At 43.3% G+C, this 57671-nt stretch carries 53 protein-coding genes (1 of these 53 running past the window's edge); 15 read left to right on the top strand and 38 right to left on the bottom strand.

Going from position 1 to position 57671, the window contains the following annotated elements; all coding sequences use genetic code 11:
- On the bottom strand, positions 1–860 hold the 5' portion of the coding sequence (locus C7Y69_RS20545; protein ID WP_126874014.1) for an OmpP1/FadL family transporter. 496 nt of this gene lie to the left of the window's left edge; 860 of the gene's 1356 nt are visible here — the first part of the coding sequence; the start codon lies at positions 858–860; its stop codon lies off the left edge, out of view.
- 335 nt (positions 861–1195) lie between these two features.
- On the opposite strand from C7Y69_RS20545, the gene C7Y69_RS20540 reads away from it, so the two are divergent.
- Complete coding sequence (locus C7Y69_RS20540) at positions 1196–2194, top strand: NADP-dependent oxidoreductase (RefSeq protein ID WP_013786487.1); 999 nt, start codon at positions 1196–1198, stop codon at positions 2192–2194.
- A 23-nt stretch (positions 2195–2217) separates the two neighbouring features.
- Here C7Y69_RS20540 and C7Y69_RS20535 read toward each other — a convergent pair whose 3' ends face one another.
- The 3 genes from C7Y69_RS20535 to C7Y69_RS20525 are packed head-to-tail and all read right to left on the bottom strand — an operon-like array spanning position 2218 to position 6297.
- Positions 2218–3306 (bottom strand): sensor domain-containing diguanylate cyclase, encoded by a 1089-nt coding sequence (locus tag C7Y69_RS20535; protein ID WP_126874013.1) that lies wholly within the window; start codon positions 3304–3306, stop codon positions 2218–2220.
- 47 nt (positions 3307–3353) lie between these two features.
- A complete protein-coding gene (locus C7Y69_RS20530; protein ID WP_013786489.1) occupies positions 3354–5255 on the bottom strand; it encodes an ATP-binding protein in 1902 nt (633 codons plus the stop codon).
- 19 nt (positions 5256–5274) lie between these two features.
- Positions 5275–6297: an ABC transporter substrate-binding protein gene (locus tag C7Y69_RS20525; RefSeq protein WP_126874012.1), complete on the bottom strand. Its 1023-nt coding sequence runs from the start codon at positions 6295–6297 to the stop codon at positions 5275–5277.
- 393 nt (positions 6298–6690) lie between these two features.
- Here C7Y69_RS20525 and C7Y69_RS20520 point away from each other — a divergent pair, with 393 nt between their 5' ends.
- Positions 6691–7221 carry a cupin domain-containing protein gene (locus tag C7Y69_RS20520; RefSeq protein ID WP_260563920.1) on the top strand — a complete coding sequence of 177 codons (531 nt, stop codon included), beginning with the start codon at positions 6691–6693 and terminating at the stop codon, positions 7219–7221.
- Positions 7222–7332: 111 nt separating this feature from the next.
- Here the strand turns inward: C7Y69_RS20520 and C7Y69_RS20515 are convergent, their stop codons facing one another.
- From C7Y69_RS20515 to C7Y69_RS20500, 4 genes are all read right to left on the bottom strand, one after another.
- Positions 7333–8325 carry an LLM class flavin-dependent oxidoreductase gene (locus C7Y69_RS20515; RefSeq protein ID WP_126874011.1) on the bottom strand — a complete coding sequence of 331 codons (993 nt, stop codon included), beginning with the start codon at positions 8323–8325 and terminating at the stop codon, positions 7333–7335.
- A 95-nt stretch (positions 8326–8420) separates the two neighbouring features.
- Positions 8421–9758, bottom strand: a complete 1338-nt coding sequence (locus C7Y69_RS20510) for a serine hydrolase domain-containing protein (protein ID WP_126874010.1) — start codon at positions 9756–9758, stop codon at positions 8421–8423.
- 143 nt (positions 9759–9901) lie between these two features.
- A complete protein-coding gene (locus C7Y69_RS20505) occupies positions 9902–11137 on the bottom strand; it encodes an ABC transporter permease (protein WP_126874009.1) in 1236 nt (411 codons plus the stop codon).
- Positions 11137–11895, bottom strand: coding sequence for an ABC transporter ATP-binding protein (locus C7Y69_RS20500; protein ID WP_013786494.1), 759 nt, complete (start codon positions 11893–11895; stop codon positions 11137–11139). Before C7Y69_RS20500 ends, C7Y69_RS20505 begins: the two co-directional genes overlap by 1 nt.
- Positions 11896–12099: 204 nt before the next feature.
- Between C7Y69_RS20500 and C7Y69_RS20495 the strand changes: the two genes are divergently transcribed.
- The 3 genes from C7Y69_RS20495 to C7Y69_RS20485 are packed head-to-tail and all read left to right on the top strand — an operon-like array spanning position 12100 to position 13917.
- Entirely contained in the window at positions 12100–12687 is a 588-nt protein-coding gene (locus C7Y69_RS20495; RefSeq protein WP_126874008.1) for a DUF3299 domain-containing protein, read from the top strand.
- Positions 12688–12690: 3 nt separating this feature from the next.
- Positions 12691–13146 (top strand): hypothetical protein, encoded by a 456-nt coding sequence (locus tag C7Y69_RS20490; protein ID WP_013786496.1) that lies wholly within the window; start codon positions 12691–12693, stop codon positions 13144–13146.
- Between the two features lie 15 nt (positions 13147–13161).
- Entirely contained in the window at positions 13162–13917 is a 756-nt protein-coding gene (locus C7Y69_RS20485) for a DUF3299 domain-containing protein (RefSeq protein WP_013786497.1), read from the top strand.
- 120 nt (positions 13918–14037) lie between these two features.
- Here C7Y69_RS20485 and C7Y69_RS20480 read toward each other — a convergent pair whose 3' ends face one another.
- From C7Y69_RS20480 to C7Y69_RS20470, 3 genes are read right to left on the bottom strand one after another with little or no spacing between them, the layout of a single operon-like run.
- Positions 14038–15174, bottom strand: coding sequence for a CobW family GTP-binding protein (locus C7Y69_RS20480; RefSeq protein WP_126874007.1), 1137 nt, complete (start codon positions 15172–15174; stop codon positions 14038–14040).
- Positions 15175–15195: 21 nt separating this feature from the next.
- A complete protein-coding gene (locus tag C7Y69_RS20475; protein ID WP_126874006.1) occupies positions 15196–15615 on the bottom strand; it encodes a MerC domain-containing protein in 420 nt (139 codons plus the stop codon).
- Between the two features lie 40 nt (positions 15616–15655).
- Positions 15656–16258, bottom strand: a complete 603-nt coding sequence (locus tag C7Y69_RS20470; protein ID WP_126874005.1) for a DUF2796 domain-containing protein — start codon at positions 16256–16258, stop codon at positions 15656–15658.
- A gap of 528 nt (positions 16259–16786) precedes the next feature.
- On the opposite strand from C7Y69_RS20470, the gene C7Y69_RS20460 reads away from it, so the two are divergent.
- Both C7Y69_RS20460 and C7Y69_RS20455 read left to right on the top strand, forming a co-directional pair.
- A complete protein-coding gene (locus C7Y69_RS20460) occupies positions 16787–18328 on the top strand; it encodes a S10 family peptidase (RefSeq protein WP_409513444.1) in 1542 nt (513 codons plus the stop codon).
- 183 nt (positions 18329–18511) lie between these two features.
- On the top strand, positions 18512–19192 hold the full coding sequence (locus C7Y69_RS20455) for a spermidine synthase (protein WP_126874004.1): 681 nt from the start codon (positions 18512–18514) through the stop codon (positions 19190–19192).
- Positions 19193–19263: 71 nt separating this feature from the next.
- On the opposite strand, the gene C7Y69_RS20450 is transcribed toward C7Y69_RS20455, so the two are convergent.
- From C7Y69_RS20450 to glmU, 5 genes are all read right to left on the bottom strand, one after another.
- On the bottom strand, positions 19264–20151 hold the full coding sequence (locus tag C7Y69_RS20450; protein ID WP_126874003.1) for a TolB family protein: 888 nt from the start codon (positions 20149–20151) through the stop codon (positions 19264–19266).
- A 222-nt stretch (positions 20152–20373) separates the two neighbouring features.
- Positions 20374–21030, bottom strand: a complete 657-nt coding sequence (locus C7Y69_RS20445) for a hypothetical protein (protein WP_126874002.1) — start codon at positions 21028–21030, stop codon at positions 20374–20376.
- A 28-nt stretch (positions 21031–21058) separates the two neighbouring features.
- Positions 21059–22891, bottom strand: coding sequence for a glutamine--fructose-6-phosphate transaminase (isomerizing) (gene glmS, locus C7Y69_RS20440; protein WP_126874001.1), 1833 nt, complete (start codon positions 22889–22891; stop codon positions 21059–21061).
- Positions 22892–22893: 2 nt separating this feature from the next.
- Positions 22894–23673 carry a DeoR/GlpR family DNA-binding transcription regulator gene (locus C7Y69_RS20435; protein ID WP_126874000.1) on the bottom strand — a complete coding sequence of 260 codons (780 nt, stop codon included), beginning with the start codon at positions 23671–23673 and terminating at the stop codon, positions 22894–22896.
- 245 nt (positions 23674–23918) lie between these two features.
- Complete coding sequence (glmU, locus tag C7Y69_RS20430) at positions 23919–25277, bottom strand: bifunctional UDP-N-acetylglucosamine diphosphorylase/glucosamine-1-phosphate N-acetyltransferase GlmU (protein WP_126873999.1); 1359 nt, start codon at positions 25275–25277, stop codon at positions 23919–23921.
- Between the two features lie 200 nt (positions 25278–25477).
- On the opposite strand from glmU, the gene C7Y69_RS20425 reads away from it, so the two are divergent.
- Positions 25478–26899 (top strand): diguanylate cyclase domain-containing protein, encoded by a 1422-nt coding sequence (locus C7Y69_RS20425; protein WP_126873998.1) that lies wholly within the window; start codon positions 25478–25480, stop codon positions 26897–26899.
- A gap of 155 nt (positions 26900–27054) precedes the next feature.
- Here the strand turns inward: C7Y69_RS20425 and C7Y69_RS20420 are convergent, their stop codons facing one another.
- Genes C7Y69_RS20420 through C7Y69_RS20410 form a run of 3 tightly spaced genes read right to left on the bottom strand, consistent with a single transcriptional unit; the run spans position 27055 to position 29872 of the window.
- Positions 27055–27945: a DMT family transporter gene (locus C7Y69_RS20420; protein WP_013786511.1), complete on the bottom strand. Its 891-nt coding sequence runs from the start codon at positions 27943–27945 to the stop codon at positions 27055–27057.
- Entirely contained in the window at positions 27936–28421 is a 486-nt protein-coding gene (locus C7Y69_RS20415; RefSeq protein ID WP_126873997.1) for a methylated-DNA--[protein]-cysteine S-methyltransferase, read from the bottom strand. The genes C7Y69_RS20420 and C7Y69_RS20415 overlap by 10 nt, the downstream gene beginning before the upstream one ends.
- A gap of 38 nt (positions 28422–28459) precedes the next feature.
- Entirely contained in the window at positions 28460–29872 is a 1413-nt protein-coding gene (locus C7Y69_RS20410; protein WP_126873996.1) for a DNA-3-methyladenine glycosylase 2 family protein, read from the bottom strand.
- Positions 29873–30078: 206 nt separating this feature from the next.
- Here C7Y69_RS20410 and C7Y69_RS20405 point away from each other — a divergent pair, with 206 nt between their 5' ends.
- Entirely contained in the window at positions 30079–31227 is a 1149-nt protein-coding gene (locus tag C7Y69_RS20405) for a serine hydrolase domain-containing protein (protein ID WP_126873995.1), read from the top strand.
- Positions 31228–31310: 83 nt separating this feature from the next.
- Here C7Y69_RS20405 and speA read toward each other — a convergent pair whose 3' ends face one another.
- From speA to C7Y69_RS20380, 5 genes are all read right to left on the bottom strand, one after another.
- A complete protein-coding gene (speA, locus tag C7Y69_RS20400; protein WP_013786515.1) occupies positions 31311–33221 on the bottom strand; it encodes a biosynthetic arginine decarboxylase in 1911 nt (636 codons plus the stop codon).
- Between the two features lie 125 nt (positions 33222–33346).
- Positions 33347–33787 (bottom strand): arginine decarboxylase, encoded by a 441-nt coding sequence (locus C7Y69_RS20395; protein ID WP_126873994.1) that lies wholly within the window; start codon positions 33785–33787, stop codon positions 33347–33349.
- A 241-nt stretch (positions 33788–34028) separates the two neighbouring features.
- Positions 34029–35417 carry an NAD(P)(+) transhydrogenase (Re/Si-specific) subunit beta gene (locus C7Y69_RS20390; RefSeq protein ID WP_013786517.1) on the bottom strand — a complete coding sequence of 463 codons (1389 nt, stop codon included), beginning with the start codon at positions 35415–35417 and terminating at the stop codon, positions 34029–34031.
- An 11-nt stretch (positions 35418–35428) separates the two neighbouring features.
- The gene (locus tag C7Y69_RS20385) at positions 35429–35713 is read right to left on the bottom strand and encodes an NAD(P) transhydrogenase subunit alpha (RefSeq protein ID WP_013786518.1); all 285 of its coding nucleotides are present in this window, start codon (positions 35711–35713) and stop codon (positions 35429–35431) included.
- Between the two features lie 2 nt (positions 35714–35715).
- Entirely contained in the window at positions 35716–36873 is a 1158-nt protein-coding gene (locus tag C7Y69_RS20380) for an NAD(P) transhydrogenase subunit alpha (RefSeq protein WP_013786519.1), read from the bottom strand.
- Positions 36874–37276: 403 nt separating this feature from the next.
- Between C7Y69_RS20380 and C7Y69_RS20375 the strand changes: the two genes are divergently transcribed.
- Both C7Y69_RS20375 and C7Y69_RS20370 read left to right on the top strand, forming a co-directional pair.
- On the top strand, positions 37277–37477 hold the full coding sequence (locus C7Y69_RS20375) for a DUF6435 family protein (RefSeq protein ID WP_013786520.1): 201 nt from the start codon (positions 37277–37279) through the stop codon (positions 37475–37477).
- A gap of 107 nt (positions 37478–37584) precedes the next feature.
- A complete protein-coding gene (locus C7Y69_RS20370) occupies positions 37585–38283 on the top strand; it encodes a hypothetical protein (protein WP_013786521.1) in 699 nt (232 codons plus the stop codon).
- 56 nt (positions 38284–38339) lie between these two features.
- Here the strand turns inward: C7Y69_RS20370 and ppiC are convergent, their stop codons facing one another.
- From ppiC to C7Y69_RS20295, 14 genes are all read right to left on the bottom strand, one after another.
- The gene (ppiC, locus tag C7Y69_RS20365) at positions 38340–38618 is read right to left on the bottom strand and encodes a peptidylprolyl isomerase PpiC (protein WP_013786522.1); all 279 of its coding nucleotides are present in this window, start codon (positions 38616–38618) and stop codon (positions 38340–38342) included.
- A gap of 793 nt (positions 38619–39411) precedes the next feature.
- Entirely contained in the window at positions 39412–40023 is a 612-nt protein-coding gene (gene ureG / locus C7Y69_RS20355; RefSeq protein ID WP_013786524.1) for an urease accessory protein UreG, read from the bottom strand.
- Positions 40024–40074: 51 nt separating this feature from the next.
- Complete coding sequence (locus tag C7Y69_RS20350; RefSeq protein WP_013786525.1) at positions 40075–40773, bottom strand: urease accessory protein UreF; 699 nt, start codon at positions 40771–40773, stop codon at positions 40075–40077.
- Entirely contained in the window at positions 40774–41238 is a 465-nt protein-coding gene (gene ureE, locus C7Y69_RS20345) for an urease accessory protein UreE (protein ID WP_013786526.1), read from the bottom strand.
- A gap of 12 nt (positions 41239–41250) precedes the next feature.
- The gene (gene ureC / locus C7Y69_RS20340) at positions 41251–42954 is read right to left on the bottom strand and encodes an urease subunit alpha (protein WP_013786527.1); all 1704 of its coding nucleotides are present in this window, start codon (positions 42952–42954) and stop codon (positions 41251–41253) included.
- Positions 42954–43262, bottom strand: a complete 309-nt coding sequence (locus C7Y69_RS20335; RefSeq protein ID WP_013786528.1) for an urease subunit beta — start codon at positions 43260–43262, stop codon at positions 42954–42956. The genes ureC and C7Y69_RS20335 overlap by 1 nt, the downstream gene beginning before the upstream one ends.
- Before the next feature lie 31 nt (positions 43263–43293).
- Positions 43294–43596: an urease subunit gamma gene (locus C7Y69_RS20330; protein WP_012519284.1), complete on the bottom strand. Its 303-nt coding sequence runs from the start codon at positions 43594–43596 to the stop codon at positions 43294–43296.
- A 25-nt stretch (positions 43597–43621) separates the two neighbouring features.
- Positions 43622–44575, bottom strand: coding sequence for an urease accessory protein UreD (locus tag C7Y69_RS20325; protein ID WP_126873993.1), 954 nt, complete (start codon positions 44573–44575; stop codon positions 43622–43624).
- 22 nt (positions 44576–44597) lie between these two features.
- The gene (gene urtE / locus C7Y69_RS20320; RefSeq protein ID WP_013786530.1) at positions 44598–45293 is read right to left on the bottom strand and encodes an urea ABC transporter ATP-binding subunit UrtE; all 696 of its coding nucleotides are present in this window, start codon (positions 45291–45293) and stop codon (positions 44598–44600) included.
- 33 nt (positions 45294–45326) lie between these two features.
- On the bottom strand, positions 45327–46154 hold the full coding sequence (urtD, locus tag C7Y69_RS20315) for an urea ABC transporter ATP-binding protein UrtD (protein ID WP_013786531.1): 828 nt from the start codon (positions 46152–46154) through the stop codon (positions 45327–45329).
- Entirely contained in the window at positions 46154–47332 is a 1179-nt protein-coding gene (gene urtC / locus C7Y69_RS20310; RefSeq protein ID WP_185864210.1) for an urea ABC transporter permease subunit UrtC, read from the bottom strand. Before urtC ends, urtD begins: the two co-directional genes overlap by 1 nt.
- Positions 47332–49002 (bottom strand): urea ABC transporter permease subunit UrtB, encoded by a 1671-nt coding sequence (urtB, locus tag C7Y69_RS20305; RefSeq protein ID WP_013786533.1) that lies wholly within the window; start codon positions 49000–49002, stop codon positions 47332–47334. The genes urtC and urtB overlap by 1 nt, the downstream gene beginning before the upstream one ends.
- 178 nt (positions 49003–49180) lie before the next feature.
- The gene (urtA, locus tag C7Y69_RS20300; protein ID WP_013786534.1) at positions 49181–50455 is read right to left on the bottom strand and encodes an urea ABC transporter substrate-binding protein; all 1275 of its coding nucleotides are present in this window, start codon (positions 50453–50455) and stop codon (positions 49181–49183) included.
- Between the two features lie 35 nt (positions 50456–50490).
- The gene (locus tag C7Y69_RS20295) at positions 50491–51486 is read right to left on the bottom strand and encodes an outer membrane beta-barrel protein (protein ID WP_012519291.1); all 996 of its coding nucleotides are present in this window, start codon (positions 51484–51486) and stop codon (positions 50491–50493) included.
- Positions 51487–51733: 247 nt separating this feature from the next.
- Between C7Y69_RS20295 and C7Y69_RS20290 the strand changes: the two genes are divergently transcribed.
- The 4 genes from C7Y69_RS20290 to C7Y69_RS20275 all read left to right on the top strand — a co-directional run bounded on the left by C7Y69_RS20290 (position 51734) and on the right by C7Y69_RS20275 (position 57653).
- Positions 51734–55099, top strand: a complete 3366-nt coding sequence (locus C7Y69_RS20290; protein WP_013786535.1) for an ATP-binding protein — start codon at positions 51734–51736, stop codon at positions 55097–55099.
- Positions 55092–55985, top strand: a complete 894-nt coding sequence (locus C7Y69_RS20285) for a DNA-binding response regulator (protein ID WP_013786536.1) — start codon at positions 55092–55094, stop codon at positions 55983–55985. Before C7Y69_RS20290 ends, C7Y69_RS20285 begins: the two co-directional genes overlap by 8 nt.
- 157 nt (positions 55986–56142) lie before the next feature.
- Positions 56143–57345: a zinc metallochaperone GTPase ZigA gene (gene zigA, locus C7Y69_RS20280; RefSeq protein WP_041453178.1), complete on the top strand. Its 1203-nt coding sequence runs from the start codon at positions 56143–56145 to the stop codon at positions 57343–57345.
- On the top strand, positions 57345–57653 hold the full coding sequence (locus C7Y69_RS20275; protein WP_126873992.1) for a DUF1826 domain-containing protein: 309 nt from the start codon (positions 57345–57347) through the stop codon (positions 57651–57653). Before zigA ends, C7Y69_RS20275 begins: the two co-directional genes overlap by 1 nt.
- The last annotated feature ends 18 nt before the right edge of the window (positions 57654–57671 follow it).

The following is a 57671-nucleotide window of genomic DNA, read 5'->3' as shown; positions in this document are numbered from 1 at the left end:
GCAAGATTTAAGTCTAGGCTACCAGGCTGGTTGAGTTCTATCGGGAATACAGGCGTTTCTGATGATACGGCCCCGTCCAACTCTAGTTTTGTTTCAGCGCGATGAGACAACGCGATGTTAGTTAACTCACTAGGCTGCCAGAAAACACCTACGTTCCAACCGAAGCCCACATCATCGCCTTCCATGCTAAACAGTGACGATCCAGCGTTAAGAGAGGGAAGTGTTATACCTAAAGCCTGTGCGGTTGGTTCTAAACCTTCAATGGTAGCTGCCAATGTATTAGATACACCTGAACCAATTTCAGCTTCTGCATACGTCACGTTTAAACCAAAGCCGACCATAAGCTGCTTGTTCACTTTATATGACAAAGCTGGGTTTACCGTAACGGTTTTAACTTCTGCAGTATCAGCGAAATGTAAAGCGCCGAAGTCATCAGAGTAATCAGAACGGAGGCCATAAGTGGTGAAAACACCTACACCAGCAGAAAAATTGTCGTTGATAGGTGAAACGTAGAAGAAACCTGGAACAAATGCTGTCTCAGCAATATTATCTTCTTTAGCAACGCCACCACCAACTAGGGTATCCCCAAATGAATAAGTCACATTACCGGAAATGTCTACATTCGGGTCTATAAAGCTTACTGATGCACTAAACTCAGCTTCTTTAAATACACCAATCGCAGCTGGATTGGTTGCTAAAATAGAGGCATTCTCTGGCTTCGCCGCTTGGCCCGCCATGGCACGACCCAAACCATTCGCACTATGCTCATTTACTTGGAAACCAGCAGCTAGCACAGAAGAAGATGCCATAGAGGCTAATGCTAAGCATACAGAGGCGCGTAAAGAAAAATGTTGCTTCATAAAAATACTCTTATAGAACAGGAAATATGCAGTGGCGCATTCTACGATTACGGTATGTTTTGTTCAATGCAAGTTAACGCCATTCACGCTGTTTTATCGCATTTTTTACAATTTTAGCGGCACAATTAAAGAAGATGTAAACACTTTGAAAATAATAGATTGCAAAAATTGATATTATTTGTGAACAGGTGAGTTTGCCTATCACTATATTCAATTGGAGGAGACTTGATTAATCACGCTATTTTTGACCTTTCTAGTGATTACGCTTGTATAAGCAGTTTCTAGCCCCACAACAGTGGTACAAGATAATTTCAACAGCCTAAGGAGAGATTCACATGTCTAGCAATAAAGAAATTCTATTGGTCAATCGCCCAAACGATAGAAAAATAGGCTCCCATTTGTTCGAAACTCGTGAGCAAGATATTCCTTCCCCGGGTAAAGGTGAAATACTGATTAAACAAACTTACATGTCGCTCGACCCAGCAATGCTAGGGTGGATGAGTGAAGATCGTGAAAGTTATATTCCGCCTGTTGAGCTTGGTGAAGTCATGCGCTCAAGCGGTGTGGGTGAAGTAATTGAGTCGAACAACCCTGATTTTTCTGTTGGCGACAAAGTCATGGGAATGACCGGCTGGCGAGAATACTTGGTCAGTAATGGTGAAGGCTTCAACAAGCTACAGCCCGGTATTACCGAAGAGATGGCCCTTTGCGTATTCGCTTTGCCTGGTTTAACTGCTACCACAGGCTTATATAACTTTGGTGAGCCTAAAGAAGGTGAAACCTTAGTTGTCACTGGCGCTGCGGGTTCGGTGGGCTCAATTGTAGGTCAGCTAGCTAAAGCTGACGGCCTTCGCGTTATTGGTGTAGTGGGTAGTGACGAAAAAGCAGATTGGATTGTCAACGAGCTCGGCTTCGACGGAGCAGTAAACTATAAAACTGACGATTTAGAAGCAAAATTAACTGAGCTCACCCCCGATAAAATTGACGTATTCTTTGAAAACACCGGCGGCCCTATTCAGCACCATATTTTCAATCGTATGAATACGCATGGCCGTATTGTGGTTTGCGGCATGATTGCCGACTATCAATCTGAAAACCCGGCTCCCGGCCCAAATTGGATACCGTTAATTAAAAAGCGCATTAACGTTCGAGGGTTTGCGATGCCTGATCATTGGGGCGAAGTACCTCAACTTGTTGCAAAGCTATCGCCCTACGTACAACAAGGAAAGATTCAATATCGTTCTCACATGGTTGAGGGTATCGAATCAGCGGTAGAGGGTTTACAGATGCTATTCTCTGGCGACAATAAAGGGAAAATGATCGTTAAACTTTAAGCTTATCGCTTATGTTTTCTGCGTTAACTATCGACGTTAATTTCACTTAGCGTCGATAGTAAATAAGTCCCTTTCCCCGCAGCCTTTGCTTGATACAGCTCATTATCAGCTTGGTTGATTAAGCCTTCTAGAGTTTGCTTTTTCACATTATTAACAACCACAGCACCAATAGAGCATGAGACGGTTTTCGCTGATGCATTTGGTGCATGCGGTAAGGCTTTTTCATCCCAAGTGTCGAGTATTTGCTGGCAACTCTGTTCTACTTGCCTTGCAGAAACCCCACTGACGATAACCATAAACTCTTCGCCGCCATAACGACCCAGAATATCGGTTTGCCGTTGAAACACTGCGCGCATCACATCAGCCTGCGCCACAATGGCATCATCACCTTGCTGGTGACCAAAGGCATCGTTGTATTTCTTAAAGTCATCTAAATCGAGCATAAAAACAGCGAAAGAAAGGTTCTGCCTTTTACTAAGCGACAGTAATCTCTCGCCTTCTTTCATCAACGCACGTCTATTAAGAAGATTGGTTAACGGATCTTCACGACTTAAGGTGTTTAACTTCTTATTTGTTGATTTTAAAAGAATAACTATTCTGTCTAAACGATATTTTGCGTAAGCACATATAAATAACGACCCAACCACAAATGACGTTGAAATCATGACGCGGTCGCCATAAACAGGCGCGATTACCATTAATCCAATAAATCCAACGATACTTATAGCCGATGCTGCCAACGCCAGCTTGTAGGTAACTCCTAAGGCAAATACACAATAAAATGCATATAAAATGGTGCCCTCGTAAGGAAAAGCAAATTCGTATACCCTCCAACTTTGATAAATAAGTACATAATTTGCAAAGGTTAACATCACCATCAGCCCTGCAAAAATCCAGCTTCTGGCAGCATAAAAGAATCGAGAGAACGAAAGGGCGATAACCGCAAAGATAACTGGAATTTGATACAAAAGGCGATTTTGAAGATAAAACTCGTACAAAGGGGAAGGTAACAACACCATATCCGCCAAGATGAAAGAGGCAAGCAACAAAGCACCGATTATAAGAGCAACTCGAAGTCTTAAAATCTCTTTATGCTTTCTTACCACTTCCACCTTTTTCTCCAGACACCGGTAATATCTTTCAGTAAGTATAGACGCTTCTATAGGGCTAGCTTAAGTAGACTACCTTTCAATGCCTCAATGGTAATAGGTTTGGTGACTACGTCGTTCATACCGTCTTGTTTAAAGGCATCATGGCGTTCTTTAAAGGCTTCTGCTGTAAGCCCAATAATAGGAATTTGGCTTACGTCACTCGGTAAACTTCGAATGCGCCTAGTGGCTTCAACACCATCCATCACTGGCATATGAATATCCATAAAGATAACGTCGAAGGTCTCTTCTTCAACTTTAACGGCCGCTTTTAAACCGTTGTCGACATGAGTAACCGTGCACCCAAGCTGTTCTAGTAGTGCCTGAGCCACCACGGCATTTATCGCATTGTCTTCTGCCAGTAGTACGCTAATACCCGGTTTAAGGATTGTATTTTTATCTAGGTTACTTTGCGCTTCTTGTAGTGACGCGCTATCAATAGTGCGGGCGCTAACCATAGCAGACATAGTAAAACACGACCCTTCACCCACTCGGCTCATAACTTTAACATCGCCACCTAGTATCTGTGAGAGCTCTTTAGCAATGGACAAACCTAAACCTGTGCCGCCATAACGACGTGAAATAGAAGAGTCGGATTGAGTAAACTTATCGAAAATATGTTCAAGCCTATCGGGTTCTATACCAATGCCTGTATCTTTCACAGAAATGACTAAACGATTTTCTTCTACCGATGGACCAGCTACCTTTTTAAGACTTGCTGTAACCGTCACCGTGCCTTTGTGTGTGAATTTGATGGCGTTACTGGCTAGGTTAATCACTATCTGGCGCAGTTTAGTCACATCACTCGTGACCATTACCGAGTCCAAATTCTTACTTTTATATTCTAACCGCGTGTGGTTTGCACTCGCATTGATACCTAGCAAGGTAATAAGATCGTTCAGCATGCTATCTAAATTAAATTCGGTCACATCAACTTCTGACATGCCAGACTCAATTTTAGATAAATCGAGTACATCGTTTATCACATTGGCAAGAATGGTGGCTGAAGAACGTAAATCTGAAGCATATTGCTTTTGCTTGTCATCTAACGGCGTGTCTAGCAATAAAGTAGCAAGCCCTTGAATACCGTTTAACGGCGTGCGAATTTCGTGGCTCATAACGGCAAGAAAGTCCGTTTTGGCTTTATTGGCAGCTTGTGCCCGTTCCACGTAATTTTCGATGTCTGCTGACATGGCCTCTACATCTTGGGCTAATTCACTCAGCTCATCTTTGCCGCTTACATCAATGCTAACCCGCTTGTGATTACCGGCAATACTGCTCGTTGCATCTTTAATTTTGCCAATTGGGGATACCACAAAATACTGAGTAATTTTCCCTATGAATAAACTCACTAAAATAACCGTAAACAAGGTAATAGCGATGGTTAGCCAAGCTATTTTTGATAATGATGATTCGAGCTCATCGGTAGATTGGCTAACCGTAAGCTTCCAGTTCCAAGGGTCGAACTTGCTACAGGCAAAGAGTACATCTTGGTCTCTCCACTCAGATTCACCAAATGCAATATCGGTAGCATTAATAGTGGTGATGGTGGCGTTGGCAGTATTGATGGGTGCCCATTCTTCATAGGTGCTAAATAGCTCAGCACCCGTTGTCTTATCACTTACCGCAAAATGCTTACCGGTTGATTGATGAAGCTCTGCTAGCTCGTCAAACACCTCTTTTTGATAGGCATCTCGAAATACAGGTACATTTTCCAAACCCGAATTCACCAGCAATTCGTGCCGCTCTCGCACAAATTCAATAAAGGTTAGTGATAAGGTTTGAGTAAGTAACTGATATTCTCGCTCTCTCACTGAGTCATAAGCCGTCAAATAGGCCCAATAGCCCGTTAGCGCCATCCCTGTAAACAGAATGGGGATATATATAGCTAAAAGTTTCGACTTAATTCGCATAGATATCTGGTACTACTCTTTATTGATAAACGTGATCTTTCGATAACTTTAAATACGACGACGGAATAGGAATATGCATCTTGATGGCAGTGGATACATTCACCCCAATTGTGTATTTCTCCATCCTAGTGACTGGCATGGAATTGGCCTTCTCGCCACTTAAGATCCTCTTGGCCCGTAAGGCACCTGATTTTCCGATACTTTCTTCATCGGCTACCACGCCAAGTAACGCACCTTGTTGAACTGACTCTATACTTTCGGCAAAAATCGGTAATAGTTTAGTTTCTTTGTAAATAACATTGATGAGATCGTCGGCTTGAAGCAAGGGGCCAGTGGAAAGCCAATAAGCATCGAGGCCAGATGTTTCTACTTTTTCTTTAAGCACTTCCACTATACCAGCACGCATAGCACCTAACCCTAAAGTGCCTTCAACATAGGCGGTGCTCACCGTCACAAACTTCACGTTATCATACTGACTCTCGAGTGCTAACAGGCTTTCTACCGAACTTTTTGAAGATGGGTATTCTGAGTGCACCAGCCCAATAGTGATGGGTTCCTCCAGTGCAGAGGCTTTTAGTAAGCCATCAAGCATATCCAACTTCACCTTGGCATCTAATACGTGAGATTCACCGGTTATGTTTGACGTGCTATGTTCGCCAAACGCAGTGACTATGCCCTCTTTTACAGGGTCTGCCACTGTCATAAATAAAGTAGGTATCTCAGCTGCCGCCGGAAAATTATAAACCGCTCTGGTGGCAAGGGTAGCAATCGCCACTAACAAATCAGGCGCTTCCTGCTCCGTAATCGTTTGCACAATAGATCTCGCCTGTTCTTCTAAGCCCTGAGCGTTATGTACTTCTATCTCTATTTCATGTTCAGGCATTATGAGTATGAGCTCGTCGAGAAAAGCATCTTTCGTATTAGCTACAATGGGCAAAGGAGCCGTTTCAATTATGACCACACGTAGTGGTTTAGCTTCAACCTGAGCGTGAAATACAAAACAAAGGAGTATACTCATGATGAGTAGTGACGTTTTTTTCATCTTTATTTAGCCCAACTGTTAAGCTAGTGAGTAGGTGATTAATTTGAAATATCATAGTGTTAATCGACTTCGCTGCATAGCCGAAGTTCGTATAATATAGGCTTAAAATACCCATAAGTTTGATTGTAGATAGTTTATGCTAGGTTGAGCGTTAAAAAGAGCGCTAACGTACTGCGCCTTCTATGATTTGGAGCCCATTTTTGATTTAATGGCTATATAAGATGCCCAACCGTTACGAGCAAACCTACTAAGGATAATAACCATATTATGAGGCGAATAAAATCTCTTATGCCTAGTACTACCCAGAATATATGTAGTAGCAATAAAATGACAACATTAGGTATATGTCTAAGCATGTATCTGGCAAGCTTTTCGCCTTTAGCTAGTACCGAAATGACGAATGAGAAAATGACACACAAGACCATGAATACGTTAACGAAAGAACAAGTCATTGAACAGCTCAATCTCTCTCATCACTTTGAAGGTGGCTATTTTCGCCAAAGCTTTAAAGCAGATCACAGAGATAAAGTAACAACAGCACGTGGTGAACGCACCACCATGACCGCTATTTATTATATGCTTACGAACGACAACAGTGTTGACCATTTTCATACTAAGTATTCCGATGGCATCGAGTTTTATCATATGGGCTCGCCCATTACTTACCACATGATTTACCCAGATGGCCATTACGAAAAAGTGGTAGTAGGGCCTGATATTGCCAATGGCCAGCAGTTGCAGCTTGCTGTTCCTGGGGGCACTTATAAAGCGGCCGAGTTAACCGATGGCGACTACGGTTTGGTGAGCGAAGCGGTATCCCCTGGGTGGGAACCTGAAGATATGATTGAAGTGTTCCAGCATGAATTGTTAGAAAAATTCCCTCAGCATAAAGCGCTTATTGAGCGCCTTGCGAATAAGAAATAATGCCCGTTGCTACACGTAAAAAGCCTGCTCTTAGCAGGCTTTTCTAATTCCATTCAAAGTGTCATATCCACATTTAGAGATAGGCGCATTTCTGCTAGACGTTGGTTTCGACTACATTTTCACTTCGGCCAAAAGCGCAACGCTTTTTAGTCGTGCCTCTAGATTATGAATGGGCATTGAAACAATTAACTCATCCACTTCTGTGGCTTCTACAAACTTAGCTAACTGCGTGGTTACCGTCGCTTTTGAGCCTACTAACGCATAACGCAATACATGAGACAGCATAGCGTAATCGGCTTCGCTGCAAATATTAGATAAATCATCTACAGGTTTAGCGAAAAGCTTATTCAGCCCGCGCCGCATATTCATAAACTGCTGTTGAACCGACGTGAACAAGTACTGAGCTTCTTCATCGGTATCGGCTACAACCGCCATTAACCCCGCCATCACGTGAGGCGTTTCTCGCTGCGCTGATGGTTTAAACATAGAACGATAAACATGCAAGGCATCGAACAGCTGGTCTGGTGCAAAGTGCGACGCAAAAGAATAAGGCAACCCAACCGATGCAGCCAATTGCGCACTGTATAAACTTGAACCCAACAACCATAACGGAATATGTGTGTTGGCACCCGGCACCGCGATAATTTTCTGCCCAGGCTCTGGGGCTCCCAAATAATGTTGAAGCTCTTTTATGTCATCAGGGTAGGTGTCTACATGCGCGTTGCTACTAAGGTTGCGACGCAATGCTTTTGCGGTAGCCATGTCGGTACCTGGGGCTCGGCCAAGCCCTAAATCTATGCGACCTGGGTACAAGGTTTCCAACGTACCGAATTGCTCGGCGATAACCAATGGTGCGTGATTTGGTAGCATTACACCACCTGCACCTACACGAATGTGGTTAGTAGCGCCGGCAATGTTGCCTAACATAACGGCGGTAGCAGAACTCGCCACACCATGCATACCGTGATGTTCTGCCAACCACACACGTTGATATCCACTACGCTCAGCTTGCTTAGCTAACTCTCGCGAGTTACTTAATGCATCGCTTATGCTTTGCCCGTCTGAAATAGGGGCAAGATCGAGTAGTGAAAGGGGCAATGACATGGCTAACCTCGTAAACGTTTTTTTGCAGTGTATCGCAAACTCAATATACGCCGAAAGGCTTTGCCACGGTTCACACGAGATACGCGATATTAGGTTTACTCTCGAGTAAACCTAAACTTCCCGCCGCCTTGTTGTAACTCGAAGCGAGTATAGTCAACTAGACCGCCGGCATTTTCAAACACAATAACAATACCTGCTGGCGTGAAACGAAATTCCGAGGCTGAATACGGAGTAAGACCAAGTACCGGTTGACCTGTAGCTTTCGCCGTTAGCACACTATCATCGACTTTTAACGTGATATTCAGAGGAATGTCTGGGGAGATAAACACACCTTCGTAGTTAACAAGGTATTCTTGCGCAAGCTCCACTGGCATCTGGGTCAAGTCAGGTATTTCATAATCAAGGCCATAATAAATACTCAATACGGCTATATTGATATCGTTCAGCGCATAATTTAACCCATTGGAAACCAGGCTTAAAACAACGTTATCGTCAGCAAAATAAGCCACGACTGAATTAAAACCGTCAATTCGCCCGTTGTGTCCAAAAGCCCTTTTGTCGTGAAAGGGGAATTGCAACAAGCCACGCCCTATACCTTGATTTACCTGTTTCATTTGGTTCAGCGAATCCTCAGAAACTAGCTCACCGGAAAAAAGGGCAGAGAGAAACAAGGCGACCTCGGTGGGCGTAGAGACAATTGCACCTGCGCCATGGGGGATACTCATATCGGAGAGGCTTGCAGGAGCCCAACCCGATGAGATAGGTTTATATGAGTTAGCTTGATTGCGCTTTACATCAATAGCCGCACCATAAATCGTTCTCGTTAGGTTTAATGGCATGCTAATACGCTGTTTTAGTTGATGGGCGTAAGTCGCTTTCGTAATATCTTCTATGATGAAGCCCAGCAGTAAATATCCGCTGTTCGAATAGCGCGTTTGGCTGCCTGGCTTAAAGTCACTTTCTAGCGCTTCGATAATTCCTATCATTTCACCCTTTGACTTGGGTGACGTCATATATTGACTAAATTCAGGTTTGTTAGTGAAATTATGAATCCCACTTCGGTGGCTAAGTAACATAGAGATTGTGATCTTATCGGCATTTTTAATATTGGGATAGAAGCCTGCCAATGTAGTATCTAAAGAAAGTTTCCCCTCCTCGATGAGCTGAAAAATCATTACAGATGTAAACACTTTAGTAATCGACCCTATGCGATACTGAGTGTGTTTATTGGCTTTCTTCTTCGTGGCTAAATCGGCATAACCTATTGAATTTTCGTAAACAGGCTTGCCATCTTCTACCACTGCCAAACTAAACATTGCCTTTTCATTTTCATCAAGCGCAGCTAGATACTTATCTAATTTAGCGGTATCAAAGCTTTGCGCAGACACATTAAAAATGCAGATAAAGAGAAGTAAACTAAAGCACTTTTTCATTTTTTGCTCCTTGCAGGCTCATGCTATGAGCGAATATAAATCATTCCATTTAACTAAGCGCGTAAGCGTGCTTTGTGAAGACTACGCTCGCCGCTGTAAACTAAGTTGCTGACCAGTCACCCATCAGTATACAGTACCACCCGCTACTTCGAAGAAAGTGAACTATGCAGTGCGTTTTTATACGCTTCAAATGCAGGAATTGCCGAGGTAACAATGGCTGCCAAAGTAATCACACTTACCACTTTTAACGTCTCTATTGTAAGCAAATTTGCACTTAAAAATAGACCATACTGAGACGCAAGCCAATCACTCGATAAGGTTAACGCTGCGCTAAGCAGCCCAATCGCCGCCACAATCGCTAACAATACTAAAATTAACGCTTCTACTAACACCAAGGTAAAAATAACCCCAGGCCCTGCACCTAACACCCGCAGTACGGCAATTTCGTTTTTGCGTTGCTGCATGGAAGCTAACAACATAGTCGATAAGCCAAACAATGAAGATATAAGCACTAAAATGCTAATTACTCGCAGTAGGTTTTCTACCGTACCCATCATTTGCCAAAGCTCGGTTAGCGCCACGCCAGGCAGTATGGCCATAAGCCTATCTGTTTTGTAGTTGTTGATATCGCGCTGAAGTTTGAAGGTCGCAAACTTTGAGGTTAGCCCAAGCATGACCGCTGTTACACTGTCTGGCGTGGTATTTACCGAGCTTGCATCGTTGAGCAATTGGTTTTGCTTTGAAGCCGATAAATGAATAGCTTCAATGGCGTTTAAGCTTACGTGCACGGTTTTATCTACTGGCGTGCCAGTGGCTGAAAGTATGCCGGTGATAGTGAAAGGGGTATTGTCATGATTGGTAAAACTGGTGTTACCAATACCATGAGAAATCACCACACTGTCCCCCACTTTATACCCTAGATCTTTGGCCACATCGGCGCCTATCACCGCTTCAAATAAGCTCGCGAAAGCTTTACCGTTTTGAAAACTGAGCGCTTGCTTGTTACCAAATTTGAAATGCTGAAAATAGTTATCGTTGGTGCCCATTACCCGAAAGCCGCGATGAGAATCTCCTAAAGAGATAGGAATTGCCCACGCTACTAATTTACTTTCCTGCAGTGCTTCATAGCTTGCATAGTTGATGTTACTGGTGGGGCTTCCCATCCTGAACACTGAATACAACAAGAGATTGAGCTGACCGCTTGGGGCGCCAACGATAAGATCAACATCTGAAATAGTTCGGTTAAAGCTCTCTTTTGCCTGCTGGCGAATATGCTCAACGCTTAGCAATACACTGATACTAATCAGCAACGAAAGAAACGTTAATATCACTGATTTTTTGCGACTACCTAAACTACTCCACGCTAACGACACTAACATTACTTGGCCTCCGCTGGCTGTTTTAGCGAGGACTGTTTTAGCGAGGACATCTCTACACTGGTTTCAAAAAACTTTTTCAAATACATATCGTGACTTACAAATATCAGTGTTGTGTTCTGCTGCTTACACATATCGATAAGAATGGTCATAAAGGCGTCTCGTGCGGCGGCATCTAAGGCAGATGTGGGTTCATCTACAAGTAATATTTCTGGTTTGTTGATTAATGCACGGGCAATGGCTACCCGCTGCTGCTGCCCTACACTCAGTGAATTAGCGGGCTGATGAAGAATAGTAGCGGGCAAATTAAGCCCTATCAGCAATGCTTCGGCCGCATCGGCCACATTGGTTTTGCCTGCCTTTGCAAAATATGTGGCCAGCTCAATATTTTTAAGCACGCTTAGGTAGGGAATCAAATTGAATTGCTGAAAAACCACGCCAATGTGCTGCGCGCGAAACTTATCGCGCTGCCTGGCAGGCAAGGCGGAAAATGGCTTGCCCAGTAACGATAACTCGCCGCTTTGTGGCGTTAGCACCCCTGCTAACAGATTAAGCAAGGTGGTTTTGCCAGAGCCTGAATGACCATGTAAGAAAACACGATCACCATAATTCACCTTCCACGTAGGTATATGCAGTCCACTGCTGTTTGAATCTGCATAGTGATATTTAACGTCATTAAGCGCAATAGCATTGCCGTGGTTAGGCACTGCCTTTTTGGCGTGTGCTTCATTTTTCAAAGGTTGCTCTGGTGCTGCTGACAACGTGAATCATCTCCTTTTTGCATTACGCGATGCTTGCGTAAGAGTGGATGTAGCTGACACTAACGCTTTTAGGTCGCCATTCAAGCCAAAACTAAGCCTACTTTGCTATAAGGGCACGCTCAGTCAGACGACAAATGTACAACCCAGACATGTTATGTTATAACGTTTTATACTAACCGTTATAATAATTCTTGGCTAAATAAAATGATGAAGTTCTTCTTACGCGCCCGCATTGGTATTTTTGTCGCGATAACAGGCATGCTTTTTTATCCTACAACATATGCTGAAGATATCGAAGCATCTGACTATCAAGAGGTGGAATGGACGCAGTTAATGCCTGAAGAAGATTTGGCGGCGCTGTTAAATCCACCAGATTATTTAGCTGGTATTGAAGACGGCTCTCAAGAAGATTCCGTGGAAGCCTTTGGCAATCAAGATTTTGATAACGAAACTACCAATCGCTTTCAACAAACGCTGACATCAACGCAAGTCGTTAAAACCTTTGAGAATAAACCCATCCGTATTCCTGGCTTTATTGTTCCGCTTGAAAGCAGCGAATCGCAAATGGTCACAGAGTTTTTTATCGTACCTTACTTCGGTGCATGCATTCACATGCCTCCACCACCGCCCAATCAAATTATTTACGTGAGTATTGAGCAAGGTGTTGAACTGGAAAGTTTGTACGATCCATTCTGGTTCGAAGGCACCTTGGCTATCGACACCACTGAAAATGCGATGGGCACCGCGGCGTACCGTTTAGAGCACGTCAATGTGAAACCATACGAGGGATAATTGATGACACGATTTAATAAACTATTATCTGCCCTGCTAGCCTCTTTAACAGTGGTTTCTGCCGCACATGCTTGCGACCTACATGGCGGCGGTAATTTGGGCTTTGGCTTTAATCGGTTACACCCCCTTGCTCAGCAACATTATCAGGCGTCGGAGTTCAAAACCCTGTCGGTTAAACACGCTAAACAGGTAGACGTTATTATTGATGAAGCCGCCACAGCGAAAATATCTTACGTAATACCGCTACGCTATCGTGATGTAAACGTTAGTTTTATAGGTAGCGATGGCGTAGAAATAGTGGGAGATAGCGCTGTGTTACTGGAACAAGACTCTGGCGTTTATAACTTAACGTTTACGGTAAAGCGCCCAGGCCAATCGCACATCTCTATCCAAATAAATGGATTAAGTGATGGGAAGCCTTTTTCACTGAGTCAGAAAATTGAACTACGCTCAGCATAAAAAGTGGATAAAGGAGTGAGTAAAGTCGCTGCTAAAGAAAACGAGCTGGCTGCAGTTAACGCTAAGCGCAAACCATTGAAGATAGTACTACTTCTTTTCGTTTTCTTAGTGGCTGGCAGTGTATTCGCCAGGCTAGTTCAACTATATTGGCCCAGCATAAAACATCAGTTATACACTAGCGAAGCACTTTATCAGACCAGCAACCCTGAGTTACAGGCCTTATTCAGCCAAGAAGTTGAACAAAAAAGTGTAGTGCGCTTAGGTTGGCAAGACTTACTGCCAGAACAAGAAGAAGCCACCTTACGTCGATATCAATCAGGGAACGACACAAGTGACTTATCGCCTACCCAAATCGGCACCGTTCAGTCTATAACGAATCAATTGCTATTATCTATTCAAGCCAGTAGCGATGAAAATTACATTTCAGCCCTTCACTCAACCAATATAGTACACACCATTTTAGGCAAAGCGATTTCTATTTCCGGCTTTATTGTACCGATAGAAGTGAATGAAGATCGCACACTACAAAGCTTTTTCGTGGTGCCTTACTACGGCGCTTGTATTCACTTTCCCCCTCCACCACCCAATCAAATTATTTTTGTACAACTGCCCGATGGATTTGCCCATCACAATTTAGCCGATGCATTTACGTTAACGGGTATTTTAGAACAGGGTATGTTTGAAGACCCCCTTGGAACCTCAGCGTATATCCTTAACGTGCACGACATTGAGGCTTACCATGGTCAGCCTGATGACTTTCGAGCTCACTAGGTTTATCAAGAACAATAGATGCTATTTTTCACAAACGCTGACAGGTTTGCGTTAGCTATTCTCCTAAGCATTTAAAGGGAATTTAGTGAGTATTTCGTAAACATTTATTGCAGAGTGCATTTAGTTTTCATCTAGCTGACATGCAACTAATTGCTGCTCCCACAGCTCGCTAATGTCACCGGCGTTCGATTTGGAAGTATCTGCTTCACAAGCATCCAATTCATTAATAATTACTTCTATGCGGCTTTCTAAACAATCATCCAATTCTTTTTCTGATATTGCATCGTCTACAATGTTGTAGCTAAAAATACCTTCATGGGTGATCATTATTGCTTTAAACCTTTCCACCTTCAGCTTGCCTAACCATTCATGTAACGCGTTTCGGTTAAAGACAATATAAGGTGAAAAACGCCACCCCATACTTTGAAAGCCTTCTCCACTATTTTCAATTTTAACAAAGCCGGTTTCAGGTAGGGGCGCTTCGTTAATATTACTAGCTTGATTGTGCTTATGGTCGTGATGATCTTGATGATCGTGTTGAGCGCTACCAGTGTTTACATGGGTGTGATATTCATCACCATGAGAATGACGAGGTATAGGTTGCTTCATTGCTTTAACCACATCAGAAGCCCCCTCTAGCAACGATGGCGCTAACTTCCCATGCTGTGCAAAAACAATATCCGGCATGGGATAGCGGCGGTTAGCAACGTAATCAATGAGCAGCTGTTTAGATTCATCTTGGTATAAATCTTCTTTGTTACCTACGACAATATCCGCAACATCAATTTGCTGGTTGAAAGTCTCATGAAGTGTATAGCGTATATCTGTGAGCTTTCGGGCATCTACCAAGGTGATATTCTTTTGAATATTGAGCACCTCTTGATAATGATCGGCTGACAACACTTCTAAGACTTCCCTTGGGTGCCCTAGCCCCGTAGGCTCTATGAGTAAACGATGGGGTCGAGCGCGTGCAAGTAACTGATTAAGCGCAATTTGCATAGACAACCCTGAAGCACAGCACATACAGCCGCCGGGTACTTCACGCACAAACACACCGCTTTGTTCGGAATGTACGCCCTCAAAAAAGCCACCATCAATACCAATTTCACCAAACTCATTAACTAAAACAGCCCACCGCTCATGCTCTGGCTTAGCCTCTAGTAAGGATAAAATGGCGCTTGTTTTCCCTACGCCTAAAAAACCACTGATAATATTGGTTGGAATAGCACTTAACTTTTCAAGCTTGCCTGATGTCATACACACCCTTCCTGGACGCCGTTATTTATGTGTAATGATGTGCGGGTAATCGGTTTCATTATCTGTTTGGCGGCGTAGTCTTAGGTTTCGAATATGGCTAAATGCAATAAAGCTAGACCCTATTACCGTTAACACCACTTCACCGTATTCGCCCAACACATCGTGCCCTAACACTGCGGCTAAAATAAGCAATGATAGCCCTACACCACCCACCAAAAGCATGGTGTGATTTCGGTGGTAAAGATAGCCCATCATGAGTGCAATAACACTGATGGGCACTACGAAAAACAGCAACGTTTTATGAAACAACTCGTCATCTAAAGCTAATATGCCCGCTAGCGGCGGGAGAAGAAGTAATAAAACAGGAAATAATAAGCAGTGCACCACGCATAGCATAGACAGTGCTATGGCAGCTTTATCGCTTATTTTTTGAAAATTCATTCAGTATGGTTCCTTATTTTTAACCTACCAGATTTTTAGCTTACCAGCGTAACGTTGGCTGACCGGCAGATAACTCAGAAAGACCTTGTCCACGTTCAGTGATCCACTGAGCTTGGATAGCACTTAGCGATGGCATCGATTCAAATAGGGTAACGGTAATGCCAGACACCGCATCATCACAGTGAAATTGATATTCAACTTCAATATTTTGATGATTTTCTTCTTCGTGCCCTTCATCCTCGTCATGTTCCTGGTGCAAAGCATGCTCGTTCTTGTGCGCCTCGTCGTGATCACCCGAGTGCGCTTCGTGAGCATCTTCATGGTCGCTCTTATTATGGTCATCATGCGCTTCTAATGTGTGCTCAACACCCACTAACTCGCATTTACCTTCGACATCAATCACGTTGGTATTTAATGTGAAACGTTCGGAAAGCAAATTTTGACTATTTAGTTGCTCGGTCGTTTCAGGCTCGTGCTCAAAGCCAAGGGCATCTGCCGCAGGTAATACAAGCTGAAGATGAAGCATGCTCCCCTCTTGAGAAACTAAAAGCTCGCCTTGCCCGTGTACATGCTGCTGTGCATTTACTGCAAATCCTACACTAGAAAAAAAGAGTAAAGAGATGGCTATATGGGGCTTTTTCATGAATCTACCTTTTTATAAATTATGATCTACATAACGTGTGAACACTAACGCTTAGCGCTTTTAAAATAAACAAAGGCCATCCCCAAATGGCCTTTTAAATTACTTTCGCTCTCGTTGAAAATGGCGCTCTTTTCCTTCATTGACTTATTTAACGTCTTCACAAACCGATACGCGAATCCTCCTCGTATTGCGCACGATCTACATCATCGTTTATCTCAGGAGGCGCATTTAATAGAGCCTTACTATTTATCAACTCGCATCACGTATGTTATAACATCACATTAATGAGGTATGCAAATTAGCTTATCGCTCAGTGTACTGCTGAATTTCGTAGCACGAGCATTTAGGATTTCGCGCATTTCCTAGCTACACTCGCTTATGCCATCACTTTCTATTCAGCTGGAAGGCACATAGGTATAAGTCGGAAATATTGGCTATTTTGTCGTGCAAATATCACTATACCTCTGCGGCAAGGTATAGTGAGGTACGTGGCATTTATTAAATGAATAACAACGAAAAGAAAACGCGATGAACTCAATAAATTCAATAATAAAAAACAAAGCTATGTGGTTAGTTTTAGTGGCATTGTTCGCTATTACCGCTAATGCAGCAGAAGGAACACATAAACGCACTATCGATATCGATAGTAGTGTAGTAACCGAGCATGACACTAAAATATTAGGTAAGCGCGTGAAATACAGCGCTACAACAGGCACGCAACCGGTGTGGAATAGCAAGGATGACGCGGTCGCGACCTTGTTTTACACCTACTATCAGCGCACCGATATAAAAGACAATGGGTCTCGCCCGCTTGTCATCTCTTTTAACGGTGGTCCGGGTTCAGCATCAGTATGGATGCACGTGGCGTATACTGGCCCTCGAATTTTAAATATTGATGATGAAGGCTACCCAGTACAGCCTTACGGTGTGCAAACCAACCCGTATTCAATATTAGATGTGGCCGACATCGTATTTGTTAACCCCGTTAATACTGGTTACAGCCGCGTACTTAAGAATGAAGCAGGTGAAATACCGTCAAAGGATGCACAGAAGAGCATGTTTTTTGGCGTCAACGCTGATATCAGCTACCTTGCAGATTGGGTAAATACCTTTGTTACTCGCCATAATCGCTGGCGTTCGCCTAAATACCTCATTGGTGAGAGCTATGGTACTACTCGGGTATCGGGTTTAGCCCTTGAATTACAAAACCGCCAGTGGATGTATTTAAATGGTGTGATATTGGTTTCGCCTACCGATATTGGTATTGAACGCAATGGCCCAGTAAAAGCCGCGAATCGCCTACCGTATTTTGCCGCTACTGCTTGGTATCACAAAAAGTTAGATCCTGAACTTCAAAATAAAGACTTAACCGAACTGCTTCCTGAAGTAGAAGATTTCACCATCAACACGCTTATTCCAGCGCTGGCGAAAGGTGGCTTTATCGGTGCTGAGGAAAAACGAAACGTGCTTGCGAAAATGGCACGTTATTCAGGCTTATCACAAGACGCCATTTCACAAAACAACCTTGATGTCAGCACCGCCTATTTTTGGAAGTCGTTACTGCGTGATGAAGGTAAAACACTCGGCCGTTTAGATAGCCGCTATTTAGGTATAGATGCCAAGCAAACCGGCGACAGGCCAGATTACTGGGCAGAGCTGACTTCTTGGCTACATTCGTTTACTCCCGCCATTAATTACTACTTGCGAGAAGAGTTAAATTACAAAACTGACACCAAATACAATATGTTTGGCGATGTTCACCCGTGGGACAGAAGTGGCAATAAATCTGGCGAAAACCTGCGACTTGCCATGGCACAAAACCCATACTTGAATGTGATGATTCAAGCAGGTTACTACGACGGCGCCACCAACTATTTTGATGCCAAATATACTATGTGGCAGCTTGATCAAAGCGGCATTATGCAAGACCGTTTAAGCTTTAAAGGCTATAGAAGCGGGCATATGATGTACTTGCGACGAGACGATTTAAAACAGTCTAATCAAGACTTACGTGAGTTTATCAAAAACAGCACCCCTAAAAAGGGTGAACCCGCGATGTATCGCCGATAAAAGGCGATAGAATAAATATGGGGTCAGTGTACTTTCAAGGTTAATTAACACTGACCCTATTTACTCAATTTTCACTTTGCGCCTTTAAAGGCGCTAACTCCATCAATGCTCGGCAAATGTGCTATTCTGCGCGCCTAGATTCAGTTCAAGCAAAAAATTGCGGTCAAAAGGAAAAGCCTTCACATGGTTCCATGGGTTAAATTAGGTACAGCTCAAATTCCAAATAACGGTGGTGAATTAACGTTTTCTCAGCGAGATGAAGAGTTCAGTATTCGTCTATCCGGTATTCGTGGCGAGTTGATGAATAGCCGTGTATACAACTCAGAAAAAGAACTGTCACAAATGGGCTGCGAACACCTTAAATCCACACCTAACGCACACGTTTTGGTAGGCGGTTTAGGGATGGGATACACCCTTGCAGCGGCGCTAAAAGCAGTGACACCTAGTTCGCAAGTCACCGTAGCCGAATTAATTCCTGAGGTGGTTGAATGGAACAAAGGCCCACTGGGTAACTGCGCTAAAAACCCACTTCAAGACCCTAGAACGAATGTTAAAGTAGGTGATGTAAAACACCTTTTAAATACTAAAACACCCACCTACGACGCCATATTACTTGATGTAGACAATGGCCCTGAAGGGTTAACCCATTCTGACAATAATTGGATTTATTCAATCGATGGTTTAGAAGATATTTATGAAGTGCTAAAACCCAATGGCATGCTAGCCATATGGTCTGCTGGGCCCGATTACTTGTTTTCAGTACGCTTAAAAAATGCCGGCTACGTAGTGAGCACTCGTATTGCCAGAGCACGCAAGGGTAAAGGAAGTAAGCACACCATTTTCTTGGCTAGAAAACCCGGTTAATAAAGATTGGGGTTAAAAAGGTTAGAGCGATTTTAGGTTTAAATAACTGCGACCCAATTATTTCTAACGGCTCAAAAGCTCTCACCATCACAGACCAAAGCCAACTTTGTTTGCTGCGTATTTACTGCTAAACGGCTGGCTCCGCTAGGGCAGGAAGCCCCAATTTTCGCAAAAGCGCTAAGCGTAGATTTTTTTGCTTGGCTATTCCAGAACCAGAGTTGCAATTCACTCGCGACAATGACTTTGCCATCGCTTGTCCAGGTGTAATAAAGTGCTTCTCTAGGCAGTTCCACTAGCTTTTGCACCTTTCCAGTCTGGGTATCCAATTGCATCAACCAGTGCTTATCATCTATAAGCGTATTGAAGCTCATATTTTGACTTCCCGGTATTCTATACAAGCTCGGGCCAGTAAGTGGGTAAACCTCGGTTAATTGCTCTTTTTCCGACTCGAAGGTTTGTAAATTCATACCCTTACCTTTTAGAACAGTTACCAGCACCTGTTTATCGTCAACCCAAGCGTGATAGCCAATCAATGCTTCACCAGAGTATAAAGGCCGCCTTTGTTCGCCGTTCAACTGATACGCCCACAATTCTTGTTTACCATCAACAGCGTATATCACAGAATACTCCGTACCATTTTCCATCGGAGTGGGAGAATATTCGTTTTCAGGGCTGTTACTTAAATTTTCAATTTCTTGGGTTTTAAGGTTGTACCTTAAAATATCGGTTTGCTCGCCTATTTCAGAGGTATATAGCAAGCTTTGATTATCATCCACAAAATAAGGTTGATTATCATATCCCTTACGGCTGGTGATATTTTTGAGCTCCCCTAACTTGAGCTGCCCATTTTGAACTGACAGATCCGCGACAAAAATATCGGTCCTAGGAACTGATTGGGCCTCAGCCGTTGTAACTACAGCACTAAACAACAAAGTGAATAGCATGATAGCTTTTTTCATTTGGGCTCCTTCAAGAAAAATCCATTATTGATAGTTAGAGATATCTAGATCTAGAGGTAACACGAACTTATACAACTCATCCTAACGGTGCGTAATCGTCATTGTCTAGTTTAGTGCTATATACCAGAACTTGCTCTTATTCTGACCGTTTTAGCTTCCTACTTTAAGCTGGCAGCGTTCTTGTTAGTTTAGAAGTTTAGTGGAAGTGGACAGCTGCACACGTTAAACGGTGCTTCGAACATTTTTTATTCTTTTCATTTGAATGAGCAAGCTACCGCGAGTGAGTACGCTGGCCCCATTAAGAAGAATAAGGGGCCAAGCGATGGCAATAGGCATCGTAAATGCGAACGCGAGTGTAGTGACATCTTTAATTAGAATACTGCGAAATAAGGTTGGCGACAGCGCGCCGATAACCCGACTGCGTCTTAACACCATTATTTGGTGTAGTGTGCCCTGCACAAGTAGCACTGTTACTACCAACATTAAGCTGTTAGCCCCGAGTTTGGCCAGATTGGGGTAAGGACGAAAGCCTATAGAACAGAGCCCTATCACCAAAGCAACGGCACACAAACTGACTATAAAACCAGTTGAGATTGACCGCCTGTCTCGCCAAACCTGATAAAGGATTGCCAATATCAGAAGAAGCGCACCAAAGCGAGTCCACACGAGATAATGACTAAGCGGCTCTATCGCAATACCGAAAATAAAATTGGCATAAAACGCAAAAAAGCTTGAGGCAAACTGGTTTACCGACAAGCTTTGGGTAGCTCTCTGATGACTTTTGCGAAGCGCCTCTATATTAGCGATTTGCTTTGCTAACCCGTACCACGTCAGCAAAAAAGCGACTGCGCTCACGGTACCTAAAATATGGTACAACAAAAGAGACTCCTCAGCCGCTTATAGAGAACTACTCCACAGTAACCGACTTCGCCAAGTTACGAGGTTGGTCAACATCAGTACCTTTAATTAAGGCTACGTAGTACGACAATAATTGTAGCGGCAAGGTATAGATGATAGGGGCAATAGGCGCTTCACAGTGTGGCACGTTGATTACACGCATGGTGTCATCACCTTTGAACGCGGCGTCTTTATCAGCGAACACATACATGATGCCACCACGAGCGCGTACTTCTTCCACATTCGATTTAAGCTTTTCTAGCAATTCGTTATTAGGCGCAACCACAATAACCGGCATTTCATCATCGATAAGTGCCAATGGCCCATGCTTTAATTCACCTGAAGCATAGGCTTCTGCGTGAATATACGAAATCTCTTTTAGCTTAAGCGCGCCTTCCATGGCAATAGGGTATTGATCGCCACGGCCTAAGAATAAGCTGTGTTGTTTATCGGCAAATTCTTCGGCTAAATCTTCAATACCTTGGGTAATGGTAAGGGTTTCTTCTAATTTAGCTGGCAAGCTTTGAAGTGCACTAATAATATCTTGCTTGTCACTTTCAGCCATACCGTTTTTCTCACCTAACGCTAGGGTTAGCATTAAGAATGCAGTTAACTGGGTAGTGAAGGCTTTGGTTGATGCCACACCAATTTCGGCGCCTGCACGGGTCATAAAGGCTAAATCTGATTCGCGCACTAGCGATGAGCCTGGTACGTTACAAATAGCTAAACTTGCGCTATACCCAATTTCTTTGGCTAAACGTAGTGCCGCTAAAGTATCGGCTGTTTCGCCCGACTGTGAAATAGTAATAAGCAGGCTATTTGGGTGTACTACCGATTTGCGGTAACGAAACTCAGAGGCAATTTCGATATTACACGACACATTGGCGTATTGTTCTAACCAGTAGCGGGCGGTCATACCGGAATGATAGCTGGTACCACAGGCTACAATTTGCACATGTTTAATTTTACTAAAAATATCATCGGCACCGTTTCCAAACACATCTGCCGCTAATCCATTTTCGGTTAGTCTGTCTTTTAGTGTGTTACGCACCACTACTGGCTGCTCGTGAATTTCTTTGAGCATATAGTGGCGATAGGCGCCTTTGTCGCCGGCGTCGTGTTCAACGTTCGACTCTATAATTTCACGTTCAACGGCATTACCGTCTTTGTCATAAATAGCAATGGTGCGGCGAGTAATATCGGCAACATCGCCCTCTTCTAAAAAGATAAAACGGCGTGTAACGGGTAACAGTGCCATTTGATCAGACGCAACAAAGTTTTCGCCTAGCCCTAAACCAATTACTAGCGGGCTACCAGAGCGCGCTACGACCATACGGCCTGCATCTTCTTTATCGATAACTACAGTGCCGTACGCGCCATGGAAGGTTTTTACTGAACTCTGTACTGCTGCCAATAGGTCTTTGCCAACATCTAGCGCTTCGTGAACGGTATGTGCAATAGTTTCGGTATCAGTGTCGCTGCTAAACACATAGCCTTTTGCTGAAAGCTGTTCGCGTAGCGTTTGGTAGTTTTCAATAATACCGTTGTGCACTACTGCAACGCGGTCGCTAGAGAAATGAGGGTGGGCATTGGCTACAGTAACACCGCCATGGGTAGCCCAGCGAGTATGTGCAATACCGGTAGTCCCTAACGCTTCATCGTTAGCAATAATATCGACGAGCTCTTGTACCTTGCCGGTACTTCTTATGCGATTTAGTGTGCCGTCTTGCTGCAACAAGGCCACGCCTGAAGAGTCGTAACCACGATATTCAAGTCGCTTTAAGCCTTCTAATAGAATTTCAACAACGTTACGCTCGCCAACAGCACCGACAATTCCACACATAATTACTCTCCGTTTTGCGCAGCGACCAGCACCGTTACGCCTTGTTGTTCAATTAGATTTATATCTTTGTCGCTAATGCCATTATCAGTCACCAGCGTAGAAATATTTTCCCAGCCCAATTCTAAATTGGGCATTTTGTTCGAAAGCTTATTTGACGTTGCCATTACAACAACCTCATGGGCAGCACGTGCCATGGCGCGAGTAAGCCCTGTTAATTCATTAAAGGTAGTCGTTCCGCGACTTACATCAATACCCGCCGCGCCAATAAACGCCATATCAAAACTATATGCCGAGACTAATTGTTCGGCCATTGCACCTTGGAATGAACGAGATGCCGAGTCCCAGGTACCACCTGTCATTAATATAGTGGGTTCGTTATTGCTTTTGGTCAGCTGACTCGCTGCATCTAAGGCATTGGTCATCACTACCAGATTGGGTATGTCACGAAGGCAAGGTAAAAGCGCTGCGATAGTACTGCCGCAATCTAATACTATTTTTGAGCCTTGTTGAATGCGACTAGCAGCAAGCTTACCTATATTCTGTTTTATCGATGAAGGTAAATTCACTACATTGGTTTCGCCTTGAGAAGCAGGCAATGGCGCGGCACCGCCAAATTGGCGAATAAGCTTTTTTTGGTCTGCCAAGGCGGCTAAATCTTTTCGGATGGTCACTTCAGATGTGCTGAACTGGGCCGCGAGGAATTCAACTTGCGCGTAGCCGTGAGTATTTACCCATTTAATAATGCCAGCGCGGCGCTGATCTACAGAACGACTCGTTTTCAAACTCAACCCCGATATGACGAAAAGCACAGTGCTTTTTCTACAGCATCCCTAAATCATAACTTTCAAAACGAAAGTTATGATTTACAAAGTGAAAGAAATGTAAGCTATTCGACTTTATTTCGCAAGTTTTTTGCACAACTTTTATAAAGAGGCGAACGAGGGTAGAAACAAGTGGGCACAAAAAAGGACAACCTTAGTTGTCCTTCCATTAAGTGGTAAAAAGCCCTAAAGCTATTGCATACTCGCTATTTTTTAGTCGGGCGGGGCCAGTTCGCGATATTACGCTGCTTGCCTCGTGCTACTGCTAATGCCGCACTCTCTACTTCGGTGGTAATGACTGAGCCAGCACCTACCGTGGCATTGTCACCAATCGTTACGGGAGCCACTAACGAAGAATTAGAGCCCACGAAGGCATTCTGACCTATAACGGTTTTAGATTTATTCACGCCGTCATAGTTACAAGTAATAGTGCCAGCACCAATATTGGCATTAGCGCCCACTTCCGCATCACCTAGGTAAGTAAGGTGATTAACCTTCGCACCTTCACCTAGCACGGTTTTCTTCATTTCCACGAAGTTACCCACTTTAGATTTTGCATGCATAACAGCGCCAGGGCGCAAGCGGCCAAATGGCCCTACCGTGCAGCTTTCACCTACGATGGCTTCTTCGATAATAGAATTTGCCTCAATGACTGCGTTGTCTGCAATTTCACAATTTTTCAAAACGCAGTTTGGCCCGATCGTCACGTTATTACCTAAAATAACGTTACCCTCTACCACCGCATTAATATCAATGGTCACGTCCTGCCCTGTGGTTAGCGTGCCTCTTAAATCAAAACGCAGAGGGTCGGCCAATGCCACGCCATTGGTCATTAATTCGTTCGCTTGGCGAAGTTGTAATGCGCGTTCTAGATGTGCTAATTGAATGCGGTTATTTACGCCTTCAACCTCAACCACTTCTTGGGGTTGTGCTGATTGAATACGCTTGCCTTCATTAGCTGCCATTTCAATGACATCAGTAAGGTAATATTCACCTTGTGCGTTGCTATTGCTTAACGCGCCCAACCAACGTTTTAAATCGCTTCCGGCCATCATCATCATGCCCGTATTGATTTCACAAATTTGCTTTTGCGCATCGGTGGCATCTTTGTGCTCAACAATGGCGGTAATGTTGTCGTCTTGACGAATAATTCGACCCATACCTGTTGGGTCGTCTAATTCAACGGTTAGCAGGGCTAGATCACACTCGGCTTTTACGGCTTTTAGTTGAGCCAAGGTTTCTTGACGTATAAGAGGGGCATCGCCAACTAGCACAAGCACATCTTCATCATCGTTAATGTGAGGCGCGGCTTGCTGCACCGCATGACCAGTGCCTAACTGCTCTTCTTGCAAACACCAGTTTAAGTTTTCGCCCGTTAGTGTAGCCTTTAGCTTGTCGCCTCCATGACCATAAACTAAATGGATACTATCAGCCTCTAAGGCTTGAACGGTGTTGATAATACGTTGCACCATGGGCACTCCGCCCACTTTGTGAAGTACTTTTGGTAACGAAGACTTCATGCGTGTGCCTTTACCCGCGGCTAAAACTACCACTGAAAATGCCATGCTATTCCTTTACGTAAATCTAGAAGACGAATTTTGCGCTTAGTGTATCTAAGCCGTGATTATATGTCAGCGATTGATTTTTTAAGGGTTATTCTTAAGTCTAGATCTACGTTGAACAACCTAGCAGTTCATTAAATCAACGGGTATACTTTACCTTTCAACTGAATTGGATAGTAGCAGCAAAGGAGCTTGCGTAGTCAGTGAATACTTTTCGAACACTTCACCGAAGTATATTGGTGCTGTTTGCGGTCGTGGTTTTAGCGATTGTTACCCTAGTACATTTTAGTATTTCTAAGATTGTAGCGGAACAAAGCAGAGCGCAGCAACAATCACTATCGCCAGCGGTGTCTCTTATTGTCGAGCAGTTATTAAAGCCACTTCATACGTCTGAAGCATTAGGGCATTCCACTGAATTAGTCACCCTAATGGAAGGTGATGAGGTTGACGAGGCCGCGATATTTAACACCCTAAACCGTCTTGAAAGAGAGTTTGGTTTATCCTTCTTTATTGCCAGCGAAAGCGCCAAACGACAATATAATTCCGATGGTACCACCATCGATTTAATTGAAGGCGAAGTCAGTTGGTATTTTAAGTACCGTGATGGACCTCAGGATGCAGTGGCAGATATTGGTAAATGGGAAGACACCCATTTTTATATCGACCTTAAGGTCTTTGATGACGATGGCCGGTTTCTGGGCTTCTTTGGCATAGGTAAAAGCTTGCGCAGCTTCATTAATGTCTTCGATTCTTACAAAGAGCAGTACGGCTACGACTTTCTTTTTGTCGATGAAAAGGGAGACATCATGCTGTCTTCCGATCCTTCTCTTGTAGCCTCGTACTCTGATTTCACCAACCTTTCAGAGCTACCTTGGTATGCCAGCCTTCCGATTACGGTGCAAGACGAGCAAGCCCTTAATAACAAGTTAGTGACTATCGATCAAAAAGACTTTTTGATTGCCGAAGTTAAATTAAACCAGTTCGGATGGACGGTATTTTTACTAAGTCCTTTAGAAGATAGGCAGACCGAAATATCGCAAGCCTTCATTTTCAGTGTAGTAACATTGTTAGTGGTTGTTTTCTCACTCTTTTTGCTTATTTATAACTTACTTTATTATTTCAGACGAGACATGCAGCCCGACTTAATTGTGCGCCATGCTAATCGTTTGCCCGACCGCACCAACCTAGAGCTTATCTATCAATCGCTGTTAAAAGAGCAGCGCTCTATTAGCGTGATTTTAATCAGCGTAGACGACTTTGGGCACATTATTGATGCCCATGGCCGAAATGCGGGCGATGATGTGTTAGATAAGGTTGTGGCGTATCTTTCTGACCACTTACGTGAGCAAGATGTGCTAGGTCGTTGGAGCAGTGAAGAGTTTATTGTGTTACTGCCTCAAACAGGCCCGCATGAAGCCTTCGATACTGCACAAAACTTGCGTCATGGCATTGCCACATTAACGCCGCTAAGTGAGTCGCCGCAACTTCAATTAACCGCCTCTCTGGGTGTATCGTTCACTGCTACCACTCGTAGCATGAATGAAGTTACCGCCCATGCAGAAGATGCGTTGTATCAGGCGAAAAGAGATGGTCACAATTTAGTGCGTATGCAGCTTATCGAATAGGTAAGCTGCTAAATTTTGGTTTGAAATTTAACGTACAAGTTTCAATATATAACGCTTAGCATCACCACATGTAATAGCTGCACTTAATTGTATTAAGCTGTATTTGGTATACTGAGGTGATGCTAACGCTCTTCTTAACTGGGCAAACAAATTGCCTATGCCGTTTTGGCTGCCCTGCTACGTTTTATTATGCCTATCACACCAGTGGTGAGTGCCACACCCGTTAATATCATTACCCCACCAATAATGGTTTGTAACGACAAGTGTTCTTGCAAAAATAATACCCCCCAAATAATGCCAAATAGCGGCACCATGTAAGCCACAGAAATCGCTTTTGCTGGGCCCACATTGGCAATCAATTTGAAATACAGAATGTAAGCAATAGCGGTACCTAGAATGGCCAGCGCTACAGCATTTAGCCATGCATTAGCACTTGGCATCGTAGCTGGTAATGTACTTAACGCGAACGGCGCTAACATAATAGATGCCATCGCTTGGCTTCCTGTCGCCACCACTAAAGGCCGCACGCCTTGCAACCATCGTTTCATCATGCTGGCCGCAATGCCGTAGCAGGTAGTAGCAAGTAAAGCGGTTAGAATAGGCACAAAGCTAATATCACCTTCCCCTAGCTTTTGCTGGCTAATGACCGTTACCCCTAAAAACCCGAGCGCTAAGCCTGCTATTGCAGTAGGAGTAAGTTTATCGCCCAGCCATAACCACGCTACCAGCGCGCCAAACATTGGCGCAGTAGCGTTTAAAATGGCATTAACCCCAGCTTCTAAATGCAAACTACTGTAGTTGAACAACACGAAGGGCACGGCCGTATTCGCTAGCCCTACCAGAGCAATGGGAAACCAATGCTTGAAAATTTGGCTCACGCCACCGGTCATCATCAAAATAGGCAGTAACACACTGGTAGCCAGTACGGTACGAATGGCAACCAATACATAAATACCAAACTCAGGCGCCGCCACACGCATAAAGATAAATGAACCGCCCCAAATAGACGCTAACAATAACAGTGCAGCAATATCTCTTAAGCCCATAATACGCCTTGCGCTCCTTCTAATTTTAATAAGTATTGCTTGCGTTCAAGCCCACCTGCGTACCCCGTTAGGGTTTTATTGCTTCCAATAACCCGGTGACAGGGTACCACTATCGCTATAGGGTTGCGCCCGTTGGCCATGCCCACGGCACGAACTGCTTTAGGATTATTTAGCTTATTGGCAATATCTGCATAACTGGCGGTTTCACCATAGGGTATATCACATAGCGCCTTCCATACCCCTTGCTGAAACGCAGTGCCTTTAGCATCAAAGGGTAAGTCGAATTGGGTGAGGCTTCCATTAAAATAATCTGCTAGCTGCACTTTGGCCGCTTCAGTGAAATCATTACTGGTAGTGCCACCGTCAACGTTACCATTAACGCTATCTACAAAGGCAATCGCACTAATTCCTTTGCTAGTCGCCGCTATTTCAATAAGCCCTTGTGGTGAATCAAGATAGCTTTTGCATACTGTCATGACTTTTTCCTACTGATAGATTTATACCCAACAACGCGTTAACTATTACTTAACTGCCACAACTGTAGTGTTAAGTAACTTTGCCATGGCGCCGCCTTTTGCGGCAACACCGGATATTTCTCGGCCATTTTTCTTACAATAAGGTCGCCAGCCAAGTACACATCAGGGTTACGTTCACCTCGCATCTTAAGGTAATCTAAGGTCCATTGACCAACCCCTTTGATTGACAATATTTCATCATGAGTAGGCTGGTTACCGTTACAACACAACGCCGCAAAATCACGAAGCGCAAGCTTACGGGCATTAGGCATGCGCAAAAAAGTTAACTCACTATTGGCAACCGCTTCGGGTTCAGGAAAACAATAATGTTGGTTTTGCTCGACGGGTTCACCGGTGACTACCGACCCTAAATGCTGTGCAAGCAGCCCAGCCTGATTAATCGCGGCTTTCACACTGACTTGCTGCCCAACAATCGCTCTGCACCCACTTTCAAATACAGTCCATGTACCAGGAAGCCGCAACCCTTTAGTAAGAAGGTTATCAGGCAAGCCCGCTGCTAATAGCGATTTTTCTATTAACTCTGGGGCTGCATGTAAATCGAGCAGCTGCTTGATTTGTTCAACCGTTTTATACACGTAAGCCAAATTTGGCAGACGCATTTTTACATCGAAGCCATTTGCGCTCTCGTTAAAAGTTGCGCTAATAAACCCCAATTCACCCTTTACGCTGATATAACGGCAGTAAGTATCTTCAGACACCTTTTCTACGCCACGAATAGCGCGCAAAGCGAGAAATTCACGTACTTGCTGCCAGTGATAAGGTGGCCTGAAGTGCAACCTAAGAGATATTTCAGGCAAAGCAGTATGGCGTTTGCTTCGTAATTCGGTAGGCGTTTTTTTGCAATAGGTTTGCACTGCTCGCTGAAGCTGCCTTGTAGAAGCATATCCGGCGCTAAACGCGATGTCAGTAAGCTTCATGGTGGATTGCTGTAGTAGCTGCTTAGCAAACAGCACCCTTTGTAAATCTTGATATTGTTTGGGCGACAACCCCGTATGCGACACCATGAGTTTATTTAAGTAACGCTCACTAATACCCAACCGGCTTGAAATGGTGGAGATAGACTGCACGGGTATATCACTTAATAGCGTTAGCGCTCTTGTTACCGTTGTGCCTACCCCTAACCACGCAAAAGAAGACGGTGCGCTGTCGGGCCTGCATCGTAAACAGGGACGAAAGCCATCGCTCATGGCTTTAGCAGCGTGGTTATAGTAAGCCACGTTCTTTTCATCTGGCAATTTCGCAGGGCAAATTGGCCGACAGAAAATGCCCGTGGTTTTCACCGCCACAAAGAAACGGCCATCAAAGCGGGCATCTCTACTTACCCTAGCTTTAGCGTAAGTATCGTGATGCTCATTGTCTACATGCGCTGAATCTTTTATGTCAGTGTTCATACTATGGCTCGGGTTAATGTGCGGGTTTAAACAGTTACTGCGCTATTAAGATTGAATTGTATCCTGTTCCCCTTACAAGGGTGCGACAAAATCGGAACTGACAGTAAAATTTCAGTAGAGTTGATAATCGCCACTAGCAACCGCATAATGGCGTAAGAATAATAGTGCCCGCCACCTTTGGGGTGCGCCCTTACTGAGCCCAATTCATGTTGCAAACCACGCGCAATTTAGTAACGCGCCTGATTAGAATTAGCCTATTCTTTTTCACGCTTCTCGTGACACTTCCCGCTTTAAGCGCCGATTGGCTTTCTGATTATGCCAACTATGTGCAGCGCGAGGCCGCAAAATATAATGTGCCCGGCTATACCTTTGTTTATTACGAGCAAGGCAAGGCGCCACAAGTGTATGTTTATGGCAGAACGCATAAAGGTGGAAAGCGCATTACTGAAGACACGGTCTTTCGCCTAGCTTCGGTATCAAAAACTTTCACTGCACTACTCTCTGCCAAACTTGTTGAGCAACAACGCTTACGTTGGGATACCCCCATTTCCACCCTATTGCCTGATATTCCTTTCAATGTGGACGGTATGGAAACATTGCAGCTTCAGCATATTGTGGGGCAATCGAGTGGCTTTATGCCCAATGCCTACGACAACTTAATTGAAGCTGATTATTCTCTGCAGCGGGTGTTAACCTCATTGAGTAAACTCGAGCCCTTGTGCGTGCCCGGCGAATGCTACACCTATCAAAATGCACTTTTTGGTGCGCTTGAATATTACCTTACCAACAACTATTCGTCTTATTCTCGGGAAATTCAAACTCAGTTGTTTACGCCACTGGGCATGGATACCGCTAGCGTAGGAAAAGGCGGATTGCTTGCTTCTGCGTCTTGGGCTCGCCCACATATTGCTATTGCCAGAGACCGATGGCGTGAAGGTGCAGTTGAAAGTAACTACTACCGTTTTTCACCCGCTGCAGGTGTAAACGCAAGCATTACTGATATGACCATTTACTTGCAAGCGTTGCTGGGCGAATTCCCTACAGTGATCTCACCTGACATGATTGAGGAAGTTACCACACCACGGGTTAAAACCCAGCGCGAAACTAGGCGCAGAGGTTGGCGAAAAATGCTAAAAGACGCCCATTACGGACTAGGCTGGCGAGTTTATGATTTTGACGGCAAGCGCATTAACTACCATGGAGGCTGGGTAAAAGGGTATCGTGCTGATGTGGCGTTTGCGCCCGATTATAAAACCGGATATGTGATGCTGATGAATGCCGAATCGAATATGATCAATTCCACAACGGCTGAGTTTTGGAAGCGTTATTTTAAACACGCTGAGGCTAAGGAATAGGCTGGCACTTAAAACCCGTTTTCTATTACGAATACGAATTTTAAGCGCCACCGTGTGTTTGTTCTTACGTTAACCCGCCAAAATTACGGCTTTAAGTAGGTATAACCGCTTAAGCAATTTTCGTAAAAATCGGTCCAGCGAACACCTTCTTTCGGGTTAATTTTCCCACCTGACACTTGTCTGTCGATAAGACGTTTCACATCAGATGCCATAGCCCGCGGGTTGTATTGCATAATGTTGAGAACATCTTCAACTGAAGAGCCTTTCACCACTTCTTCAATGTAAAAATCTTCTGGATCGTCATCGTAGCTAAAGATGTGAACTTCGTTCAAGCGACCAAACAAGTTGTGCATGTCACCCATTACATCTTGATATGCGCCAGTTAAGAACAAGCCAATATAATAAGGCTCATCTTTCTTAAGCGGGTGCATCGGCAATACATCAGTAATTTCACGGCCTATCGAAAACTGATCAATTTTGCCGTCACTGTCACAGGTAATATCAACCAATGAGCAGTTCACCGTAGGCTTTTCGTTCATGCGCGTAAGCGGCACTACGGGAAGCAGTTGGTCGATGGCCCATGTATCCGCAGCCGACTGAAATACCGAGAAGTTACACAAGTATTGCGAAGACAAGCTGTAATCTAACTCTTGCAGTTCTTCAGGTACGTATTCTTCTTTGCGATACCATACTTGCAAACGCGCCATGATATCCCAGTAAAGGGTTTCAATTTTCGCCAATTCTTCCAACGACAATACGCGTAATTTAAAGGCACCGAGTGCTTGTTCTTTATATTGCGACGCATCGTTATACACTTCGTGCATATTGGTTTGATTCTCGAAATCGTCTGACAACTCACGCATATTTTTCAAAAATACGTGTTCGTTCTCATTTTCAGACGTGTCGATTTGTGCCGCATTCGACTTAATTTCGCCTACTATCTCTGTTACTACACAACTGTGGTGTGCAGTGATAGCTCGGCCACTTTCACTCACTAAATTTGGATGCGGTACGCCTTCTAGGTCGCACATCTCTTTCATGCCGTAAACCACATCGGCAACGTATTCTTGCATGCTGTAGTTACGAGAAGACTCGTTAGTAGAGTTACTACCATCGTAATCAATACCTAATCCGCCACCTACATCAACATAATCTAGTGGGAAGCCCATCTTGTGCAAATCGGCATAAATACGCGCGCCTTCGGTCATAGCCTCTTTTACTGCACGAATATCGGTAAGCTGACTACCAATGTGGAAATGCAATAATTTAAGGCAATGCGACATACCTTGTTCTTCAAGATAACGGGCAGTTTTAATAATTTCGGTAATGGTAAGGCCAAACTTAGCGCGTTCGCCACCAGAGCTTTCCCATTTACCACGGCCTTTCACCGTCATTTTAGCGCGTACGCCGATAATAGGGTCTATGTTCAGTTCTTTAGACACTTTTACTAACAGCAGTAGTTCACTGTACTTTTCAACCACAACGACTATTTTGCGACCAAGCTTTCTACCTAATAATGCTAGGCGCATAAACTCGTCGTCTTTATAACCGTTTAGGATGGTCAAAGAATCTTCGTTGGTGTTCATGGCAAGTACGGTAAGCAGCTCGGCTTTGGAGCCAGCCTCTAAACCATAGTTAAAAGGTGCGCCCGCCTCTACAATTTCTTCTACCACTTCACGCATCTGGTTTACTTTTACCGGATACACGCCTTGGTAAAGTCCTTTATACTCAGCTTCTTCAATAGAGCTGCGAAAGGCTTTGTTCAGACTAGCGACCTGAGAACGTAAGATGTCGTGAAAACGAACCACTACAGGGAATTGAACCCCTTCTTTTCGAATCTCTTCAACAACCGATTTAAAATCGATGCGAATACTGGGATCATCAGGAACTGGAGTCACATGCACGTTACCATTTTCACCAACTTGAAAATAGCCGCCACCCCATTGAGACACGCCATAGACGCGCTCTGCTTCTTCAATGCTCCAATCTGACAATGTAGTCACCTTTTAAAAACTATGCTGAACGCTGCTGTTCAGAAATTAATGCGAAATAGGGCGGTATTATAGACAACGTATAGTGTGGCGCTACGTAAAATATCGATTGTCTCGACTAATTTTGTTTATCGACAGACTTGCTCATCAAGATCATGGCGTGTAGCCCACTCAATGATGTGCGCTTTTGCTTCATCATCAAATATAGGGTCTATAGTTTTAAGGAACGCGCCCGTGTTCTTGGTACGCATTAATTTGAAATTTTGCTCACTAAAGAACTTAGCGGCGATATGTTCGGCATTTGTTGTCTCGTCCTCAAACCATACTTCGCTTCTTTGATTGCGCCTATCGAGTTGAATAGGGGCTTTCATTCGAGCAAAAGCCACAGAGTCTGGCACTTCCCATGTACGCATATCTACTATGATATCAAAGGCTCGACCTCTTCTAGCGTTGAGCGTATCGCCTAGTGCTGCTAGATACTGAATATTAGTGCTCATATTCCAGCGCCCGCGCAGTGTTACCAAAATAAGATCTTGAAACACTTCAATGTGATAATGCTGTTTTGACATCTGACTAACTGCAATCCCTTTAAAAAACTCGACAAAAGTAGCATGTGCAATGGTAAAGGTGATTATTGTCGTTGTACAAGAAATGTCTCATCTTTTTAGCAGAAAAAAATGGTGCAGGCTGATAGATGAATTTAATAGGAAATAATAAAAACACAAAGAAACAAAAACTTAGGTATAAGAACTATCACTGGGATAGAAACAGTAGCAGGCAGTTTTATACCTGCCACTGATATTTTATACCTTAATCGTCACCAAACTCTCTCACGATGCTGTTAATGGTTTCTTTTGCATCGCCCAATACCATACGGGTATTGTCTTTAAAGAAGAGCGGGTTATCTACCCCTGCAAAACCAGCATTAGCAGAGCGCTTAAGCACAAATACGGTTTTAGCGCGATACGCTTCAATAACCGGCATACCGTAAATTGGGCTACCTTTCATTTCTTTTGCGGCAGGGTTCACCACATCGTTAGCCCCAATAACAATCACCACGTCGTAGTTTTCCATACGCGGGTTAACATCATCCATTTCATACAGTTGGTCGTATGGAACATCGGCTTCTGCTAGCAGTACATTCATATGGCCCGGCATACGCCCCGCTACCGCGTGAATGGCATAGTCTACCGTGCATCCGTTCTCTTCCAATAGTGACTGCATTTCGCGTACTGCGTGCTGCGCTTGTGCTACTGCCATACCATAACCAGGTACTACCAATACCGACTGCGCCGCTTCTAATACATAAAATGCATCTTGGGCAGACAAAATCTTAATTTCGCCCTCAATTTTTTCACCCGCTTCCACCGGCTTCGAAAACCCAGACAACAACACATTCATTAGTGAACGGTTCATCGCCTTACACATAATGTTAGTGAGAATAAGACCTGAAGCACCTACCAGTAGGCCAGTAACAATCAAAATAGTGTTGCCGGTTGCTAAACCTGCCGCCGTAGCCGCTACCCCTGAATAACTATTCAACAAGGCAATAACCACTGGCATATCGGCGCCACCAATTGAGATGGTTGCCCACAGGCCGAAGCTTAGCGCCAGTGCAATCGCGCAGTACAGCCATAGAGTATTTTGAGGTTCAGTGGTAAATAAGTACCCTACCACCAGCATCGCAATTAGATGCAGTACGCTAAGCTCGCGAAGACCAGTAAAAATCACGGCTTTAGATGACATTTTGCCTGACAACTTACCCCAAGCTACCACGGAGCCAGAGAAAGTTACGCCCCCCACTAAAATCGTGAAGAACAAGGTAATGTACGTAAATGCAGTAGCAGTTTGAAGTGCCACCATGCTCATGCCAGACAATGTAGCCCAACCCAGCAATAATGAGGCTGCTCCACCAAATCCGTTAAACAACGAGACCATTTCTGGCATGGCTGTCATTTCCACCGATTTGGCTTTCCACGCCCCAAAGGCACCACCAATAACAACACCTAAAATAATCCATTGGTACGTGATTATTTGTTGGTCGAGCAAAGTCACTACAACGGCAATCAACATACCTACAGCAGAGACAAAGTTACCTCGCTTTGCTGTATCTGGATGGCTAAGCAATTTTAGCCCTAAAATAAATAACGCTGCGGCTACAACGTACGCAAGATTGATTATGGTTTCGATATCATTCACTTGCATACTCCTTATTTTTTATCTTTCTTTTTGAACATACTTAGCATGCGATCGGTTACTAGGTAACCACCCACAACGTTAATGCTGGCAAGCGCTACCGCCGCCGTTCCTAATACCGTGGTCAACACATTGTTGTCGCCACCAGACGCTGCCAATGCGCCCACTAACGTAATACCTGAAATAGCATTAGAGCCTGACATTAATGGCGTGTGTAAAGTTGCAGGTACTTTGCGAATTAACTCAAACCCAAGAAAACCAGCAAGCAGCACAATAAACAGTAAATAGATAATCTCCATGATTACGCTCCTTTGTAGGCGTTGGTTAACATGTCGTTGGTAATTGCGCCGTTATGAGCAATAACACAGCCACTTAAAATATCGTCTTCTAGATTTAAACCAAACGCGTTGGTTTCGGTGTCGTAGAATTCATCGACCAAGTTATAAATATTATTCGCGTACATATCAGTGGCTGCGCGGGCAACCGCTTGGCTCCAGTTACCTGTGCCTATCACTGTTACACCATGAACCTGCGCAACTTCACCGGCCACAGAACCTTCAACGTTACCGCCAGATTGGGCTGCCATATCGACCACCACGCTACCAGGCTTCATTAGTGCCAAAGTCTCTTTGCTAATTAGCACTGGCGGTTTGCGACCAAACAGCTGTGCCGTGGTAATAACAATGTCTGAATCAGCAATAGCATCACGCTGTGCGTCTTGCTGCTTCGCTTTTTGTTCATCGGTAAGCTCTTTGGCGTAGCCATCTTTAGTTTGACCCGTTTCGCCAATATCGATTTTAAGAAACTTACCGCCTAGAGATTCCACTTGCTCAGCAACAACGGGGCGAGTGTCGTAGGCAAGTACGTTCGCCCCTAATCGTTTCGCCGTTGCAATAGCTTGCAAGCCAGCCACGCCAGCACCAATAATGAACACTTTGGCGGGCTTTATTGTTCCCGACGGTGTCATCATCATAGGTAATATAGAAGGTAAGTAGTTCGCGGCTTGCATTACCATTACATAACCGGCAAGGCTCGCTTGTGAACTTAGCGCATCCATTTTTTGGGCTCGAGATGAGCGAGGGATCATTTCAACTGAAATAGCCGTTAAGCCTTTGTTTGCTATTGACTCAACCAGCGGTTGCTCAAAGAAAGGGTCAAGATGGCCAACCACAATGGCCCCTTTTTTCATCACCGACAGTTGGGATTCAGCCGGTTTATTTACGCTTACAAGCATATCGGCTGTTGATAATGCACTATTCACATCATCAATAACAATTCCACCTACATCTACATATTCTTTATCGGCATATCCCGATAACAAACCTGCCCCACTTTCTATATGAAGCTGTGCCCCTTTTTTCACCAAACGTTGCACACTTGATGGGGTTACTGCACAGCGCTTCTCCACATTGGATAGTGGCATCGGTATTTTCGATTCGTTTAATACTATGATTTTCACACGCTTCTCCTCACGTCCAGGCTCCACGAGAATGACATCCTTTATAGATGAACAAGCCATTTTATTCACTTATGCTTAACATGCCTTTTGGAAATCAAATCTATTTTCATTCCGAAGTTGCGCTAAAACACCTTTGTCCTGAGTACTAAAAATTGCGTCTAAAGTTGACTATTGTTATTACTCAGCAAGAGAACTTACGATATATACTTATACTCAACTAGTATTATTTAGCTACGACTCATAACTAGAATTCATATAGAGTTGGCATAGGAAAAAACAATAAATCACAACTCGGCCATTAATTTCATGAATGAGTCAGTATTTACGAGGAAGTTGGCTGGATTTAGTTACAAATAATTAAGGCATGCAGCATGATCAGAGTACACTTCACTGATGTATAAAGATGAAAATTAACGAGAGTATGGCTATGTTCGGTATTTTTAATTCTAACCCATCTAAAAAAATGCGTAAGCAATACAATATTTTGTTGGAGAAAGCCATGCAGGCTCAACGCAACGGTGACATGAAAACCTACGCAAAATTAACCGAAGAATCGGAAACCTTGTGGGGTGAAATTGAAGCCTTAGAGAAGCAGCCACAATAAAAATGAGTAAAGTATAGCGCGCACTTTCATACCAGTTACAATAGCGGCATTAGTTTTCGGTATTGCAGCGCCAATGATGCAATGCCTGATTGTTGCGGAATTGCGTTATGTATAAAAGTTTTTTGGTTTGTTTAGCTATTGTGGCGGGGCTTACCGTATATCAGCCTACGGCAACGGCGATGGATGCCGGACAATACTACTATTTCATTTCCGACAAGTGCATTCCTAAAGGTCCGCAGACCCCAGAAGAGCGTGGCGCTGTTACCCCTGACGTATTGTTGTTTGAAGTACTACCTGCTGGTATTAGTGACTACATGATTAACATGAATACTTCAGCGCTGAGCAACTACAATGAAGAGGGAGAAGACTATCTAACCAGCTTAGAAGAAGAGCAGGTGTACACCGCAGGTCAGGTAACGGCAAATGCGAATTATACCCAACACGATTTTATGCTGCAGCGCGAAGCCATTGGGCTAAAAGCATTAATTAACGTTCTTAATGCGTTTTCTCAGCATCAAGCTGATAAAGGCTATTTTTATAAAAAGCTGCTCTCAATCACCGACCCCAACACTCGATTTAAAGCCGTAACCCGCGTGCGCCTTACCGACGTAGCTCAAGAAAATAAAATGCAATTAACGGAGTACGCTTCACGCTACTACGTATTAGATAACCAAGGTACAGCATCAAGTACCCCATTTATTGAAGTAGATCATAGCAAAGCGTTACGTCAAGATATTCACAGCACTACCAGCCCGTACCGTATTTATACTAAGCATGGCGTTTGTGGCGAACGTTGGGTGCCCTAGCTATATTGATAGTAGTTGCATTGATAGTAGCTACAATAGCACTAGTTTCGATGACACTAGTTTCGATATAGGGTTTTTATTAGATGGTAGCCAAAGCGGGTTTTAACTGGGCCATGCACCTTTAATACTTCTTTTTTAAATACAACATCGTCGAACGCTTTTACCATCTGGCCGCGACGAAACTCACCTAAATCGCCGCCTTTTTTGCCGGAAGGGCAAGTAGAGTGGCGCTTAGCCAAGGTACTAAAATCTTTCCCTTTTTTAAGCTGCTCTAATATCGCAAAAGCTTCTTTTTCAGTTTTAACCAGAATATGTAGTGCAGATGCCGATGCCATTAGCCCGCCTGTTTGTAGTGATTGAATTGACGCAAGTATACCCTATTAAGTAAAACCCGTTGACGAATCAAAAAGGAAATCTTTGCATAACTAACTAAAATGAACAAAGTAAGTTAAGTATTCAAAAAGAGTAAAATAATGAAACTAAGTTTAATCATTCCGTTAATACCCACATGCGCATAACCATTTTTTTAACCGTTTTTTTCTGGCTATTTAGCACTACTACAGCTCAAGCGGATAAGTGTGGCAGTACTAGCTGCTTAATAACACAGGTGGTTCCCGATGGCATAGAAATAAGAATACGCCCTAGGTTGCCAACCACTCATGCCTGCTTTATTCGATGGGAAAATTACCACTACACTGAAATTCTAAGATTAGAATCTAAGCCTTACCTTTTAAAAGATAAGTTTGATTTGAGTGGCGTTAGATGGCGATGCGATGATGCGAACACCTGTCCAAACTGGATGAAAGATGCTGGTTTGTGTAAGAACTAGTAAGTCATTATGATAATTTAAGCAACCTACGACTATCTCAATAATATCCGTAGGTTTTGAACCCTCTAAAATATAAGCTTTACCTATTTATTCATTCGCTTAGCTCGTACCCATCGAAAAATTGTAAACACTACTGCTGCACATATTGCCCAAAATAGTATGTGGTAAAAATTGTGATGGGCGCCTTCCCCTAGAAACGTATCAGTATGCGCATTCGCAGTATTCGTAAAAAAGAAAAAAGCGCTCAGTAATATGTAATGTAATCTCATGATTTAATCCCTCAATATTAATGTTAAGTCTTACAAGCTCAGCATGCCTTCCTTTTCGATAAACGAAATTATGTCTGCAAGGCCCTGCTGAGTTTTCATGTTGCTAAATATAAACGGTTTGTCGCCACGCATTTTTTTAGTATCTGCATCCATTACCTCTAGCGATGCACCAACTAAGTCAGCTACGTCTATCTTATTGATGATTAATAAATCCGATTTTGTAATACCCGGCCCACCTTTTCGTGGAATTTTATCGCCCGCAGAAACATCAATAACATAAATGGTTAGGTCAGAAAGTTCTGGGCTGAAAGTAGCACTAAGGTTATCTCCACCGCTTTCTACCAATACAAAATCGAGATCATTATGACGTGCCTGTAACTCGTCTATAGCCGCTAGATTCATTGAGGCATCTTCGCGAATAGCCGTGTGTGGACAGCCACCCGTCTCAACCCCCATTATTCGATCGGCAGCCAATGCGTCATTTTTCGTTAAAAATTCGGCATCTTCTCTGGTGTAAATGTCATTCGTAACAACCGCCATGTTGTACTTGTCTCGTAACGAAAGGCAAAGCTGACGAAGAAGGGCTGTTTTACCTGAACCAACCGGTCCTCCCACACCTATACGCAAAACTTGTTTTTTCATAATTTGTGTATCTCTTCTGGTTTATCTTTTTAATTTAATTTCGTTTCGGTCTTACGACCTGAACAACCGCGAGTATTGACTTTCATGCCACGCACTGGCCATCGTTAAGTGGGGTAGGCTATTACCTATATCGTTGTCACTCACATCATTTGCTCGAGCAATTAGCGCTTCGCAATTATTGCTTAACCTAAACAGGAGGTTCTGTGCTTGAGTCTGCCCCAACGGCACTAGCTTAGTCGCGGCAGCTACTTGATTATCTATATAAGTCCAACAGTAGCCACTTTGGGCCAATAAAAGATCTAAGTTGAAAGTGAAAGCGCACAGCGAATATGCGCTTACGAAACTACAATCTAATCCTTCAAGAAGGCCAGAATAGGGAGTGATATTAAAATCATCTAGTTGATTCATTAGGCGCATTAACGCCTTCCCCATAGCTAAATCAGATAGCAATAACTCATGACTCTCTCTACACGCTACAATATGCTCATTCCAATAGATAAATGCCTTCGTATCACCTACATTAAGCGCCTTATACAAACGATTGATTATAGGAAGGTCGGTCTGAGCGATAGACTCTGCCAAATTCACTTCTATCCAGCTTTCAGTACTCGCGCTGTCGGTAAGCCAACCATTTTCAGTAGCGAACTCTAAGCCTTGTGAAAATGAAAATCCGCCCACCGGTAGATTAGCGCTGCATAACTGTAATAGTCGCTGAAGTTGTAATGGGCTAGTTTGAGGAGCCGGCTTCATTTAATGCTCATGAGAGTGACTATGACCATGATTGTGGCCTGATTTTCCATAAGCTCCACTCTCAGGCTCAAACACAGCAGGTGTTTTATTGATACTTAACCCGTAGTTTTCAACAAGCTCTTCTAAAACATGATCGGGCTTAAAGCGTACCCACCGCTCACCAATTTGTAATGATGTATGGCGATTGCCCAAGTGATAGCAAATTTTCGAGAAGCTCAGCCAATCATCTGCAATAGCTGTAGCCACATCTTCGGCTTTTCCTTTTACAACAATATATTTACCGCATTCAGTTTTCAGTATTTCTCCAACAAGAAGTGGATGTCCTCGCTCTAAAAATACGCCGATATCTATGCCCGTGTCTGTGGTACTTTTAATCCGCGCTTTCTTTCGGGTGTCATGATCAAGGGTAATAGAATCATCAATATTCTCATGAATATGCGATAGACGTGTGTAAGCTAGTAACATTTATTTATTCCTTTAAAACAGACAGTAAAGCTGTGCCAATGGGAGTGTCGTTGCTGGCTCACATGTAAGTAACTCGCCGTTCGCTCGCACCTCATAGGTTTGAGCATCCACTTCAATAGTAGGTTGCCAACTATTGTGGATCATGTCATCTTTGCCTATGTTGCGTGTATTTTTGCAAGCACTTACCATACGTGTCATACCTATTTTATCTGGTACCCCAGCATCCAAAGAAGCTTGAGACATGAACGTCATTGAAGTATTAGCAGATGCCGATCCATGCGCACCAAACATTGGTCTGTAGTAGACGGGTTGAGGAGTGGGTATTGACGCATTCGCATCGCCCATGGGGGCTGCCGCAATAAACCCTGACTTAATTATCATTGCGGGCTTGATACCGAAAAAGGCAGGCTTCCAAAGCACTAAATCTGCGAGTTTCCCTATTTCGATAGAACCTACTTCATGGCTAATGCCGTGGCTAATTGCAGGATTAATTGTATATTTCGCTACATACCGCTTTAATCGAAAGTTATCATTTTTTTCAGTATCCGGCGCTAAGGGGCCACGTTGCTGCTTCATTTTATGTGCAGTTTGCCAAGTGCGCGTAATCATTTCACCCACACGACCCATCGCTTGGGAATCTGAGGCAATCATGCTAATAGCCCCCAAGTCGTGCATGATATCTTCAGCTGCTATGCTTTCTTTACGAATACGAGAGTCAGCAAACGCGATATCTTCAGGTATAGCCGGGTCTAAATGATGACAAACCATTAACATATCAAGGTGTTCATCTATGGTATTAATTGTGTAAGGTCGCGTAGGATTGGTGGATGAAGGTAAGACATTTGATTCACCACAGGCGCGGATAATATCGGGAGAATGACCGCCACCTGCGCCCTCCGTGTGATAAGTATGTATGGTGCGCCCTTTAAACGCACCTAACGTATCTTCAACAAAACCAGACTCATTGAGTGTGTCGGTATGAATTGCTATTTGAACGTCATATCGCTCTGCTACTGATAAACAATTATCGATAGAAGCGGGGGTAGTCCCCCAATCTTCATGCAGCTTCAAGCCACATACGCCTGCTTCTATTTGTTCTTCTAATGCTATAGGTAAACTTGCATTCCCCTTTCCTAAGAAGCCAAAGTTCATAGGAAAATCATTGGTAGCTTGAAGCATTTTATGAATATTCCAAGGCCCAGGGGTGCAAGTGGTAGCGTTGCTACCCGTGGCGGGCCCTGTTCCACCACCAATCATCGTAGTCACTCCCGACATTAGCGCTTCGTCTATTTGTTGTGGGCATATAAAATGAATGTGCGCGTCTATACCACCGGCCGTAACTATCTGCCCTTCGCCTGCAATGATTTCTGTGCCGGGTCCAATTTCAATATCAATATTGTCTTGAACATCTGGGTTACCAGCTTTACCAATAATAGCGATACGGCCATCTTTGATACCAATATCGGCTTTAATAATTCCCCAATGGTCGAGAATAACCACGTTCGTGATTACAAGGTCTGGCGTATCAAAACAGCTTGCTTGGCTTTGCCCCATACCGTCCCGAATTACTTTTCCGCCACCGAATTTCACTTCTTCACCATACTCGGTAAAGTCTTTTTCCACTTCAAGCCATAAGTCCGTATCACCTAAGCGAACACGATCGCCAATAGTGGGACCAAACATATGTGCGTATGAATGTTTATCGATAGTTGCCATTAGCTCAATACCCCTTGTACTTTACCTTGAAATCCAATGACCGTGCGGCTGCCTTGGTAAGGGATCAAAGTTACCTCGCGCTCTTGCCCCGGCTCAAATCGGATAGCAGTACTTGAGGTAATGTCTAAACGGTAGCCTTTGGTGGCTTCCCGATCGAACTTAAGCGCATTGTTCACTTCATAAAAATGATAATGAGAACCTACTTGTATTGGACGATCGCCCGCGTTAGCCACTTTAATCTTAATACAAGGTCTACCCACATTCAGCTCGCGGTCGCCTGAGTCTGTTTTTATTTCTCCGGGAATCATTTGCCTATGCTCCTGTTAAAAATTGAGACTTTTAAATAATAGGGTTATGAATAGTGACTAGCTTTGTGCCATCTGGGAATGTAGCCTCTACCTGAACTTCTGGAATAAGCTCACTTACTCCTTCCATCACCTGCTCTTTGGTGAGTAGAGTGCGGCCATAATCCATCATTTCTGCAACGGTTTTACCGTCTCGCGCGCCCTCGATTATTTCCATCGATATGTAGGCCATTGCTTCAGGGTAATTAAGTTTAACGCCCCGCTTTAGTCGCCTTTCAGCTAACAAAGCCGCAGTAAAGATTAATAACTTATCTCGCTCTCTGGGTAATAAATCCATTCTAAGCTACCTTTTCATTCTATTTTTAAGTAAGCCAAATACGAGGAACATTAGCTTCTTTTTGGATGTAAATTGGCCTGATTGTTTTCCAAATACTGGTAAATATGGCTTTGCACTCTTCGGTATGGTCGCCTAGGTATCGCACTACTAATAGGTCTCTTATGTAAGTTACGCTCACTTTCTGGCTAGGTTTGTCTACGCCATCTGTATGTGCAATTTGTTCTCTTAAGCGCTCTACCAACTGGCTTTTCTCATTCCCATTTATACGTACTTTCGGCGCATGGGCCAACATAGTGGCAAAAACGGAGTGGTTATTGAGGCCCGCAACGTGTGCACGAACATTGTTATTTGGGTTTAGATTAATTCGGTCATGAAAATTAAGTTTACCGTCGATAAACACTCGATTTAGTTGAGTATACCGGCCTTTCTTAAATGGCTGACCAGCGGCGGGTAACCCTAAGGAACTTATATCCCAGCCAATATAATGTGCTTGTGAACTTAACGATAAGTCCAATTGGTTAATTGCGTCTGCGCCTTCATAAACGATAGTTTCGAGTGGAAAGTTTTCACAAACACCCTTGCCTAACACGTTAACGTTACTTATTTGTATTTGCTTACTGTCGCCAATTGCTAAATTGGTTCTTGCTCGGTAAAAGCGATTGGCGCCTGGCGTAGTAATAAGCGCATGCGCTGAATCTTGAATACAAATTTCAATGTTGAGTTCATCACCCGAAACAATCCCTGCGGGAGGGTGAAGCAAGTAAACATGCGCACAATCTTCACCTTCAGGGTAAAATGCCTTCTGAACATTCAAAGGTCCGTGACGGCTAGTTTTAACTAGCTGAGACACATTGCTTTTAATGGCGAATTCTAGGAATAAGCTAGCCAACCACTTATTTTTGAGGCCTTTTACTGCACTGGCCTCATTTACAGAACTTGATGCACCCGATAATTGTTCACTCACAAACTCTTGTTTCATATCATCCATTTCAATACATAAGCTATACGGCTAAATACTTACTAACAAGTTCGTCGTTTAAATCCGGCATATCGCCTGTAGCAATTACCTGACCTTTTTCCATCAATGCAAAGGTTTCACCCACCGCTCTTGCGAAAGGAAGCTTTTGCTCCACTAACACAATAGTTAGCCCTTGCTCTTTATTTAACTTCAACAACACATCCCTAATGAGCTGCACAATATTTGGTTGGATACCTTCGTTAGGTTCATCCAATATCAAAATATCAGGGTTTAACACCAACGCTCGACCTATCGCTAACTGTTGTTGTTGTCCGCCCGACAAGTCCCCCCCTCGTCTGTGCAACATTTCCTTTAAAACAGGGAAGAGTTCAAATATATGCTCAGGTATAGTCTTACTAGTTTGCCTTTTGCAGTTTAAACTTATCTTCAAATTTTCTTCAACGGTTAGCTGAGGAAAAATATGACGCCCCTGGGGTACATAGCCTACACCTATCTCTGGTCGCGACTCTACCGAGGCTTTAGACATATCTTTATTGTTAATAGTGAGCTTGCCAGCGCTTATTGGCAACAGCCCCATAATGACGTTTAGCAACGTTGTTTTGCCAACACCATTTCGGCCCATAATAACGGTTCGAGAACCCTTTTCTATTTTCAGATTCACATCCCAAAGAATTTGAGTACCGCTATATTGTTGATCAATATTCTGTAGTTCTATCATAATGTTAATGCCTTCGCACAGGTTTGATAATGCTTAATGATCAGTTTCTTCGCCTAAATATACTCGAATAACTTCTGGGTTCGACTGGATATCATTCATGGTGCCTTCCGCAAGTACAGAGCCTTGATGCAGCACGGTAACTTGACGAGCAATTGAGCGAACAAACGCCATATCATGCTCGACTACCACCACGGAGCGTTCGCCCGCTAATGATGTTAGAAGTTCAGCGGTGCGTTCAGTTTCTTGCCCCGTCATACCCGCTACTGGCTCATCAACTAATAGCAACTTGGGATCGGCAGCCAATAACATACCTATTTCAAGCCATTGCTTTTGTCCATGGGACAATCGGCCTGCGGGATAATAGGCTTCATTTACTAACCCTATAGTTCGCAAAATGTTATCAATACTGTCTTTTTGCTCTGGGGAAAGTCTATAAAACAAAGATGCCCAAATACCTTTATCACCTGACAGACTCAGTTCAATATTTTCAAATACACTGAGCGCTTCGAAGACGGTGGGCTTTTGAAACTTACGTCCAATACCTGCTCTTGCAATTTCACACTCGTCCATACTGAGTAAATCTATGTTTTGGCCGAAATTAACTTTGCCCGAATCAGGCCGCGTCTTCCCAGTAATAACATCCATTAACGTTGTTTTGCCCGCACCGTTCGCCCCTATTAGGCATCGTAATTCACCTTTATTGATGTAAAGGTTCAAGTTGTTAAGCGCCTTAAAACCATCAAAACTTAGGTTTACATCTTCAACGTATAGAATTACACCATGGCGCGTATCTGGATGCTTACCAACAAGCTGAGGAGTTTTATTAGCAAGCTGAGGACTCTTAGTAGTTTGAGCGGTCATCATTCTAATTCCTTTTTAGTACCTACATGGGAGGGAGCTTCTTCTTTTGAAGTTGTAGGCCCACTATTAAACATTGATAGTTTGTCGAAGATATTAGGTAGCAAGCCTGCTATACCCTTTGGAAGTAAAAGCGTGACCAATACAAATAGTCCTCCGAGGGCGAAAAGCCAGGCTTCTGGCATAATAGCGGTGAATCGTGTCTTCGCGTAACTCACTACAATAGCTCCGATGATCGCACCATAAAGAGTGCAGCGTCCGCCAATCGCAACCCACACCACCATTTCTATTGAGTTGAGCGGAGAAAACTCACCAGGGTTTATAATGCCAACTTGAGGAACATAAAGGGCACCTGCTAAACCGGCTAACATTGCAGAAACGACAAATATCCATACTTTATAATGCTCTGGCTTATACCCTACGAAGCGAACGCGGCTTTCTGCATCTCGCGTAGCGGTAATAACTCTTCCCATTTTTGAAGAAACTATAAAATGACTAATGGCATAACCAATTGCTAATGCAATGGCTGTAGCAACAAATAACCCAATTTTGGTACTGGGGTTTTGCAAAGAAAAACCGAATATTTCTTTAAAATCGGTTAGTCCGTTATTGCCACCAAATCCCATTTCATTTCTAAAAAATGCCAACATCAGGGCGTATGTCATTGCTTGGGTCATAATAGATAGATACACCCCGCTTACTCGCGATCTAAACGCCAGTGTTCCAAAAATAAAGGCAAGTAACCCAGGCCCTAGAAACACCATCACAACCATCCAAATTGCACTGCTACTTCCTGCCCAATACCAAGGAATTTCTGTCCAATTGAGAAAAACCATGAAATCTGGAAGGTCGGGATTGCCATAAACACCCCTGTCACCAATTTGACGCATAAGATACATGCCCATGGCGTACCCACCGAGTGTAAAAAAGGCGCCGTGCCCCAAGCTAAGCACGCCACAGTAACCCCATACTAGGTCAACGGCTAAGGCCAAAAGTGCATAGCACAAATACTTTCCAAAAAGACTTACTGTGTAGTCACTAACGTGTAACAAAGCACCGTCAGCGAAAACCAGATTACAAAAAGTTACGTAAGCGGTTGATAGAAATAAGACGCTCACCACTACATGAAGGTTGCTCAGCGTTTTAAATTTCTCTTGAAAAACGTTTAATAAATTAGTCATTAGTCTGCGCTCCTACCCTTTTGTGGGAATAAGCCTTTCGGACGTTTTTGGATAAACAATACCAAGCCTACCAGCACGATAATATTTGCCAGCACAGACCCCGTAATAGGTTCAAGAAATTTATTAATTGTACCGAGTGACATAGCCGCAACTAACGTTCCCCACAAGTTGCCTACTCCACCAAATACAACGACTAAAAATGAATCGATAATGTAGGCCTGACCTAGGTTTGGTCCGACGTTGGTCAATTGACTAAGCACTACACCCGCTACACCCGCAATACCCGAACCTAAACCAAAGGTAGCAGCATCTACCCAGTCACTTTTTATACTAAGCGCGCGTGCCATGTCCCTGTTTTGTGATACAGCGCGAACGTGCAAACCTAATGATGATTTTTTAAGGATTAACATCAGTGTAAAAAACACAACGAGCGAAAATATAATGATGTATAGCCGATTGTAGGTTAACGAAAAGACGGGATTTATAACCCAAGATCCCGTCATCCATTCAGGCGCCTGCACCTGTCTATTAAGTGGAGAAAAAACCGTACGCACTAATTGCTGAAGTATTAAAGATACGCCGAACGTAGCTAATAATGTCTCTAACGGGCGCCCTTTTAAGAAGCGAATTACGCCTCGCTCAATTAATACCCCCACAAACCCCGAAACTAAAAAGGCAGCGGGAATAGCCATTAATAGCGAATATTCGATAAGGGACGGAAAAGTAATTTGTATGACATATGTAGTATAAGCGCCCAGCATAATCATTTCGCCGTGCGCCATGTTAATTACACCCATCACGCCAAAAGTAATTGCTAAGCCAATTGCAGCTAACAATAATACTGAGCCTAAACTTAATCCAAAAAATACATTTTCAATAAATCCGTAGCGGCTGCGCTTTGCGTCTATATTTTTAATGACTTCATTGAGCGCCGCAGCTAGTTCTGCTTCTTGCGCATTGCGCTGACTTTGTGGCAATTCCCTTAATATATTTGCCATGGTATTTCGCACTTCAGGCTGCAGACTACTTTCTAAATCACTAACAGCAACTAGTTTGGCTTGATGCTCACCCGTTTTTAGCTGGTTTAATGAAAGCACCACATTCATTAATTCTGACACTTCTGGGTCTTCTTCTTTATCAAGCCGTAGCGTGATAGCGTCTAACCCCATCGTGGACGGATTGTCGAGTAACTGCTTTACGGCTTGTAGACGTACATCCTTATTAGGGGAATTTAAGTCTAGTACAGCGATAGCACTTCGGATTAAACCCCGCAGTCGGTTGTTTGTGCGTACCTTTCTAATTTTCGACTTTTTAACCGATGCGAGTTCTGAGTCATGCAATACATCAGTTAGTTCGTACTCTTTACCTACCTTTATAGCGGCAACAAGCAGCCTATTTGATTTGATATAGTACAAGTCACCGTTCAACACTAGTGACAATATTTCTCGGGTTTTTGGGTGAGGAACTTGGCTAATTTCTGTTACCAAAGATTCCATTTGGTTCAACTTCGCGCTTGGCAATTTAGCTGCGAGTGAATAAAGTGCAGCGTCATTCTCATTGCTAGGTTGAACGGTCTGAACATCTGCTGTTTGTGCATATACAGGTGCTTTACACAAGCATATTAAGCAGATGAATAACCAACTAACCCACCGGGTGTGCGTTCGAATCATCTTATATTCCTCTTATACAAAGCTTAATGCACAACGTTTAAGCCGCTTCTAGATGCTCTTGTACTAACAGTGGTAAATACACTCTATTTAAAGTACGTTTGGGATTCAGGCTCTTAACGTCATGGAGGCTGGCTACTTGTATGTCAGTAGCCAGGCTTCTCCACTCTCTTTAAAACTTCTAACCCGAACACTTACCCGTAGTTACATCAAAATTTCCACAACGAAGTGGTGCAGTCCAGTCCGACATGAGGTTTTTTGAACTCGGAAGAAAGTCTGACCACGCATCACCAATCACTGTATCTGGTGTTTCCCAAACCACTTCAAATTGACCATCTTCTTGAATTTCGCCTATTAGCACGGGCTTCGATAGGTGATGGTTTGCATTCATAACTGCGATGCTTCCTGTGAGATTAGGCACTGCGATACCGATCATCGCTTGCTCTACTTCGTCTACATCTGTAGTGCCTGCTTTTTCTACCGCTTTTACCCACATTTTGAAGCCAATATAAGTTGCTTCCATTGGGTCATTGGTTACACGTTCATCATCACCAATGTAGCTTTGCCAACTTTCGATAAATTCATCATTTTCATCTGATTCAACACTTTGGAAGTAATTCCAAGCAGCAAGATGTCCAACAAGAGGCGCTGCATCAAAGCCCGAAAGCTCTTCTTCACCTACAGAGAATGCCACCACTGGAATATCTTCTGCAGAAATGCCTTGGTTGCCTAATTCTTTGTAAAATGGAATGTTCGCATCGCCGTTAATTGTAGAAACCACAGCAGTCTTCTTGCCTGTTGAGCCGAACTTTTTGATCTCAGAAACAATACCTTGCCAGTCAGAATGACCAAATGGGGTGTAGTTAATAAGAATGTCTTCGTCTTTAACGCCTTTCGCATTCAGATACTCTTTTAATATCTTGTTTGTCGTGCGTGGGTATACATAATCAGTTCCTGCTAGAACCCAACGAGTAGCACCGATATCATTCATTAAATAATCTACCGCTGGTATAGCTTGCTGGTTAGGCGCTGCGCCTGTGTAGAACACATTCTTCGAAGACTCTTCCCCTTCGTATTGCACAGGGTAGAACAACAAGCCGTTGAGCTCTTCAATTACGGGCAATACGGATTTTCTTGACACTGACGTCCAGCAACCGAAAATCACATCGACCTTTTCCTGTGCCAGTAACTCCCGAGTTTTTTCTGCAAACAGCGGCCAGTTTGACGCGGGGTCAACTACCACAGCTTCTAGCTTTTTACCCAGGATACCGCCCGCTTTATTCTGTTCTTCAATCATCATCAACACTGTGTCTTTCAATGTTGTTTCTGATATTGCCATGGTGCCCGACAGCGAATGTAGTACACCTACTTTAATAGTATCTGCCGCTAACACGATTTGAGAGCAAAATGTACTAACTATAATTGTGCTGGCGAGGGCGATCTTTTTAAATTTCATTTGAGTATTCCTTTTATCAATGTGATTGAATTAGCTTAGAAAGTAACTAGTGCTTCAAGGGCCATAAGGTCTACATCTACCCCATTTTGTTCACCCATTCGGTATTCAAATACCACCCATAGGTTTTTGGTAAAGGTATAGCTTGGTGCAATCGTGATAGCGCTGCCATCTTCTACTTCTGCGCCACTTGCATCATCGATTGCATAGTCGTGATAACGTAAAGTAATAGCAAAATCGTTCATTGCGTAATTGCCCATGATTAAGTAACCAGAGGCTTCTGAATCGATGCCATAGCGATAGGCATAAGCTGGAGCGTTTTCTGAAGTGTTATATTCAACGGCAAGGGTGAGAGAGCCTTCTATATACGCGGCCCACAAATTTACCAGTGTGGTAGTTTCATCTGTTCCGTCGAGCTTGTCGCTTGAATAAAAAGCTTTTGCAATTGTGGCTTCAGTGGGCGTAACTGCTAACATTGCTTCAAACGCAGGATGATCTGTATCCCTGTTCTCACCTTCTAAGTCCCCTAAATCGTTAACCAATGACAAGGCAACTTGGTAGCCATTTCCCTTGTAAAAACCTGAAACTCCCTGCTGATAACCACCGTAAAAGTATGCGGCATAGCCAGTTCCTGAGTACTGATAGAGACCCGTTGGTTCTTCCGTTTCCCAACCTGTATAACTAAGAAAACGTCCTGCTTTTACACTAAAATTTTCTGATACTGCGTAGGAAATAAAAGCTTGTTCAATGTCGACTTCCTCTCCAGTTCCGTTGTCTTGGTATTCCAAGTCAACTTGCGCTGAAAACTTACTGTCAAAACTATAAAGAAAATCTATTTCGAATTGATCTAAACCGGATGACTGTTCGGTGCCAACTCCTTCAACGTCAACTGACGACCACGACATATCAATAAAGCCAGTAACCGAAAGACTGTCAGTTAATTTAAATTTATCGTCCGCGTGCGCCGTACCTGTGAGACTCAAAGCGATAAATCCAACGGCCGCGGCCGGTTTTAATGTTTGGGCTAGTTTCATTTGCATTCCTTTATTAAAGTAATCAGCACATGGTCAGTGAGCTCTATTTATTGTGTTTATTTCCAACACGTTCATTATGAGTTTTGAATGCAATGAAAAGAATGCGCAAAAGCACGCAACCACCTACGTATAAATACGCATGGTTAAGTGGTTTAACTTATGTAAGATGGGAAGATCTAAACAACGAAAGTTCGTTGATAAATAATGTATTTCTTTGTAATAACTCAAAAAAACGTAGCACTTTAAAATGCAATCTAATCAAAAAATAATTCCGACCCGACGCAGTTACAATAAACTTGTTGCGAATGAAATGATGGAAGATTTCGCTTTGCGTTTTACCGCGAAGAAAGCTCGAAAGTGGTCTTTGAATAAGGTTGCAGGAACTGCCCTCGGGATTGTTTCTTTTCTCGTACTAGAAGCTATTGGTGGTGCCGCCACAATTAATTTTGGGTTCATTAACGTGGCATGGGCAATCTTGTCAGTGGTGTTTGTTGTATTTTTGACCGGCACGCCTATCAGTTACTACGCGGCAAAATACGGCGTCGATATAGACCTGTTAACCAGAGGGGCCGGATTTGGTTACATAGGCTCTACTATAACCTCACTAATTTACGCCTCTTTTACGTTCATTTTTTTCGCACTTGAAGCAGCTATCATGGCGATGGCCTTGCACATCCTATTTGGCATATCTTTGGAAATCGGGTATGTGATTAGTGCATTAATAGTACTTCCATTAGTTACGCATGGGGTTAGTTATATAAGCCGATTTCAGGTTTGGTCTCAACCTATTTGGGTAATACTTCAGTTAGTGCCTCTCTTTTTCGTATTTCAGCATCCTGACAGCAATTTCAAAGACTGGATTGCTTTTACTGGAATTGGCGAAAATGAAACCGAGGCAGGCAATTTCAACTTACTTCTATTCGGAAGTGCTTCAGCTATATTACTTTCCTTAGTTGCGCAAATTGGTGAGCAGGTAGACTTTCTGAGATTTCTACCGGAAAGACCCAAAGCTGGCAGATTTAAATGGTGGTTTGCTTTGATAGCTGCCGGCCCTGGTTGGATTCTTTTTGGCGCATTAAAGTTATTTTTAGGGTCTTTTCTAGCGTACTTTGCACTTACTCAAGGCATGGATATTGACTTAGCCGACGATCCTGCACACATGTATAACCTTGCTTTTAGCTTAGTTTTTGACAACCCGACTATAAGCCTTATCTTTGCCTGTAGTTTTGTGGTTATTTCCCAGTTAAAAATTAACGTCGCCAATGCATATGCAGGCTCATTAGCGTGGTCTAACTTTTTCTCTCGTGTAACTCGCACTCATCCCGGCCGAGTGGTATGGACCATGTTCAATGTAGTAATCGCATTGTTGTTAATGGAGTTAGGCATATACCAAACGATAGAGACCATGTTATCCGTTTATTCTGTATTGGTATTGTCATGGCTAAGTTCTGTCGTAGCTGATTTAATTATAAACAAACCGCTAGGTATTAGCCCTAAACACATTGAATTTAAACGTTCTCATCTATACGACATTAACCCTGTGGGGATTGGCGCAATGTTCGTGTCTTCTTTCATCGGTATAACGGGCCATTACGGCTGGTATGGTGAAACAACTCAAGCTCTCGCCTCATACGCTGCCTTTTTCTTACCTTTTATCTTGGTTCCTGTCATTGGAACGCTCACCGGTGGTAAATACTATTTGGTTGATAATAAAGTAGCTATTACACAAGCCAGCTGTGTATGTTGCATATGTGAAAATGAATTTGAGCAGGAGGATATAACTTTTTGTCCAGCCTATAGTGGGGTCATCTGCTCGCTATGCTGTTCATTAGATGTAAAGTGTGGAGATATATGTAGGCCAGAAGCTACGCTCTCCACACAATCCCAAGTGTTTTTTCACCGCTTTTTAAGTATCGACCTCCTTAAAACCTTAACTACCCCTATGTCACAATTTATAGCGCTAACATTTGCGCTAAGTTGTGTTAGTGCCAGCATATTATATTTAGTTTACCTTCAAGTACCTTCTACCTCAGATGCAAATGTACTCTTTGCAGATATGCTAATTAAAATATTTTTCTTACTCTCTATTATTATCGGTGTTCTAAGTTGGCTATTTATTTTAGCGAGAAGTGCTAACAGAATAGCCCTTAAGGAACTTCGTTCCCAAGCGTCAGCTTTGGCCGATGAAATAGGAGCCCATGAAGTAACGTCCATTGCGCTTGAAAAAGCAAAGAATGCTGCAGAGGCTGCAAATGAAGCCAAGAGCCGGTATTTAGCGGGATTGAGCCATGAGCTACGTACTCCATTAAATGTGATGCTAGGCTATTCACAGCTTTTAGGTAAAGACGGTAGTTTAAGTGAAAAACAACGGGACACTATGGGCATCATGCGAAGAAATGGGGAGCACCTCGCCAACTTGATTGAAGGCCTGTTGGAAATATCAAAAATAGAAGCTGGCCGCCTAACACTTCACCGTGATGAATTTAATATTAGAGCCATACTGAAACAACTCATCGATATGTTTGAATTGCAGGCAAGTAAGAAAGGTCTCAATTTTCACACTAACATCAGTACAAAGCTTCCCGATGTAGTGGTTGGCGATAAGCAAAGACTTAGGCAAATATTGATTAATTTAATATCTAACGCTATCAAATACACAGAGACCGGTAACGTTAGATTCGATGTTCAATATAGAAATGAAGTCGCGATCTTTGTTGTTGTAGACACTGGTTCCGGTATAAGCGAAGCACATAAAGAAACCATTTTTCAGCCCTTTGAGCAAATTAGAAATACACATACACAGGCGATTGGTGGCACTGGGTTAGGATTAACGATATCTCGCTCATTAACTGAATTGATGGGCGGCGAACTAAGCTTTAAAAGTTTACTAGGGAAAGGTTCAACATTTACTTTGCGCTTAATGCTTCCACGCATTATTCAACATCAAACCACGCCGGAAAATCATAGCCAACAAGTTTGTGCATACTCAGGCACGCGTAAAACTATATTAGTGATAGACAATGAGCCTCATCAACAGCAGTTGCTTAAAGATGTATTAACTCCACTTGGTTTTAATGTATTGCTAGCGGAAAATGAGAAGGAAGCGTTCTCTCAATTAGAAAATCACCACATTGACTTAGTTACATTAGATGTAAAATTATCTAACTCGAGTGGATGGGATTTGCTGTCAACACTAAGAATAGATAGTTGGTTGATGCCAGTACTCATGGTTTCAGCCAACGCTCGCGAGTTAGAGCACCATACGGCCCAAACCCAACTGCATAACGGGTATATTTCAAAGCCGTTTAATTTAGACTCTCTATTCAATCAAATTGGGCAGTTGTTAGAGCTTAATTGGGAATATTCCCCCAATGAAACCACAAGCATAACGCAGACAAAAAAACAGCTACGAACGCCCGTCACATCAGACCACTACAGAGAATTGATTACATTAGCTGAAATTGGGTATCTATCTGGGTTTAATAGCAAGCTAACGGAAATAGAAACCCATCATTATTTTTCGCCTGATGTAGAGTCAAATATAAAGCAACATATTTCCCAATGTAACTTTCCAGAAATAATCAGATATTTAGGTGAGTGTATTCATGAATAATATCAGTGATGTCGTGCTAGTTGTCGATGACTCCCCCGAGTCGCTGGGGATGTTAAATGTCGCATTAAATACCCAAGGTTTCACCGCGCTTGTAGCTTTAAACGGTATTCAAGCTTTGGCTATTGTTGAGAAAGTTAAACCCGACGTTGTACTTCTCGATGCCGTTATGCCTGAAATGGATGGTTTTGAAACCTGTAAGAGACTGAAGAAGATACTCCCTAACACCCCAATTATATTTATGACAGGGTTAACTGAAATAGACGATGTAGTAAAAGGTTTCGATGCAGGAGGGATTGATTACGTCACCAAACCTATTTCCCCTGATGAAGTCATCGCTCGAATAAAAACCCACATACAAACAGCGAAGCTCGCCTTGAGTGCACAAAGTGCGCTTGATAGGACGGGCAGCAATACTTTTTGTGTAAGCCCTGAAGGCCGCTTGTCTTGGGCAACTCCAAATGTTCATCAGTTTATCGAAAAAATATGTGGCAAGGACACTAGCCCGTGGGCGAGTATCTCAACAAAGCTTGCTCCTTGGCTTCAAAGTAGCGACTTGAAAGAGTCGGCTATATTGACAATAAACTGCTTTTTATCCCCTTTGCCCATTCAATATTTAGGTATTCAAGATTCCTATCACTTACTTAAAGTTGTAGAACCTTCGACGAGCAAAACATCTACATACTTACAAGAAAATTTACCTATCACCAAACGCGAATCTGAAGTTCTCTACTGGATTTCTTTTGGTAAAACGAGTTGGGAAATATCTCAAATTCTTGATATTAGTCCTCGGACAGCAAATAAACATCTTGAACAGATATACAAAAAGCTTGGAGTAGACAATAAAACCTCTGCCGCAGCTATCGCCCTGAGGCTTTTAGAACGTTAGAAATATACTTAAATGAAGAAATAAATTTACGTTAAATCTATCCACCTTAACTACATTTTCAACTGCCCATACCCCCCAATTCACTATTTTCGAACTTGCCAGCAATGATATGTTATATTATAACAATATTAACCTTAAATATTTTGAGCGAATTCCGATGAAGAGTAATAAACTCCCCGTTACTGTGCTGTCAGGTTTCTTAGGTGCAGGTAAAACAACTGTCCTTAGTCATATTCTTAATAACCGTGAAGGCAAACGCGTGGCGGTTATCGTTAACGACATGAGCGAGGTTAATATTGACGCTTCTATCGTTAAAAGTGATGTGTCGCTGAATCACAGTGAAGAAAAGTTGGTTGAGATGAGTAACGGCTGCATATGCTGCACGTTGCGGGAAGATTTGCTTCTAGAGGTTAACCGCCTAGCGACAGATGGCAGTTTTGACTACTTGCTTATTGAGTCTACCGGTATATCAGAGCCCCTTCCCGTGGCAGAGACCTTCACCTTTGCCGATGAAGACGGTGTGTCGTTATCAGATATTGCTAGTTTAGATACCATGGTGACAGTGGTTGATGCGGTCAACTTCAGTAAAGACTACGAAGAAGCCAAGTATTTACAAGAAACCGGTGAATCCCTTGGTGAAGAGGACGAGCGCAGTGTCGCTGATTTGCTCGTAGATCAAGTTGAATTTGCCGATGTTATCCTAGTCAGCAAAACTGATTTGGTAGACGAGGAACATGTTGCTAATTTAACCGCTATTTTGAAAAGCTTAAATACATCGGCAAAAATTATTCCTATAAATAAAGGCAATATCGATATTGATGAGGTGCTTGGCACACAACTATTCAATTTCGAGAAAGCCCAGCTTGCCCCAGGCTGGCTTAAAGAAATGCGGGGGGAACACACGCCAGAAACTGAAGAGTATGGCATTAGTAGTTTTAGCTATCATGCACGCCGTCCTTTCCACCCGCAAAAGTTTTATAACTTTTTGCATACCACCGAAAACTACGGAAAGTTACTACGCTCCAAAGGTTACTTTTGGTTAGCCTCGCGGCCTGAGTGTGCGGGACAATGGAGCCAAGCCGGTGGTATTGCTCATTATGGTTATGGTGGTATGTTTTGGAAAGCTCTGCCAAAGTCAGAATGGCCTGAAGATGAAGAATATTTGGCCTCAATAGAAAAGCAATGGATGGAACCTTTCGGCGACATGCGCCAAGAGTTAGTCTTTATTGGGCAAAACCTTGATGAAGCCACAATTACCAAAACCTTGGATACTTGCTTACTAGACGATGAAAGCCTTATAAAGGGGGTGGATTATTGGCGAACCCTTCCCGATCCATTTCCTCGTTGGGAGGGTTTATAATGGCACAAGCGCTAGCTGCTAACCCCTTAACCGAAAGCCCCCCGACTACTGATAAGCGCATTAAAAAGTCGAGTACGTCGGTAGAGCCTATTGTGCTTACCGATATCTATAACGACGAGTGTAATATTGCGATTTGGCAACGCCACTTAGACGATACCTTTTTAACCTCGTTAGCTACCTTCGTAAAAGGTGGCGGCAAGCTTACTGCTGCAAGACAATTAAGTTCCGATTCAGCCGAAGCCTATATTCGCACCTTAGCCGACGGCCAACCTTTTGCGCCCCAATTACATACCTATATAGCCGAGTGACGTGGTCAACCAAAATCA

It is taken from the genome of Alteromonas sp. KS69 (genome assembly GCF_003989595.1).
Lineage (GTDB): Bacteria > Pseudomonadota > Gammaproteobacteria > Enterobacterales > Alteromonadaceae > Alteromonas > Alteromonas naphthalenivorans.
This window is presented reverse-complemented; position numbering and strand designations above follow the sequence as displayed.

Bases quoted from the DNA above. Each gene is read 5' to 3' on its own strand.
- ppiC (WP_013786522.1), bottom strand. From the start codon at position 38,618: ATGGCATCGGCATCTGCACTACATATTCTGGTTAAAACTGAAAAAGAA.
- C7Y69_RS20475 (WP_126874006.1), bottom strand. From the start codon at position 15,615: ATGAATTTTCAAAAAATAAGCGATAAAGCTGCCATAGCACTGTCTATG.
- urtC (WP_185864210.1), bottom strand. From the start codon at position 47,332: ATGACTAATTTATTAAACGTTTTTCAAGAGAAATTTAAAACGCTGAGC.
- C7Y69_RS20285 (WP_013786536.1), top strand. From the start codon at position 55,092: ATGAATAATATCAGTGATGTCGTGCTAGTTGTCGATGACTCCCCCGAG.
- glmU (WP_126873999.1), bottom strand. From the start codon at position 25,277: ATGGCATTTTCAGTGGTAGTTTTAGCCGCGGGTAAAGGCACACGCATG.
- C7Y69_RS20470 (WP_126874005.1), bottom strand. From the start codon at position 16,258: ATGAAAAAGCCCCATATAGCCATCTCTTTACTCTTTTTTTCTAGTGTA.
- urtD (WP_013786531.1), bottom strand. From the start codon at position 46,154: ATGACCGCTCAAACTACTAAGAGTCCTCAGCTTGCTAATAAAACTCCT.
- C7Y69_RS20525 (WP_126874012.1), bottom strand. From the start codon at position 6,297: ATGAAAAAAACGTCACTACTCATCATGAGTATACTCCTTTGTTTTGTA.
- C7Y69_RS20495 (WP_126874008.1), top strand. From the start codon at position 12,100: ATGATGAAGTTCTTCTTACGCGCCCGCATTGGTATTTTTGTCGCGATA.
- C7Y69_RS20415 (WP_126873997.1), bottom strand. From the start codon at position 28,421: ATGACAGTATGCAAAAGCTATCTTGATTCACCACAAGGGCTTATTGAA.
- C7Y69_RS20295 (WP_012519291.1), bottom strand. From the start codon at position 51,486: ATGAAACTAGCCCAAACATTAAAACCGGCCGCGGCCGTTGGATTTATC.
- ureG (WP_013786524.1), bottom strand. From the start codon at position 40,023: ATGAAAAAACAAGTTTTGCGTATAGGTGTGGGAGGACCGGTTGGTTCA.
- C7Y69_RS20275 (WP_126873992.1), top strand. From the start codon at position 57,345: ATGGCACAAGCGCTAGCTGCTAACCCCTTAACCGAAAGCCCCCCGACT.
- C7Y69_RS20350 (WP_013786525.1), bottom strand. From the start codon at position 40,773: ATGAAGCCGGCTCCTCAAACTAGCCCATTACAACTTCAGCGACTATTA.
- C7Y69_RS20540 (WP_013786487.1), top strand. From the start codon at position 1,196: ATGTCTAGCAATAAAGAAATTCTATTGGTCAATCGCCCAAACGATAGA.
- zigA (WP_041453178.1), top strand. From the start codon at position 56,143: ATGAAGAGTAATAAACTCCCCGTTACTGTGCTGTCAGGTTTCTTAGGT.
- C7Y69_RS20520 (WP_260563920.1), top strand. From the start codon at position 6,691: ATGACGAATGAGAAAATGACACACAAGACCATGAATACGTTAACGAAA.
- C7Y69_RS20505 (WP_126874009.1), bottom strand. From the start codon at position 11,137: ATGTTAGTGTCGTTAGCGTGGAGTAGTTTAGGTAGTCGCAAAAAATCA.
- C7Y69_RS20325 (WP_126873993.1), bottom strand. From the start codon at position 44,575: ATGAAACAAGAGTTTGTGAGTGAACAATTATCGGGTGCATCAAGTTCT.
- C7Y69_RS20335 (WP_013786528.1), bottom strand. From the start codon at position 43,262: ATGATTCCCGGAGAAATAAAAACAGACTCAGGCGACCGCGAGCTGAAT.
- C7Y69_RS20455 (WP_126874004.1), top strand. From the start codon at position 18,512: ATGGTTCCATGGGTTAAATTAGGTACAGCTCAAATTCCAAATAACGGT.
- C7Y69_RS20385 (WP_013786518.1), bottom strand. From the start codon at position 35,713: ATGGAGATTATCTATTTACTGTTTATTGTGCTGCTTGCTGGTTTTCTT.
- ureC (WP_013786527.1), bottom strand. From the start codon at position 42,954: ATGGCAACTATCGATAAACATTCATACGCACATATGTTTGGTCCCACT.
- C7Y69_RS20395 (WP_126873994.1), bottom strand. From the start codon at position 33,787: ATGTCAAAACAGCATTATCACATTGAAGTGTTTCAAGATCTTATTTTG.
- C7Y69_RS20450 (WP_126874003.1), bottom strand. From the start codon at position 20,151: ATGAAAAAAGCTATCATGCTATTCACTTTGTTGTTTAGTGCTGTAGTT.
- urtA (WP_013786534.1), bottom strand. From the start codon at position 50,455: ATGAAATTTAAAAAGATCGCCCTCGCCAGCACAATTATAGTTAGTACA.
- C7Y69_RS20405 (WP_126873995.1), top strand. From the start codon at position 30,079: ATGTTGCAAACCACGCGCAATTTAGTAACGCGCCTGATTAGAATTAGC.
- C7Y69_RS20530 (WP_013786489.1), bottom strand. From the start codon at position 5,255: ATGCGAATTAAGTCGAAACTTTTAGCTATATATATCCCCATTCTGTTT.
- C7Y69_RS20410 (WP_126873996.1), bottom strand. From the start codon at position 29,872: ATGAACACTGACATAAAAGATTCAGCGCATGTAGACAATGAGCATCAC.
- C7Y69_RS20515 (WP_126874011.1), bottom strand. From the start codon at position 8,325: ATGTCATTGCCCCTTTCACTACTCGATCTTGCCCCTATTTCAGACGGG.
- C7Y69_RS20370 (WP_013786521.1), top strand. From the start codon at position 37,585: ATGTATAAAAGTTTTTTGGTTTGTTTAGCTATTGTGGCGGGGCTTACC.
- urtB (WP_013786533.1), bottom strand. From the start codon at position 49,002: ATGATTCGAACGCACACCCGGTGGGTTAGTTGGTTATTCATCTGCTTA.
- glmS (WP_126874001.1), bottom strand. From the start codon at position 22,891: ATGTGTGGAATTGTCGGTGCTGTTGGCGAGCGTAACGTTGTTGAAATT.
- C7Y69_RS20490 (WP_013786496.1), top strand. From the start codon at position 12,691: ATGACACGATTTAATAAACTATTATCTGCCCTGCTAGCCTCTTTAACA.
- C7Y69_RS20420 (WP_013786511.1), bottom strand. From the start codon at position 27,945: ATGGGCTTAAGAGATATTGCTGCACTGTTATTGTTAGCGTCTATTTGG.
- C7Y69_RS20375 (WP_013786520.1), top strand. From the start codon at position 37,277: ATGAAAATTAACGAGAGTATGGCTATGTTCGGTATTTTTAATTCTAAC.
- C7Y69_RS20290 (WP_013786535.1), top strand. From the start codon at position 51,734: ATGCAATCTAATCAAAAAATAATTCCGACCCGACGCAGTTACAATAAA.
- urtE (WP_013786530.1), bottom strand. From the start codon at position 45,293: ATGATAGAACTACAGAATATTGATCAACAATATAGCGGTACTCAAATT.
- ureE (WP_013786526.1), bottom strand. From the start codon at position 41,238: ATGTTACTAGCTTACACACGTCTATCGCATATTCATGAGAATATTGAT.
- C7Y69_RS20480 (WP_126874007.1), bottom strand. From the start codon at position 15,174: ATGACATCAGGCAAGCTTGAAAAGTTAAGTGCTATTCCAACCAATATT.
- C7Y69_RS20460 (WP_409513444.1), top strand. From the start codon at position 16,787: ATGAACTCAATAAATTCAATAATAAAAAACAAAGCTATGTGGTTAGTT.
- C7Y69_RS20510 (WP_126874010.1), bottom strand. From the start codon at position 9,758: ATGAAAAAGTGCTTTAGTTTACTTCTCTTTATCTGCATTTTTAATGTG.
- C7Y69_RS20330 (WP_012519284.1), bottom strand. From the start codon at position 43,596: ATGGATTTATTACCCAGAGAGCGAGATAAGTTATTAATCTTTACTGCG.